Origin of the sequence: uncultured Gimesia sp., assembly GCF_963976445.1 — a bacterium.
Taxonomy (GTDB): Bacteria; Planctomycetota; Planctomycetia; order Planctomycetales; family Planctomycetaceae; genus Gimesia.
In genome coordinates this window covers 1-57,671 of record NZ_CAXBKP010000023.1, presented here as the reverse complement: position 1 = coordinate 57,671, position 57,671 = coordinate 1, and the positions used below count along the sequence as shown (strand labels likewise).

40 protein-coding genes (1 of these 40 running past the window's edge) are annotated in these 57,671 nt (G+C 50.3%); 10 read left to right on the top strand and 30 right to left on the bottom strand.

All coding sequences use genetic code 11. From position 1 onward, the window contains the following. From AAC022_RS20840 to AAC022_RS20805, 8 genes are all read right to left on the bottom strand, one after another. Positions 1-280, bottom strand: partial view of an ABC transporter permease gene (locus tag AAC022_RS20840; RefSeq protein ID WP_339734040.1) — the start only. 1,463 nt of this gene lie to the left of the window's left edge; only the first 280 of its 1,743 coding nucleotides appear in the window; the start codon lies at positions 278-280; its stop codon lies off the left edge, out of view. A 108-nt stretch (positions 281-388) separates the two neighbouring features. Beyond that, the gene (locus tag AAC022_RS20835; RefSeq protein ID WP_339734038.1) at positions 389-1,450 is read right to left on the bottom strand and encodes a polyprenyl synthetase family protein; all 1,062 of its coding nucleotides are present in this window, start codon (positions 1,448-1,450) and stop codon (positions 389-391) included. Between the two features lie 190 nt (positions 1,451-1,640). Further along, entirely contained in the window at positions 1,641-2,120 is a 480-nt protein-coding gene (gene moaC / locus AAC022_RS20830) for a cyclic pyranopterin monophosphate synthase MoaC (RefSeq protein ID WP_339734036.1), read from the bottom strand. A gap of 70 nt (positions 2,121-2,190) precedes the next feature. After that, positions 2,191-6,114 carry a chromosome segregation protein SMC gene (gene smc / locus AAC022_RS20825; RefSeq protein WP_339734034.1) on the bottom strand — a complete coding sequence of 1,308 codons (3,924 nt, stop codon included), beginning with the start codon at positions 6,112-6,114 and terminating at the stop codon, positions 2,191-2,193. Between the two features lie 94 nt (positions 6,115-6,208). Next, positions 6,209-8,242, bottom strand: coding sequence for a flagellar basal body P-ring protein FlgI (locus tag AAC022_RS20820; RefSeq protein ID WP_339734032.1), 2,034 nt, complete (start codon positions 8,240-8,242; stop codon positions 6,209-6,211). A gap of 343 nt (positions 8,243-8,585) precedes the next feature. Next, a complete protein-coding gene (locus AAC022_RS20815; protein ID WP_339734030.1) occupies positions 8,586-9,308 on the bottom strand; it encodes a hypothetical protein in 723 nt (240 codons plus the stop codon). Positions 9,309-9,398: 90 nt separating this feature from the next. After that, positions 9,399-10,103, bottom strand: a complete 705-nt coding sequence (locus AAC022_RS20810; RefSeq protein WP_339734029.1) for a hypothetical protein — start codon at positions 10,101-10,103, stop codon at positions 9,399-9,401. A 79-nt stretch (positions 10,104-10,182) separates the two neighbouring features. Further along, the gene (locus tag AAC022_RS20805) at positions 10,183-10,875 is read right to left on the bottom strand and encodes a hypothetical protein (protein ID WP_339734027.1); all 693 of its coding nucleotides are present in this window, start codon (positions 10,873-10,875) and stop codon (positions 10,183-10,185) included. A gap of 237 nt (positions 10,876-11,112) precedes the next feature. Here AAC022_RS20805 and AAC022_RS20800 point away from each other — a divergent pair, with 237 nt between their 5' ends. Then, on the top strand, positions 11,113-13,149 hold the full coding sequence (locus AAC022_RS20800) for a prolyl oligopeptidase family serine peptidase (protein WP_339734025.1): 2,037 nt from the start codon (positions 11,113-11,115) through the stop codon (positions 13,147-13,149). Between the two features lie 73 nt (positions 13,150-13,222). Further along, positions 13,223-14,419, top strand: a complete 1,197-nt coding sequence (locus AAC022_RS20795; RefSeq protein ID WP_339734023.1) for a RidA family protein — start codon at positions 13,223-13,225, stop codon at positions 14,417-14,419. Positions 14,420-14,513: 94 nt separating this feature from the next. Here AAC022_RS20795 and AAC022_RS20790 read toward each other — a convergent pair whose 3' ends face one another. From AAC022_RS20790 to AAC022_RS20765, 6 genes are all read right to left on the bottom strand, one after another. Beyond that, the gene (locus AAC022_RS20790) at positions 14,514-15,977 is read right to left on the bottom strand and encodes a DUF1501 domain-containing protein (protein ID WP_339734021.1); all 1,464 of its coding nucleotides are present in this window, start codon (positions 15,975-15,977) and stop codon (positions 14,514-14,516) included. A 64-nt stretch (positions 15,978-16,041) separates the two neighbouring features. Continuing rightward, positions 16,042-18,951, bottom strand: a complete 2,910-nt coding sequence (locus AAC022_RS20785) for a PSD1 and planctomycete cytochrome C domain-containing protein (protein WP_339734019.1) — start codon at positions 18,949-18,951, stop codon at positions 16,042-16,044. A gap of 291 nt (positions 18,952-19,242) precedes the next feature. Beyond that, positions 19,243-20,694 carry a DUF1501 domain-containing protein gene (locus AAC022_RS20780; RefSeq protein WP_339734018.1) on the bottom strand — a complete coding sequence of 484 codons (1,452 nt, stop codon included), beginning with the start codon at positions 20,692-20,694 and terminating at the stop codon, positions 19,243-19,245. A gap of 41 nt (positions 20,695-20,735) precedes the next feature. Further along, positions 20,736-23,966: a DUF1549 domain-containing protein gene (locus AAC022_RS20775; RefSeq protein WP_339734017.1), complete on the bottom strand. Its 3,231-nt coding sequence runs from the start codon at positions 23,964-23,966 to the stop codon at positions 20,736-20,738. 78 nt (positions 23,967-24,044) lie between these two features. After that, positions 24,045-25,742: a FecR domain-containing protein gene (locus AAC022_RS20770; protein WP_339734016.1), complete on the bottom strand. Its 1,698-nt coding sequence runs from the start codon at positions 25,740-25,742 to the stop codon at positions 24,045-24,047. After that, the gene (locus AAC022_RS20765; protein WP_339734015.1) at positions 25,739-26,296 is read right to left on the bottom strand and encodes a sigma-70 family RNA polymerase sigma factor; all 558 of its coding nucleotides are present in this window, start codon (positions 26,294-26,296) and stop codon (positions 25,739-25,741) included. The genes AAC022_RS20770 and AAC022_RS20765 overlap by 4 nt, the downstream gene beginning before the upstream one ends. A gap of 516 nt (positions 26,297-26,812) precedes the next feature. Between AAC022_RS20765 and AAC022_RS20760 the strand changes: the two genes are divergently transcribed. Then, positions 26,813-27,817, top strand: coding sequence for a DUF1559 domain-containing protein (locus tag AAC022_RS20760; protein ID WP_339734014.1), 1,005 nt, complete (start codon positions 26,813-26,815; stop codon positions 27,815-27,817). Between the two features lie 134 nt (positions 27,818-27,951). Here the strand turns inward: AAC022_RS20760 and AAC022_RS20755 are convergent, their stop codons facing one another. The 3 genes from AAC022_RS20755 to coaD form a co-directional block, all read right to left on the bottom strand. Beyond that, entirely contained in the window at positions 27,952-31,023 is a 3,072-nt protein-coding gene (locus AAC022_RS20755; RefSeq protein WP_339734013.1) for a PVC-type heme-binding CxxCH protein, read from the bottom strand. A 226-nt stretch (positions 31,024-31,249) separates the two neighbouring features. Next, the gene (locus AAC022_RS20750; RefSeq protein ID WP_339734012.1) at positions 31,250-31,843 is read right to left on the bottom strand and encodes a thioredoxin family protein; all 594 of its coding nucleotides are present in this window, start codon (positions 31,841-31,843) and stop codon (positions 31,250-31,252) included. A 52-nt stretch (positions 31,844-31,895) separates the two neighbouring features. Beyond that, a complete protein-coding gene (gene coaD, locus AAC022_RS20745; protein WP_339734011.1) occupies positions 31,896-32,408 on the bottom strand; it encodes a pantetheine-phosphate adenylyltransferase in 513 nt (170 codons plus the stop codon). A 265-nt stretch (positions 32,409-32,673) separates the two neighbouring features. Between coaD and AAC022_RS20740 the strand changes: the two genes are divergently transcribed. After that, positions 32,674-34,008, top strand: a complete 1,335-nt coding sequence (locus tag AAC022_RS20740; protein ID WP_339734010.1) for an alpha/beta hydrolase-fold protein — start codon at positions 32,674-32,676, stop codon at positions 34,006-34,008. A gap of 387 nt (positions 34,009-34,395) precedes the next feature. After that, entirely contained in the window at positions 34,396-34,629 is a 234-nt protein-coding gene (locus tag AAC022_RS20735; protein WP_339734009.1) for a BON domain-containing protein, read from the top strand. 107 nt (positions 34,630-34,736) lie between these two features. Here the strand turns inward: AAC022_RS20735 and plsY are convergent, their stop codons facing one another. Further along, a complete protein-coding gene (gene plsY, locus AAC022_RS20730; RefSeq protein WP_339734008.1) occupies positions 34,737-35,429 on the bottom strand; it encodes a glycerol-3-phosphate 1-O-acyltransferase PlsY in 693 nt (230 codons plus the stop codon). Positions 35,430-35,639: 210 nt separating this feature from the next. On the opposite strand from plsY, the gene amrS reads away from it, so the two are divergent. Beyond that, entirely contained in the window at positions 35,640-38,885 is a 3,246-nt protein-coding gene (gene amrS, locus AAC022_RS20725) for an AmmeMemoRadiSam system radical SAM enzyme (protein WP_339734007.1), read from the top strand. Positions 38,886-39,033: 148 nt separating this feature from the next. After that, entirely contained in the window at positions 39,034-40,947 is a 1,914-nt protein-coding gene (locus AAC022_RS20720) for a redoxin domain-containing protein (protein ID WP_339734006.1), read from the top strand. Positions 40,948-41,006: 59 nt separating this feature from the next. On the opposite strand, the gene AAC022_RS20715 is transcribed toward AAC022_RS20720, so the two are convergent. Next, positions 41,007-41,750, bottom strand: coding sequence for a HisA/HisF-related TIM barrel protein (locus AAC022_RS20715; RefSeq protein ID WP_339734005.1), 744 nt, complete (start codon positions 41,748-41,750; stop codon positions 41,007-41,009). Positions 41,751-41,923: 173 nt separating this feature from the next. Between AAC022_RS20715 and AAC022_RS20710 the strand changes: the two genes are divergently transcribed. Then, complete coding sequence (locus tag AAC022_RS20710; protein ID WP_339734004.1) at positions 41,924-42,400, top strand: GNAT family N-acetyltransferase; 477 nt, start codon at positions 41,924-41,926, stop codon at positions 42,398-42,400. Between the two features lie 38 nt (positions 42,401-42,438). Next, positions 42,439-43,362 (top strand): PfkB family carbohydrate kinase, encoded by a 924-nt coding sequence (locus AAC022_RS20705; protein WP_339734003.1) that lies wholly within the window; start codon positions 42,439-42,441, stop codon positions 43,360-43,362. A 22-nt stretch (positions 43,363-43,384) separates the two neighbouring features. Here the strand turns inward: AAC022_RS20705 and AAC022_RS20700 are convergent, their stop codons facing one another. From AAC022_RS20700 to AAC022_RS20650, 11 genes are all read right to left on the bottom strand, one after another. Continuing rightward, entirely contained in the window at positions 43,385-44,257 is an 873-nt protein-coding gene (locus tag AAC022_RS20700; protein WP_339734002.1) for a fumarylacetoacetate hydrolase family protein, read from the bottom strand. Between the two features lie 2 nt (positions 44,258-44,259). Then, positions 44,260-45,288, bottom strand: coding sequence for an RluA family pseudouridine synthase (locus AAC022_RS20695; RefSeq protein WP_339734001.1), 1,029 nt, complete (start codon positions 45,286-45,288; stop codon positions 44,260-44,262). Continuing rightward, the gene (locus AAC022_RS20690; RefSeq protein ID WP_339734000.1) at positions 45,288-46,256 is read right to left on the bottom strand and encodes a tetratricopeptide repeat protein; all 969 of its coding nucleotides are present in this window, start codon (positions 46,254-46,256) and stop codon (positions 45,288-45,290) included. The genes AAC022_RS20695 and AAC022_RS20690 overlap by 1 nt, the downstream gene beginning before the upstream one ends. 313 nt (positions 46,257-46,569) lie before the next feature. Then, the gene (locus AAC022_RS20685; protein ID WP_339733999.1) at positions 46,570-47,235 is read right to left on the bottom strand and encodes a hypothetical protein; all 666 of its coding nucleotides are present in this window, start codon (positions 47,233-47,235) and stop codon (positions 46,570-46,572) included. A gap of 115 nt (positions 47,236-47,350) precedes the next feature. After that, complete coding sequence (locus tag AAC022_RS20680) at positions 47,351-48,418, bottom strand: DUF1559 domain-containing protein (RefSeq protein ID WP_339733998.1); 1,068 nt, start codon at positions 48,416-48,418, stop codon at positions 47,351-47,353. 45 nt (positions 48,419-48,463) lie between these two features. Next, entirely contained in the window at positions 48,464-49,123 is a 660-nt protein-coding gene (locus AAC022_RS20675; RefSeq protein ID WP_339733997.1) for a hypothetical protein, read from the bottom strand. Positions 49,124-49,210: 87 nt separating this feature from the next. Next, positions 49,211-50,254, bottom strand: coding sequence for a DUF1559 domain-containing protein (locus AAC022_RS20670; protein WP_339733996.1), 1,044 nt, complete (start codon positions 50,252-50,254; stop codon positions 49,211-49,213). Between the two features lie 49 nt (positions 50,255-50,303). Next, positions 50,304-50,915 (bottom strand): pyridoxamine 5'-phosphate oxidase family protein, encoded by a 612-nt coding sequence (locus AAC022_RS20665; protein WP_339733995.1) that lies wholly within the window; start codon positions 50,913-50,915, stop codon positions 50,304-50,306. A gap of 94 nt (positions 50,916-51,009) precedes the next feature. Then, positions 51,010-52,347, bottom strand: coding sequence for an MFS transporter (locus AAC022_RS20660; RefSeq protein WP_339734138.1), 1,338 nt, complete (start codon positions 52,345-52,347; stop codon positions 51,010-51,012). Between the two features lie 282 nt (positions 52,348-52,629). Next, on the bottom strand, positions 52,630-54,204 hold the full coding sequence (locus tag AAC022_RS20655) for a hypothetical protein (protein WP_339733994.1): 1,575 nt from the start codon (positions 54,202-54,204) through the stop codon (positions 52,630-52,632). Then, a complete protein-coding gene (locus AAC022_RS20650) occupies positions 54,201-55,409 on the bottom strand; it encodes a hypothetical protein (protein WP_339733993.1) in 1,209 nt (402 codons plus the stop codon). The genes AAC022_RS20655 and AAC022_RS20650 overlap by 4 nt, the downstream gene beginning before the upstream one ends. A gap of 359 nt (positions 55,410-55,768) precedes the next feature. On the opposite strand from AAC022_RS20650, the gene AAC022_RS20645 reads away from it, so the two are divergent. Then, a partial coding sequence (locus tag AAC022_RS20645; RefSeq protein WP_339733992.1) for an FHA domain-containing protein occupies positions 55,769-57,671 on the top strand: 1,903 nt, incomplete at its 3' end.

Sequence of the window (57,671 nt, the reverse complement as noted above, 5' to 3'; positions counted from 1 at the left end):
CGCGGTCTTTTTCCTGGGCGATACTGCCCGCGGAAAATAAGAGTGTGAAAAACAGGACCAGCAGCAACTGCAAAAAAGCAATCATCTGAAAGATCAAATTTCCCAGGCGGGCAAATTCCCCGATCGTCGTGGTCTGGATCTGCTGAGTTCCCAGGATCGTTTGACCAGCAGTGAAAATCAAAATGAAAATCGCAGCAACATAACCGGAACGAATCAGGTAATGGCGAATCTGGCGGGGGGAAGTCAATGCTTCCCGAATGAATATTGGATTGCTAAACAATGTTCTCTGGCCTCTTTTACCCGATAAGTAGCAACATTATATTAAGAGACGCCCTTCTCCCCACGACCGAAGCATGCCAGGCTGTGTTCGCATACTTTCTTCATCATCTTAGATCGTTCTCTGAGTCGCAAATTCTGTCAGCTCCTCAAGAATCTGTCTGGCTGGTGACGCGGGACAAAATTTGAGCGATTCCCGAGCCTGCTTCGCAAAGTCACGCGCCCGATTTGCAGCATACTCGATGGCATCACTGTTTTTAATAAATTGAGCAAGCCGTGATTTAGTCTCTTCACCCGGCTGGGACAGGATCTCTTGAATGGTGGCCTGGTCCTCTGGACTGCTTTGATCCAGCAGCCGAATCAAAGGCAGGGTCAGTTTCTCTTTTTGCAGATCTGAGCCCAGTGATTTCCCCATCTGTGCTTCATCGCCTAGCAGATCGAGTAAATCGTCAGTAATCTGAAACGCCACGCCGAGCGCGCGACCATAATCTTCCAGCGCTTCCACAACGGACTCATCTGCATCCGCATACAGAGCCCCTAGCTCAGTACTTATGGCACACAATTCGGCGGTTTTTCCGTTGATAATCTGCAGGTACTGTTCTTCGGACAGATTTGGATTGCCCCGTTCATAAATCTGGGCCAGTTCACCTTCACAAACCAGATTTGTAGCACGGCCAATCAGACGACAGGCACGGGCATCACCCAGACTGGCACTCAAATGAAAGGCGTGAGTGAACAAAAAGTCACCGACCAGGACACTGGTTTCGTTGTTCCAGCGTGAGTTGACGGTCGCGACATGACGGCGGATCAGCGCGTCGTCTAATACATCATCATGCACCAGCGTGGCCAGATGAATCATTTCGACGACCGAGGCCAGTACATAGTGACTGTCCTTGATGCCCCCCGTGGCCGCAGCCGAAAGCAGCAGCAGGATCGGACGCAGACGCTTCCCCTGAAAACGGGTGATATGCTGCAAAACATCATGAACATAAGGGTGTTTCGAGCTGACTTCGCTCAAAAAAACACGTTCTGCCTGTTCCAGCTCACCGCCAATTAACTCTTCGACACGTGCCAACAGGTCATGTGTCGTAAGATGGTCCCCCATTACAGCCTCACCACAATATCGAATCGATTTTCCAGCTTTTTTGACTGGCGGTCGTTTATTATCAAACACGGAACATATGACCCCTCATTTTGGATCACTATGCCGAGCCATTGTAAGCATTCTGTCGTCAGATAGGAATGCAAACAGGGCCTCCGTGTATGATTTCATCGAGCGAATTTAATCTTTCCGGCATTACCCGAACAAATCGGATGTTCTCGATCGGAAATCGAAAGGCATTATTTGCCTGATGCATTAAAAATCAGTCTGAGTTCCTAAGATAATGCCCGCTTTTCCCACCTGATTTTTCGACAAGTTGGGCGGGCCCGAGACTCATACCCCGATCGACGGCTTTACACATATCATAAATCGTCAAGGCAGCCACACTGACGGCAGTCAGAGCTTCCATCTCCACACCGGTTTTCCCGTCGACCTTGACGGTGGCTTCGATCCGAATCCTCGTCTCATCCAGGGACTCAAAATCGAGACTTACACTATTAATACTGAGTGGGTGACAGAGGGGAATCAATTCGGACGTTTTTTTCGTCGCCATGATGCCAGCAATCCGGGAGATTTCCAGTACATCTCCTTTGGAGATCGCACGATCCAGAATCAGCTTGCGGGTTTCCGGTTTCATCGTGACGAAAGATTCAGCAACCGCCACCCGCGCGGTCACTTCTTTGCCCCCCACATCGACCATGCGGCTGGCGCCCTCTTCATCAAAATGGGTCAAATCAGACATCGGAACCTCAATCACATCGGGAGCTTAGTTCGTTTACAGGAGAATCACCACATCAGAAGTCTCGATGTGATTAAGCGGCATCTGCGGCACTGTCAGATGTATCGGCAGAGCGTGATTGCTTGAAGTTTCCGTCTTCAGTGATGTCATCAAACCGCACCGACATCCGTTTCGAAACTCCTGACTGCTCCATTGTAACGCCATACAGCATATTTCCGACAGTCATCGAACGCTTATTATGCGTGATCATGATGAACTGCGTTGTATCCTTAAAGTCATCAATCAGCCCGGCATAACGCTCGACGTTCGCTTCATCGAGAGCCGCGTCAACTTCGTCCAGAATACAGAACGGGCTGGGACGGCTGCGGAAGATCGACATCAACAGTGCCACCGCAGTCAAGGTTTTTTCGCCACCACTCAACAGAGTTAAGCCACGCAATTCTTTTCCAGGCGGGCGCGCAACGATTTCAATTCCACATTCCAGAACATCATCGGGATCTTCCAGAATGATATCTGCCTCACCGCCGCCAAATAGCTTGCGAAAGATTCCCTGAAAATGGCCGCGGATCACTTCAAACGTATCGTGAAATAATCGCTTGCTCTCTACATTGATCCGACGAATGATTTCTTCCAGAGAAGATTTCGCTTCGCTCAAGTCATCCAGCTGCGATTTCAAATATTCAAAGCGGCATTCCAGTTCATCCAAGTCATTCAGACTGTCAGAATTGACGCTGCCCATCATTTTGATTTTTCGCCGCAGACGATTCACCTGTGCTTCAATCTCGGGCCGAATCTCAAGATAAAGCTTGGCATTAAAACCAGGCTCAGTCTGATCCGCGTCTTCATTTTCAACCAATTCAATCTCGACCGGTTCTGAATCGGCATTCGTCTCCGCAGAGAGATCAACCTGGTTTTCTTCGCTTTCCTCGCCAGTCAGTTCTGTCTGTATCACGGTTTCGTCTTCAGACTCGCTCTGATTCAACTGGTCCTGCACCTGTTCTTCCAGATACTGTTTGAGAATCGACTCACCAGTGGAAACAATTTCTTCCAGTGAGAGCTGAAACTCTTCTTCGATCCGCTCAGCCAGTGTACTGATCTGATGCTCGATATCGCGTGTCTTAAATTCTTCTTCGTGTTTTTTATCACCCAGTTCGCGACGTTCTTTTCGCAATGCTGCTTCTTCAGCACTCAACTGCTTTTTGAGTTGCCGTTTTTCATCTCGCATCGCTGCCAGACTTCTAGCCTGTTCCAGAAAGGTCTCCTGAATCAGAAACTGTTCATCCAGCACGGCTCGCGTATTTAAGATGTGCAGTTTAATCTGGGAATTTTTTTCCAGCGATAATTCATAACGTCGGCTCGATTCTTCCTGCTGCTGTTCACGCTGTTCGAACTCCAGCTTCAACCGACCAAAACGCTGCGTCAGGCCGGTTAAGCGTTCTTCATGCGTCGCCAACTCCAACTGTCGGGCGTTTTGCTGCTCTTTCATCTCCTGAACTTCGCACTGCTTGTTGAGCAAGTCCGATTCGTCCTGCTGAATCTGTAACTGCAGCGCTTCCAGTTTGGTTTCTGTCTCCTGCTTTTCGACTAACACCGCCGCTGATTCGGTCTGCAATTTCTGAGCGTGCAGATCTAGATCCTGCAGATCGTTTTTGACGGTTGCCAATTCTTCGTTGAACTGTTCCAGCTTATGTTCGGCGGCGACTTTCGCTGCCTTTTCCGTGGATAATGCCTCGGATGCGAATTGCATCTGCTCTTGGCAGACGCTCCGTTCTTCATCCACCGTTGATAAAAATGCATCCAGTTTTTCGAGCGCGGATTCATTATCATTGAATGTCCGGTCAATTCTGATCAGATCGTTTTTCAGTTTTCGCAATTCACTCTTGCGCGTGAATATGGCAGACTCTCCGCCAATCGCCCCTACAAACACAGACTGATTTTCTTCAATCAGTTCTCCCTGCAGAGTTACAAAACGGTACTGTTGCCCTAGCGTTCGCGACAAATTGACGGCGGTCTCTAAGGAATCCACGATCCAGGTATCCGACAACAGCAACTCTGCCAAAGCCTGATTTTCAGGCGTTGGTTTGACAAGTTGGTCAGCGCGGTAAATTACCCCGCGCTCCGCAGACAAATCCAAGGCACCGCTTTGTGAATCTGTTGAGAATGATTCCGTGCTTGCGGTATCACCTCCCACAGAGAAACCGCTCATCGGCGGTACTGTCTGATCGTTTTCGGTTTGACTCTGAGGCCGTGTAATAAAACCAACGCGTCCCGAAATCGAGTACTTTCCCTCTTTCAGGAACTGATATAGCGGATCAAATTCGCGGATGACTAATAACTGCGACCGATTTCCTAGCGCGACTTCCAGAAGTGCTGCCTGTTCCAGATCGACATCCAGCAGATCAGCCACACTTCCCACAATCGTATTCCAGGGGGAATAGTTAGACGTCTGCGCCCGGTTCAAGATTTCCTTGACTCCGATACTGATCCCTTCCTGGCGTCGCTCCAGATCTTCAAGCACACTTTTACGGGCCTGATACGCACTCCGTTTTTCTCGCAGGTCAGACAGAAGTTGTGTTTTCTGGTCTTGTTCGCCTAACAGATTCTGCTGTTTCACATCGACATCAGACAGACTTTGCGCAAACGTGGCTACTTTCTCGCCAGCAATTTGGAATTGTGCTTCGCACGCCGCAAGGACAGACTCCGATTCCTCTACGCGGGCTTCCAGCTGCAGTCGTTTTTCGTTCGCCTTGTCTGTTGAACTGTGATAGGTCTCCAGTTGCGTTTGAATCGAAAACAGCCGATTATCCAGCGTCAGAGACTCTTTATTCAGATCATGCACCTGTTGCTGTTGTTGTTGAATTTGTGCATTCGCCGCGTCCAGTTCTTGTGTGACTACGACAATCCGCGAACGCGTTTCTTCGAGCTTCTCGCGTTGCAGTTGAAATTCGGTCTCGGAATTGTTTTTCTCATTCCCAACCCCTTCCAGATCTTTCTGAATTTCTGAGGTTCGCCTTGCCATCAGAATTCGCTGTTTGCGCAAACGAATGATCTCGGCTTCAAATTCGTGCTTCCGCTCGAGTTGGTGCTCGATCGCGGTCTGGTTTCCCGCTATCCCTTCTCGATGCGAAGCCAGTTTTTTCTCAACCGACCGCAACTGATCGTCATATTCTGCGACTTCGGAATCAATGGCAGACATTTTTTCTTCGTATGTCTGATACTCGTTATTCATCTCATCGATGCGCTGTTGATACTGACCGATGGTTGCCTGGAGGGAAGACTGCTGAGAGGTCAAGTGACGCCAGTCATCCGCGGCCATCCCCATCCACAACTTACGAAGTTCCGTCGATGCTTCGCGGTATTTCGCCGCTTTGGAAGCCTGACTACGCGTCGAATTCAACTGGGCTTCCACCTCATCGACAATATCAGTCAATCTGAGAATATTCTGCCCGACCCGCTCCAGCTTTCGTTCCGCGTCCACCTTTCTGGATTTATAACGGCTGATTCCTGAAGCTTCTTCAAATACCACACGCCGCGTCGCAGCATTGGCCTGTAGAATTTGATCGACGCGGCCCTGCTCGATGATACTATATGCCGATGTCGCCGCACCAGTGCCCATGAACAGATCGCGAATGTCTTTCAGGCGGACCGGATTCCGGTTCAAAAGATATTCGGAATCACCGTTCTTCCACAAACGGCGGCCGATGTGTACTTCATCGGCGTCAATATCCAGAAAGCCTTCTTTGTTATTAAACGCCAGCGTGGCTTCGGCATACGCATTCGGCTTACGGCCCTGAGAACCGTTGAAGATGACATCGGTCATGTCTTTGCCGCGCAGGCTCTTCGGGCTCTGGTCACCCAACACCCACTTGATACCGTCCACGACATTACTCTTACCACTTCCGTTGGGCCCGACAACGCAAGTGATGCCTTCCGAAAATTCAAAGATGGTCCGGTCGGCAAAACTCTTAAAGCCGAACAGTTCCAATGATTTCAGCATCACGTAACCTTACACGGGAAAACAGATAGTGGGCGCCTGACTTTAACCTGGCAAACACAACGCAAAAGTAACAGTTCTTAGTTTTCAAAAAGGCTTATTTTTTAAAGTAACGGAACAAGCTTTGGAACGTGGTCTGTTTGATGAATTTGTCATCTTCTTCGTCATCGTCTGATGCTTCTGACTTACGATAATCAGCTAAACTCGCTTTACCATTGTCATCCAAGTCACCATCTTCTAAATCATATTTTGAATCTTTCGATGTCTTCGTCTGAGGTGCTCCCGAGTGGAATATGTTCGGAACCACATTCTGGTTTCCGATACGAGCCCCCTTCTTCGACTTAGGCTTGTTCGATTTCATCGAACCTGATTTCAAAGCCATCAAAGCGTCTTCCTCAGTAGGCCGATAGTACATGCGGCCCCCTTCGGGTAGCGCATCGATTTCAACCTGACCGTCAATGTTCCCCTGTTGATGTGCCTGCAAAATCATTTGAGCGATATCGGGGTAACTGGCCCCCATATCAACGGCAGTTCGAAGAACAACGGCGATATTTTTAGAGACCCGCTTTCGCTGATCCGGTTCGCCAACCTCATATTTACTGACTGTAATTTCTTCAGTACCCGGGGCACCGGTAATCAGGACTTCCCCTGCCCGAACGGCAATCGGCACGCGAAATTCCTGTTTCGAACCGAACAGGACCACTTCAGGATGCTTACGGTGTGTAATGTGAATCATCGAGCCCCCATTTTTCTGGGTCCCCTCTTTCGCATCTGGATCATGATCGGCAACGGTTTCCAGTTCGGTTTCCAGAACATGCAGCAGGAACTGCCCGTTCATATTTTCGCCGCGAATAAACGGATCGTTTTTATCCAGAGTCCAGAGTGCCCGAAATGCGCCATAGCGGGTCTCGGCACTGGTCATACTCATCAAATCCCGCAAATATAGATGTGCCTCTGGCTCATCAACGGCCGACATCGCCGCCAGTGCATAAACACGAAACGCCGGTTCTTCCCGAGCCGCTTCTGCCAACGCTTTGAGTCCCGAACCGTCATCCAGATAGGCCAGCGCCACAGCCGCATGAAAACGGACTTCCAGCAAAGGGCTCTTCAGAGCCGCTTTCAGAATTGGAATCGATTTTTTACCGATCGCTTCCAGCTGAATCGAAGCACGTTCCGCCTTATCGGGCATCATGATTTCCTCGGTCAGCTTCTGCATCCGCACGCGTTGTGCGACATCGGTCTCACGGAAAGCGATATATCGTACCACCTGCAGGTAGCGTGAATCGTTATGTTTATACCGCGGCTTCAGCTTCAACACGACTTTCTTATCCGTCTTGGCTTCTGCCAGTGGTTCTTCAATTCCGTATTTATCAAAGTGATGGAAGCGGGTGCCAATTCGATTGGCGATACGCTGCGCGTTTCGAATACTCTTAAAATCGTTTCGCAGGTACAACGCCAGATCACGATCATCCGCCATGGAGATCCCGCCTGATAAAATTCGTCCACGTCGCAAAATTCCCGCGGTCGCTTTTTTACGATCTTCTTCTGAAATCGGCGGAATCAGAATCGGCCCCTGTGCCTTGGCGAGGATATGACCTTTCAAAAGCCCGCGGCCCTGAATCATCGCCTGTTCAGCCAGGTAGGACTCCATTAACCAGCCCCCTTCCAGGCTGGTCGCTTCACTATTACCGGGTAGATAAACTTCTACATCAAACGTCTCGCCTTTGCGAATCAGGGGCGGCAGATAGGCTTTCACGATTACCAGTGCCGTAGAAGGACTGCGTAAAATATGGTTTGGATTTTTAACATTCCGGCGGCGCATCTCGCGGAGTAATGCTTCACGGTGAACTGAAGGCGGAGGATTCCCGCCGGTCCCTTTTAATCCGGTCACCAGCCCCACACCTTGCAGCGCGATCAGATTTTTCCCCGTAATCTGCGTGTATTCTCCGATAAACGGAGTTTCCACTTTCGTCTCAAACTCTTCTATCAGAGACGTTTCTTCGTCCGGACTTTGAGAACGCAGACTGGCCGGATTCAACCAGTTTTCCGGGTTCAAATTCAGTTTCTGACACCCCGTAAAACCGGCTGTCAGCATGATTACCACGATGAATAGATTGACAGAGTTCTTCACAGTACGACCCCGTTTGTGAGAAAATAGTCTTTTCAGAATGTTCGTTTTCGACAGAGACCAACCCCGAACGCAATTTGATCATCAAGCAGCCAGGTGTAGGAATACAACCTGCCCCTGTTTCAGTAAATACACTGAAAACAACCTGAGGAATCAAACATTGTCAGAGCTGACAAAGCAGAAAACCTGAAGAGAATTGAGATTTGATTTGAGAGAGAGAGAGAGTTATGTGGATCGGGAGCTTATTGCAAAGCGAAAAACGGGTCAATAGCGTTTTTCAGCTTAGAAAATAGCTGAGACGGTTCCCAGAATTGGTCCCATCCGAGCCGAGCGAAATGACCATAGCTTATTCAAGTAGTTGCAGTTTCTCAGCTTCCGTACGTGTCCGACGAGTTTGGTTCGGACTTTTTGTAGAATGAAGCTGGACGTCAGTGATCGAAATTCCGTCAAAAAAATCAAGTTCACTCTGGGCTGAGGGCACAACTTTCACCAGATCGGTTAATCTGGCTGGGCGTACTTTGATACTAACCTGATCAATGGGAGTAATCCGCAGTGTATGTAGATCGGGAAAGAAATGGAGTTGAATTCGTGAGGCTTCAATCTGAATCGTTTTCTCATCACTGGTTCGCAGCAGTGTGACATGCTCTCGGTCTCTGCTACTGAGCACCAGCGACCGCCCCTGATCATGATTGATCAGACTGGCATTCCGAGCAAACATTCGCAGTTGATCCCGCTCGTTTTCAATTTCGACATTCCCTTCCAGACTCATTCTCAGATCCTGCGGATCTTTATACGAAACCTCAATTCGGTTTGCCGAAAACCGTGTTTGACCGCACAAAAGCTGTGCATCGTGACTAAGGGTGATTATTTTTTGATCAGGACTCTTAAACCGAACGCTCAGATCTTTCCCCTGCATTGAAAAGGGGCCGAACTGAAGTGTATTGGTTTCCGTCAACTGGACCGTCTCGATTTTTGACTTTTTGTCCACATCAAAAATAGGGTCAGTCGCCCGGCATTGATCATGAATCCCTGCCAGACAAAGCAGTACGGCGCAACATCGTGCCAACATCAAAAAACTCCCATTCCAGTCTGATATAGTAGTTCTCTCTAGTCATTTCACAGACCTGACTGGTGATCAACACGGTTTCCGTTCTATAGATCACTTACTCGAAGGAACGAACAAATCAGCATTGGGATCAGGAAACGGAGTTGATTTAAACTGGCTACTCGATTGAGGAGCTCCAAACGAGTCTGCATCTAAGATGTTCTGTGATCCGTTCTGTGAAATTGATCTGGAACTAAAAAAAAGATTCTCTTCTTTGGTCGCCATCCGTTCCGAGATTTCGACCGGCCCCTGAGATTTGATTGACACCGTATTTTGCTTTGTAAATTGAATTTGAATCTCAGTAGCTTCCATGTGGGTGACTTTTAAACCATCGAACCGGACCAGCAGTGCTTCCTGTTTTGCTTCCCCTTTCAGCGTGATCAACTTCGGGCCGAACTCAAATTTGGCTTCCATCGCATTCGCCCGCAGTTTGTCACTATAGCTGACAATTTGGACGTTTCCCTTAAGATCGAGAACCATTGACTCATTTTTTGAATAAGCTCCGTGGATAAAGTCTGCAGTGATCACGACTTCATCTATTTTAAGCATAGCCTGACTACGTAAGCTGATGTCGTACTTACCATCACCCTGAATTTTATAGTCGATCTCCTCTCCCTTTAATTCCATTCCTGGAAGCGAGAGCGTATGCACCTTGCCCACAGGTATGTCCTTTAGTTTTGTCTCTGCAGCAGAACCGGAAGTAAGGAGACTAAGAGAAAAGACTGAAATCAGACAGGCCGAGAAAACGTTGTGGAACATGGTTTAGCTCCCCTTGAGAAATGGGACAATAAGTTTCATAGAATCCGGCATTATGCCTCACGACTTCTCGTATCAGAACTTAGTCGTGCAGGTTAGGTTTCTCTGCCTGAACGGACCAATCCTCTGAAAACAGTTTAATATCAGTGACTGCGATATCAGCAAAGAAATCAAATGGACTCGGCTGATCTGTTTCGACTTTCACACGATCTTCTGCTGTAGCTGATCGCTCTACAATTTTGACTTCTTCAATCGGGTGAATCAGCATCATATGCATATTTTTATACTTCATCAGGATACGAGAGGCTTCGATCTGAGTTGTCTTCTGATTCTGCGTTCGAATTAGGGAGACATGACCACGTTCACTGCTTCGAAGCTCCAGAAACCGTTTATCCATTTCTAGCCTGGCTCGCTGTGCTGTCATCCGCAGCTGATCACGCTCGTTTTCAATATGCACATTTCCCGTCAGAAAAACTCGCAGATCTTGTTCATCTTTGTAGCTGACCTCGATTGTCTCAGCAGAAAGACAAGTCTCACCGCAGATGAGTCGGGCATCACCTTTGAGTCTGATTATATTTTGATCACGTCGAGTGACCCGAATATTCAGCTCTTCTGCCTGCATTTTGAAGGGGCCAAATTCAAATGATTTTGTTTTGGCAGAAAGCGCCGCATAGTTTTTCAACTTGTGCTTGCGAACCGGTGCTAAGGTCTCTGCCAGACAAAGGTCGTGTATTCCCAGTAGACAAAACAGGACAACAAATAATCTTGTAAGCATGCTGGACTCCATTTCCAGATTTGAACGGCGAACGTAACTGCTGTTCTAACAAACAGTTTTTTAATCGTCCATGCCAATATCCCGAAAAACAGGCTCTTTGCTTGATCGAGGAATATCTGCACCACAACAGTTTTCAAACGACTCGATTTCGGACATGATATGAGGAACGATCTTAGTTACCATTGGTTAAGAAGTTACAACATTCCCGATCATCAGATTTCCTGCGAGAGCCCACCTATGATTTTTCAACGAAATTTTATTGTCAAAACGACAATCGCGTTTGCACTGTGTGCGACACTTTCCCCTGCCTTGGTACACGCTGATGGGCCGGCTGACAACATTCCCGATAAGGTTCGCCGCATCCCGTCGCTCGGCGTCGAAGTCCCCGCACCGCAAAAACAGCAGTTGCAGCAGGGACTCGCGAAACTCCAGGCATCGCTGGACCAGTTGAAAAAGAGCAAAGACGCGCGGATCAAGGCATTGATTCCAGACGTGGAAATCTATCACCGTGCGGTACGATGTGCCCTCGAATATCAGGAGTTCTTTCACGAACGCGAAATTGGCTACGGGCTCAAGCTATTACAACAGGGGCAGGAACGGGCCGATCAGTTACTAAAAGGGGAAGCCCCCTGGACGCGTCAGACGGGACTGGTGGTCCGCGGTTATATCTCGAAGATCGACCAGACCGTGCAACCCTATGGTCTGGTCATTCCCGACAGTTATACGTTTGATGGAAAAAGCCAGTATCGGTGTGACCTCTGGTTTCACGGCAGAGGGGAACGGTTGAGTGAAGTCAACTTCATCAGTCAACAGCAACGCTCTCGCGGACAGTACACTCCTGCCAACACAATCGTACTGCATCCTTATGGCCGCTACTCCAACGCATTCAAGTTCGCCGGCGAGATCGATGTACTGGAAGCACTGGAATCAACAAAACAGAATTATCGGATCGACGATGACCGCGTGTCTGTACGTGGCTTCTCAATGGGTGGCGCCGCCTGCTGGCAGTTCGCCGTACATTATGCCGACCGCTGGTTCGCAGCGAACCCGGGAGCCGGCTTCTCGGAAACGCCGCTGTTCCTGGATGTCTTTCAAAAAGAAACTCTGAAACCGACCTGGTACGAAAAGAAATTGTGGCAGATGTATGACTGCCCCGGTTATGCACTCAATCTGTTTCAATGCCCCACAGTCGCTTACAGTGGCGAAATCGACCGTCAGAAACAGGCAGCCGACGTCATGGAAGCAGCGCTCGCCAAAGTAGGCATCGACCTCGTACATATTATCGGCCCCAACACTGCACACAAGATTCACCCCGATTCCAAAATCATCATCGAAGACAAAATGGACTCCCTCGCACGCGTGGGTCGACAACGTGTTCCCAACACCGTGCATCTGGTTGCGTATACTTTGAAGTACAATCAAATGGCCTGGGTGACTCTGGATGCGATGGAAGAAGAATGGACACAGGCACAGATCGATGCCCGCCTGCTTCCCCATAATCGAGTCGAAATCAAAACCAATAATGTCACCGGATTCACCTTGAAAATGGAAGCGGGAGAGTCGCCGCTGGATATGACCCAACCGGTCACCGTTCAAATTGATGGCGTCAAACTCGAAGCACCGCGTCCGAAATCAGACCGTTCCTGGCAGATCTCATTTCATAGAGCGAATTCTGTTTGGCAACGGGGACCCGCCGTTTATGAGCCGGGACAGCTGGTCAAAAAACATAATCTGCAAGGCCCGATTGACGATGCCTTTATGGACTCTTTTATCTTTGTCTCCCCTTCTGGAACGTGTGCTTCACCGACCGTCGACAAGTGGGTCAAATCAGAAATGAAACACGCGATCGTCCATTGGCGTCAGCAGTTTCGCGGCGATGCCCGCGTGATGCAGGATTCACAGATTACCGACAAAGAAATCGCATCCAGTAACCTGGTGTTGTGGGGCGATCCTCAGAGTAATCAGCTGATCAAAAAGATTGTTGACAAGCTGCCCATTCAATGGAACCAGGAAGCAATCGTCGTTGGCCAAACGCAGTATCCTGCCGCGCACCATGCTCCGATTCTGATTTTCCCTAATCCGTTGAACCCTGAAAAATACGTGGTCCTCAACAGTGGGTTTACTTATCGCGAATTTGCGTATCTGAATAACGCGCGGCAGGTGCCCATGCTGCCCGACTGGGCGATTATCGACTTGCGTACGCCAGCGGGTAGCCAGTATCCGGGAAAAGTCGTGGATACCAATTTCTTTGATGAATTCTGGCGAGTAAAATAATGCGATCCGATTTCGAAGCGCGCCACTTCGGAATGAACTGAAAATCAATCCTTTCAGAATGGTGAAACCATCCATGAAATTCTTAACAAATTCGCTGATTGCTGTTTTGCTGATGTCAATGACAGGCAAGATCACAGCCGAGGTCTCATATTATAAGCCCTCGTCAAAAACAGGGGCTTCGCTCTGTGTGATTGTCAAAGACGATGTATTGGCGCATACCTCTCAGATCCTGCCTTTGAATATCAAAGGGGGAAGAATCACGTCAGGAAGTGCCAGCGATCAGAGTGTGCTCGTGCTCAAGAATTTGAATTACTTACTGAAAAAAGTTGACAGCAGCCTGAATCAACTGGTGAAATTGAATATCTATGTCGCCCGTGAAGATCTGGTCCAGGAAGTGCGACAACGACTGGCACAGGAACTGGAAGTCACAGCACAACCTGCCTGCACCTATGTGGTCACCAAACTGGCTGATCCCAAAGCATTGGTCGCCATGGATGCCGTCGCGGTGACAGGTTCGGATCAGAAACTGTCGAAGGCACAGATTTTCAATGACGACGTTTCCGGCTTCCGTGTCGCCTTATTACCGGCAGGACGCACTGCCTACATCTCAGGTCAGGCAGTCAAAGCCGATACGCTGGCCGAATCCACCCAAAAGACGATGGAAGAACTCTTCCAAACGCTTAAGTACCTGGGAGGTTCTCCGGCGAATATCATCCAGGTGAAAGCCTTCCTGACTCCGATGTCAGAGGCAACAGCAGCCAGTCAGGTCATCGATGGTTTTTTTCCATACGACAGAAAGCCGCCTGTCTCACTCGTCGAATGGTATTCTTCACTGCCGATTGAAATTGAAATGATCGTCGCGCTACCGGGTGCAGTGCCTGCTGCTCGTCCTGCGGAGACCGTCACCTATAAAACGCCAACTGGCATGAAAGCCTCTCCCGTTTACAGTCGGGTCGCGATTGCAGAAGTCAGTGACCGGATTTATGTCTCGGGAATTACTTCCAAAGAACCAGGCGACTATGCAACACGGATTCGAAGCGTCTTCAATCAATTGAAAGAGATCGTCGGGGAAGCCCATAGCGACATGCAGCACTTGGTGAAAGCCACCTATTATGTTTCAGATAATGAAATCAGCGGCGACTTCGGCAAGATCCGCAAAGACTATTATGATCCCCAACGCCCGCCGGCGGCTTCTAAAGCGACGGTAAAAAGTGTGGGGGTTCCCAACCGGATTCTGGTGATTGATATGATCGCCGTGCCTGCGAAGTAGCTCGACACTGACTTCGTAGAGTCATCAAAAAACGCCCTGTAGAATCAGGGCGTTTTTTCACATAGATACATATCGGTTATTTTACTGACGGAACTCAGGCAATGATTTCATGCACGATACGGTTTACTTGTTTGTCAATCAGTGATTGCTCTGCACCATTGCGTGTGAACGTCAGTCGTTCTGCATCCATGCCAAATAGATGCATCAATGTTGCGTGATAATCGCTGGGGCTGACTTTGTCTACGACAGCATGGTGCCCGAATTCATCGGTGCCGCCGTATGTCATGCCTCTTTTTAATCCGCCACCCGCCAGCCACATGCTGAAGCCGTAGGTGTTATGATCTCGGCCCTGCTTGGCCATGCCGGCATCGTTCTGGATCACGGGCAGCCGCCCCATTTCACCGCCCCAATGCACGAGCGTCTCATCCAATAAACCGCGTTGCTTGAGGTCTTTCACCAGACCCGCGGAAGGCACATCAACTCGCTTACAGGTTCGCGGGAGTGAAGTTCGCATACTGGTATGGTGATCCCAATGCTGATTGCCAGTCATGATCTGCACAAAACGTACTCCACGTTCGATTAAGCGACGGGAAATCAGACAACGTTTCCCAAACTCGGCTGATTCAGACACATCGATCCCGTACAGAGCTTGTGTGGCTTTTGTTTCCTTACTCAGGTCGAGTGCCTCTGTCGCCGCGGTCTGCATTTTAGCAGCCAGTTCATAGCTGGCGATGCGGGCGGAAAGATCGTCTTCGCCTGGATGCTGATTGAGATGTTTCTGATTCAGTTTGCCTAAGAAGTCGAGGTATTTTTCCTGGGCTTTTCCGCTGAGATGCGGGGGTGCATTCAGGTTCAGAATCCGTGGTTCTTTGGGACGAATCACAGTTCCCTGATAGAGGGAAGGCAGCCAGCCGTTGGTCCAGTTATCCACGCCCAATACGGGTGCCCCGCCCGGATCGACCATCGCAATGTAAGCAGGCAGGTTTTCGGATTCACAACCCAGTCCGTAAGTCAACCAACTCCCCAGAGTCGGTCGGCCGGGAAGAATGCGGCCGCTGTGCATGGCATAGATTGACTGGCCATGATTATTCACGCCGGTGTGCATGGATCGCATCAGCACGATGTCATCCACGACTTCACTTAAGCCGGGCAGCAGTTCGGATAATTCGGTGCCACACTCGCCATGTTTGCTGAATTTCCAGGGACTGCCAAGCACTGTGGAACTGGCCTGAGCGGCGTTGTCATACTTGATGTCGCCCGGAAATTTCTTGCCGTCATACTTCTGCAGCATCGGCTTCGGATCGAACATATCCAGATGGCTGGGGCCGCCTTGCATGAACATGGAGATCATGGATTTCGCTTTGGGAGCGTGATGTGTCGGCTTCAGCTTCAGATCAAAATGTTTCTTCTCCAGCTCAGGCCGCACAACGGGGGTTTTGGCTTGCAACGGGTCCTGATTCAACAACCAGGATAACGCGACAGAACCAATGCCCATGGAACTGGACGCCAGAAAATGGCGGCGGGAATGGTCGGCTGAAATAGGTTTTTGATGATTCATAATTCGATACCGTTCTGATACCAGGCGTCAATAAATTTGAAAGCTGATTCAATGTGAATCAACTCTAGTCAACGTACAGAAACCCGTTGCTGCTCAACAACGCCTGACAGAACGTTGCCAGCGCCAATTGCTCTGGCGTTTTTCCGGCAGCCTTGGCCGTCGTCTTGAACTGGGGAACCTGCGATTTTATAAATCCGACCGATTGCTGCACTTCTTCGGCGGAAGGCTCTTTTCCAAAAGCGAGCATCCAGGCTAGTTTGACTTGCTCTGCTTGATTACCGGCCTGTTCTTTCTGCAGTCGCTCTGCAAAATATTCGGCATGTTCGACCATGAACCCGCTGTTCATCATTAACAGAGATTGCGGAGCGACGGTCGAAGAAGAACGTTTCTCGCAATTCGGCTCCATTTTCGGAGCGTCGAACATATCGAGGACCGCCAGAGGCTTACTGCGACTGACGGCGACATAGATACTGCGACGGAATTGGCGATCATCCATTTTGATGTTTTTTTTCTGACGACCTGCCGAATCGACGTTTGCCACGCCGACCACGATCTGGCCGACTTCATCTTCCTTCACCGGTACCGGCTGACCATACAGGTCTGTTTTAAGTCTTCCGGTGACCGCGATAATCGAATCGCGAATCGTTTCCGCTTCCAGACGGCGAACGGGCATATGACCGTAGAGCAGATTGTCCGGGTCTGCCACATCGTAATCATCGGAGCGTTGTGAACTTTGCATATACGCGGTGGAAGTCATCATCATTTTATGCAGGCGCTTGATTTTCCAGCCATGCGACACAAAGTCTTGCGACAGCCAGTCTAAGAGTTCCAGATGCGTCGGCGGGATGCCCAGCTTTCCGAAATCGGTGGGAGAGGCGACGATGCCTTTGCCAAAGTGGTGCAGCCAGAGACGGTTCACAAACACCCGCGCTGTCAAAGGATGCTGGCCGCTGGTGATATACTTCGCATATGCCAGACGTCGTCCTGTTGTCGGTAGCTCTTTATTGGCGGCTGGGATCTCAACGGCTTTCTCCAGATTGGACTTAATCACCGTCAAGCCGGCTGGCAGCAGCTCATGCTTGGGCTGCTCGAAATCACCACGATCGAAGAAAAAGGTTTTGGGGATCTTGCCGGGAACTTCAGTCAGAACGCGAATGAATTCTTCTGTCGGTTTCTTGCTTCGGATCGCGGTTGCTTTGTCACTATATTCCGTTAGAATCTTCTGAGTCTTGAGCTCCATCAACCGCTTGGCTTCGTCTTTATAGTGTTGTATCTGAGCGGCCCCTGCTTTATCAAACTTTGCGAGACTGGAAGTCGAAACCAGCAGAGCCGGATAGTCGGCAATGATCTTTTTCTGTGCTTCAGTCCGTTTTTTTGCGTCTGTTTTTTGAGCTGCTACCGCAGCGGCGCGTTCAGCTTCGGGGATTTTCTGCAGTGTTTCTTGTTTGATTTTTCCGACCAGCGTTTTGGCCAGTTCTTTGGCTTTCTGAGTCGCCTTGCCAGATTGCTCGTGTAAGGTTCGGTCATACAGATAAAGCGAGCCGGAAGACAGCCGATTGATTCGCGGATATTCCTTGAGCATCGCGACCTGCTCTTTGGTTCGTTTTTTTCCGGTCGTTTTATAAGCTGTGCGCATCGCGTCCCGCTTGTCTTCGGGAACATCCAGCAGCTCGCGTTCCAGTGTGCGGTCGATGAACTTGTTGACCAGCTCGGTGCGTTCGGCGAGGACTTTTTTTGCCTCAGCTTCAAATTCATTGGCAACTTTTCGATCCGCATCCGACATGATCGAAATGCGACGGGCAGCCGGCGTTCGCCAGCTTTTCCAATCGAGCGCTGGTTCAAAAATCGCTCGGAAGCGGTAGTAGTCATTCTGGGGAATCGGATCGTATTTGTGATCGTGACACTGGGCACATGCAACCGTCATACCCAAAATCGATGATGAGACAATATTAACCGTATCGATAATCACCTGATTTTTGGCGACCTCTTTTTCCGCAGGGTTACTCCCCGTTCCATCCGGAGCCATCCGCAAAAATCCGGTCGCCACCAGTTTTTCCATCTCCTCTGGCTTCAGCTTATGATAGGGCGGCTTGACCATTTCATCCCCCGCCAGTTGCTCCTGCAGAAACTGATCGTAGGGTTTATCTTTGTTGAACGCACGGATCACATAATCGCGGTAACGGAATGCCCAGGGGCGTTCCATGTCTTTGTTATTATAACCTTCGGTGTCGGCATAGCCGGCGACATCCAGCCAATGACGTCCCCAGCGTTCGCCATAATGTTTCGATGCCAGCAGACGGTCGATGAGTTTTTCATACGCGTCCGGACTCTTGTCATCGAGAAACTGTTTTAATTCTGCGGGCGTCGGAGGCAAGCCAATCAGATCAAAAAATGCGCGACGTGCCAGTGCTGCCTTCGAAGCCTCTGCAGTGAAGGTCAGACCCTGGGCTTCCAGCTTGGCCAGCAGAAATGCATCAACGGGTTGCCGAACCAACTTGGGTTGCTTGACCTTGGGTACAGGGGAATTTTTGACAGGCTGAAACGACCAGAATGCCAGTTCATCCGGGAAAACATAATCATCGTCTATTTTTTTCGGCTCGGGTCGCAGGGTATGTGCGCCCTGATTGACCCAGCGTTTGAGAATCGCCAGTTCTTCCTCGGGCATATGCTTGCCTTCGGGTGGCATTTCTTTGGCCTCGATACGGGCAATGAGTTCGCTTTCGCCACTCTTTCCGGGAACGATGGCAGCCCCGCTGTCGCCACCTTTGACCATCAGCCGTTTTAAACGCAGGTCGAGGCTTCCCTCAGTTTCGCCATTCTCACCATGACAGTGCAGACAATGAACTTTGAGGATTTTGCGCACGTCATTTTCAAAAGAGAGCGCATCCGTTTTTTTCGCAGGGTCTTCGGCTTGCGCAGCACTCAGACTGAATGAAACAGAAAACAGACACGCCAGGAAAAGTCGCCCGTTCATAGAAGAAGACTCTCTTGGTAATGGTTTAAGTGTGGGCTATCCCGGATTACGGGATAGTATTTTTATGGAGGGCACATCGCACTCGAAGAAGCCGTAATATCTTAGAGTTGCTTATATATTATAGTATCGGTTTGAAGCGTCAGTGCAAGAGAGGATTTTCAAACGGATTTGATTCAAGGAAAAGAGTGAAGTTCTCCGGTTTATGCAAAAAGCGAGGGTTTGAGGTCCCTGGAGACTCCAACCCTCGCTAATATCACGTAAACTATTTGTATGATGTGACTTAAGTGCCACCTACCCTGTCACCAGTTTTTTCATGAATTCACCTTCGTTCAAGGTCGGTCGTTCCGGACTCCCTTTGTGGCGATATTCAAGTTTCATGTTACTCAGGCCCATCAAGTGATAAATGCTGGTATGGATGTCGCGGACATGCATGCGATCTTCGACCGCGTAGAGCCCCATTTCATCGGTCCCGCCAATTGTCTGGCCCCCTTTGACACCACCGCCAGCCATCCACATTGTGAACCCGGTCGGGTTATGATCGCGGCCGTCGCCTTTTTCACTCATCGGAGTTCGACCGAATTCACCGCCCCAGACAACCAGTGTGGAATCTAAGAGACCGCGTTGCTTGAGGTCGGTCAGTAGACCGGCGACACACTTATCCATGCCTTTGCAAAGCGCTGCATGTCGTTTTTCAATGCCGGAATGAGAATCCCATTTACTGCCAGCACCGTTGTAAAGTTGAACGAAACGCACACCCCGCTCGACCATCCTTCGCGCCAACAAGCAGTTCGTGCCATAGACCTTGGTCTCTTTCTGATCCATGCCGTACATCTCGTAGGTCTCTTTCGTTTCCTGCGTGAGATCGACGGCTTCGGGCGCAGCAGCCTGCATGCGGAATGCCAGCTCGTAAGATTCCATTCGGGCATCCAGTTCCGACTGCTGTTTTCGTGACTCTGCATGACGTTTATTCAACTGCGCCAGTAAGTCCAGCTTGCCGGATTCCTGGGATGCAAAAATATCATCGGGACGGTACAGATTGGAAATCGGTGTTTTCCCGGTGTTGAGTCGTGTGCCTTGATAGAGGGCGGGAATGAATGCAGTTCCCCAGTTACGGGGGCCATTCACAACCGTTCCATTGTTGTCCTGGATCACAACGAACGCGGGCAGACTTTCATTTTCAGTTCCCAGTCCATAAGTCACCCAGCTGCCTAAAGAAGGGCGTCCGGCCAGCGGAATGCAGGTATTCATTTGGCAGACGCCGCCCGCATGATTGATGCCGTTGGTCCAGCAACCGCGTAACACGGCAATATCATCGGCACACTTCGCCGTGTGGGGCAGCCAATCGGAAATCCAAGTTCCTGCTTCCCCATGCTGTTTCCATTTTCGTTGGGAGGGAAGCAGCGGCGCATTGACTTCGCCCATCGCGGTAATCGGTTTCTTGAAACTCTCCGGCAGCGGTTTCCCGGCCATTTTTTGCAATTCCGGTTTGGGATCGAACAAGTCAATATGGCTCGGCCCCCCTTCCATGAACAGGAAGATGACGCTTTTCGCCGTCGCCGGGAAGTGTGTTTGTCTGGCTGACAAAGGCGACAGCGGTTTGGTGCTGATTTTGGCAGCGGCATTGGCCTGTTCCGCCATAATCGCATTCAGGGCAAGGCCGCCGAAACCGGCCCCCGCCTGAAAGAGAATCTGGCGTCTACTCATCGCCGAATCAGCAAATGCCTGTGGTGATTGATTGCTCATAAGTCTGCCTTTCCGCTATTACTATCGTGAGTCACGAATGATTAATCGAGGTAGAGAAATTCGTTGGAGTTTAAGAACACGTGACATAAATCGGCCAGTGCCTGATGACGTGCATCGCTGGCGCCCATCGATGTTTCAGAGGGCGGCAAGATATGCAGTGCATTCGCCAGACTGTTTTTCAGCAGTCCACTTTTGGTATTGAATTGCCAGAAAGCGATTGTGGAATCCGATTTCTTCGCACCATCTTGAATCAAAAGTTCTTCCTGGCTCAGAGCAGCATTAGACAGCCGGACATTATCCAGCAGACCATTCCATTTACTGCCAGACGTTTTATCGCGACCGCCGAGAACCAAATTATTTTCCGGACGATAGTCGCTGATCACATTATGTTTCACAGAGACACTCTGCAGTGGTTTCTTCGAGAACAATTCTTTGACGTAAAACTGAATTCCGGGTGCGCCGGTTTCAGAAATCTTGACTGTCGCAGCAACATAATAAGGCTTATTCAATTCCAGATGCAGGTTGGACGGCACAACTTCATAGGTCAGTTTGCCAGCCTTGTTGTTGCCCACCAGTTGCAGAATCAGATTCCGTGGTTTGTAGGCGGACTTCTGGCTGGTAACACCCAACGACCATCCTCGCTGTTTGTTGCTTCCCGTCCACTGTGACGCAATCGTACTGACGGCGGCGTTTTCATAGATCGACTCTAATTGCACGTAAGCTTCAATCGTGAAATCCTGAGTGGGAAGCGATTTTGATTTGGCGACGTGCAGGTTGCTGAGTGTAGAACCTTTCCCCAGCTTGACTGCTTCGCCGGTCGTTTGCGTGATTTGACCGATAAAGGTTTGCTGCTGATTGTCTGCTTCGGCTTTGATCCGTTTTTCCTGTGACTTCAGGAATCCGGACAACAACTCCACTTCCGCAGGTTTTGGATTTTTTCCATAGGTCATTTTATGCAGATACGTGATCATCTCTTGATCACTGGCAAAGGATTTGGCTTTCAAAGAACGAGCCATCGCGTTCGCACGTTTGAGGAACCAGTCGCCGTTGATCATCAACAGTGCCTGATTGGCTGTGGTGGTGACGTCCCGTTGGGCGACGCTTTTAATCCCGCCTGGTAAGTCAAATGCGCCCAGTACCGGGTCCTGCACGTTGCGTTTCATGATCGTGTAGACACTACGGCGTGTCTGGGTCGCTCTGACGCTGGGACCTCCCAGTTTCAGGTCGAGCTCCCCTGAGAGGAACAACGCCGAATCGCGAATATCCTCGGCATTCAATCGGCGAATATTGGCACGCCAATGCAGACGATTTTGTGGATCTTTGAGCTCCGCCTGTTTCGCAGTTGCATGAAATGCGGACAGGCGATAGGTCGATGAATTCATGATCAGGCGGTGCAGACTTTTGATGCTCCAGCCGTTGTCGACAAAATAACTGGTGAGCCAGTCCAACAGTTCGGGATGGCTGGGTGCTTCGCCCATATGACCAAAGTCATTTGCGGTCGAGACCAAGCCGGTACCGAAGTGGTACTGCCAGACCCGGTTGGTCATCACACGTGTGGTCAAACGGTTTTGAGGATCCACCATCCAGTTTGCCAGCGCCGTGCGACGGCCTGAAGAATGAGGCGCCGTTGAGATCGGTACAATTTCCGCTTCGCCTGGCTTCAACAGAGACAAGAATCCGGGGACAATTGGCTTATGGTTCGGGTCATCGGGAATTGTGGTAATGGGCGCTGCGCCGCGTGAATCAGTTACACTCATACCCGTCGGCAATGGCTTTGGTTTCAGCTTATCAAACGCAGCCAGCTCTTTGAGTAGCTCATTGTATTTTTTCCCATTGGGCTTTTCACTCTTTTTGAGCGATGCCAGAGAGGATTTCTGTTTGATATCCACCTGACGCTGTACGAGATCAGCCAACTGGTGTTCCAGTGCATTCCGCTCTAGCTCAGGCTTTGCCATAATTTCCTGTAAGTCAGCCGGGAACATTATAATCTGACTTTTCGCAGCGCGTTCCAAGGTACTTTTCGTCAACTCATCCACTTGTTTACGAATCGCTGCGGTCTTCTTTTCCCAGATATCTAATTTCTGATTGTACTCTGCCAGTTCCTGTGGCGTTACAAAAGGAACATCATCGCGGGGCATCAGCGGGGCAAAGAAGGCCTGCAGGCGGTAGTAATCCTGGTGAGAGATGGGATCAAATTTGTGATCGTGACAGCGGGCACATCCCATGCTAACGCCCATGAATACGTTGCCGGTGGCATCGGTAATATTGTCCAGAATATCATTCCACTGCGTGCGTGAATCGCGTTGATTATATTCATACAGGTAATGTCTGAGAAAACCGGTCGCCGCTATTGCTTCGGGATCTTCCGGGGCAATTTCATCGCCGGCCAGCTGTTCTTTCACAAACTGAGAATACGGCTTATCGCCATTAAACGAACGCACGACATAGTCTCGATAGCGCCAGATTTCCGGACGAAATGCGTCCTGGTTGAACCCGTCTGACTCGGCGTATCGTACGACATCCAGCCAGTGCCGCGCCCATTTTTCACCGTAGTGAGGATTCTCTAATAAGTCATCGATCAGGCGAGACCAGGCATCGGGCGAGGGATCGTTCACAAAAGCATTGATTTGTTCCACCGTGGGTGGCAAGCCAATTAAGTCATAATAGGCACGTCGAATCAGCGTTGTGCGATCCGCTTCGCTGGCAGGGGTCAGGCCCTCTTTTTTCAAACGATCATAGACGAAGGCATCCACCGGATTTTTCGACCAGGCTTGTGCTTTCACTTGTGGAACCTGGGGTTGTTTGACTGGCTGAAAGACCCAGAAGTTGCGATCTTCTTCGGTAAAGAACGTTTCATTCTTTCGCTGCTTGATCACAAAACCCGCGTTTTCAGGCCAGTAAGCGCCTGTTTTGACCCAGCGGGTTAAAGTAGCAATTTCTTTGTCTGCCAGTTTCTGTTCCGGTGGCATTTCAAAGGAATCGAAGTTGATCGCTTCCACCAGGAGACTTTCATTCGCCTTACCCGGCACGATTGCAGGGCCGCTTTCTCCTCCTTGCAGCATTGCTTTTAGAGAATCCAGCCGCAATTCTCCCTTCTGCTTTTTCTCGCCATGGCATTCCAGACAGTGCTTGATCAGCAAAGGGCGCACTTCTTTCTCGAAGAAGTGGAGTTGCTTCTGATCCACTGCTGATTTGACCGGTTTCGTTTTTTCCGCGGCATTCACCAGATTCGCAGAAACGAAAAGAAACAGACTTACGATAAGGAGTCTCATGGACAAGTCCTCTTTCATTATATCGATGCGGAAGACAAAACGAGTCTATCCTCGGATCACATCACATTAAGTTAGCTATTATTTTTTGGAGTGTTTCAAGGGGGGGAGTCCGGCAATAAAAACCGGATCAATCACATCAGCATTATCCTGGGCATCCTGAATAAATAACCCTTCCACAGTTTCACCTTCGGCAAAACCCAAGTCCGATAGATCAATGCCCACCGCCAATGCCTTGGCACCGACGATGTGCAAGTTGCCTCCGTTACCGGAAGCGGTTTCCAGTTCGCTACGTGAACCAATGCCTGCTTGTTGATTTTTATTAAATAGATGTAACCAGAATTTCGCTAACGGTTTTGCTTCAGGTGAAGCAAGATCGATATCGAACTGGTTAATTCTGTGAGTGTTTCGTTTTGAAGTGAACGGTAATGGAGTGACATAAAACGCATCACCGGTTGTCGTATGCACGATGATCTGCAAATCAAAGAGAACAATATCAGGCCCTGCGTCATTCACCACAGGTTCGCGGAAACGAATCGCCATCCCGGGTGTATTGGGCTGATTTGGATCTTCCACTTCATTCATCACGGGAGGCTCGGTTAACGGTGTCTCCGAGCCAAAGGGATTCACAACCCCCGTCAGCAGGCTGCGATCCTGATCGAGCAGGTGCCGGCGTAACGTCAAGGGATTTCCATCTGTGGCAGGATCAACCCCGTCATCTCGGGTCAGAAAAGATCTGCCCTTGTAGTGCGTCAACTCAATTCCGATCAAATCTTCGACCGCGTATTTATGAGCGGTTCCTCCGCGCTGAATCGTCACACTCGTCAGGTCTTCTGCTTTACGATGAGGCCCCACAGTGGTGGTATAGGAAACCACACGATCGGGTAACCCTGCGATATATTGAGCACGGTCAAAGGGAATTTCATTCACGACCAAACCGTTGTTCGCTGTTAAACGCTGTGCCATCCCTTTGGTTAATCGCTTTGCAGCAACCCCGGAATTCTCTTCCAGCTTGATGGGGCGGACATCGGTTTCGCCTTCGATCACTTGCACATCAGTATTGCCGGTATCTGAAACATTCACAGAAAACCGGGTGCCGTAATCGATCACATTGGATAGTGGCGTTTCAACCGTAAACCCTTCGGCTCCCTCAGGAGCAAACACAGAGCACGCACCGTAGCGGACTGCCAGATGCTCATCTCCTTCACTTTCAAATACAGCCGGCCCCGTCAGAATCACTTCGGCACCGTTGGAAAACACAAGCTGAACTTGTCCCGCTGAAATGGCATATTCCTGATAGGCTTCGATGGCAGAGCCCACTTTGAGAAAAGGTGCTCCTTCCGCAAATCGCACGGCTGCGGTTTGAGTCACTTTGGCAACGGAAATCTCCTCTGGTACCACATTCTGGCTGATTTGCTGTGGTGTTGAAGGAGCCTGGTTAAGAAACAGAAAGCCGCCCACAATTGTAGCGCAGACAGCAGTCAGTAGCAGCCACAATGCCTGTGGCGTTTTTAACGAACGACTGACCAGAGTCTTTGTTCCGTCAGCTGGTAGTGCATGCGTGTGAAAACGAAAATCGATCTCTGGCTCGGGCCGCTCATCATGCAGCCGCTCCAGATTCAAATGCAGCTCGAGGTAATTGAAATAATCCTTCCGGGCCTCGGCATCTTCCGCCAGGATATTTTCCAGCGTTTGATGTTGCTCGGCCGTGATCGTTCCGGTGCATAGTGCGCCTAAAAGGTCGAACAGGATTTCTTTCTGGTTCTGTTTTTGATTCATTTTCCCTCTCCTGTATAGGACAATGTCCTTTCAATACAGTGAGTCAATTGATGACGAATCTGGTTGAGCCTGTTATATAAAGTCTGGACGGCAGCCCCGGCTGCTTCGGCGACGTCTTTGACTGGTGTCTGATCCCGATAGACCTGCTCCACGAGAAGACGATCTTTCTCTTTCAGTTTTTTAATACAGTCCTGTAACGCAGTGGCCCGCTGATTCAATTTCAGCTGAGGAATCCCTGCTCTCTCATCAGCCAACTGCTGAATCACATCATCCCGAAATTGTAACCGTTTTCTCTGTGCAACTCGAATAAAGTTTTTCACTTCGTAGAAAGCCACGCCACACGCCCAAGAGAAAAAGCTGCAAGTTGCATCATATTCTGGAAACTTTTTCCAGAGGATCAAGCTGGTTCGCTGAAATACATCTTCGGCATCATCCCGATTAGGCAGCAGAGAATAGATATAGGAATAAAGCTGGTTCCGATGCTGCGTAAACACATGCAGAAACTGCACATGCAAATCGTCAGGCAAGGCGGCATTTTCCAGGTCGTTGCTCATGAAACCTTCTTTTTAACGATACAAAATCTCAGCTTCCATCACAAAACAAAGCTGCCCTATCAAGCAATCGTACAAACTACCGGCAACTTACCGTCGAATCCTACTTATAAATGACCTTTTATACGAAAACTCTCAAACATCACGGCTATTCCTCAACTTCATTAAAATATAGCCATACCAATTTAGTTACATATGGACACACATCAGGCAGCAATATGAGGAAATGAATTATTTTCGATAAATATTCAGGTAAATCACTGCAATTGCATACGAGTTATTAATGAGGGAGTTACATATCAATGCCAACAAATGAACATGGTTAGCTTTGTTCACAAATACAAAAATGCCTGGTGTAGCAGCTCTCCCGATCCTTTCTCTATCAGATTTCTCTGTCAGATTGCTCCCATGAGCACCTGATTCAAAGAGTTTTGCGTTTCTCTGGACTATTTTTTATTCATTTATTCCAGTTGAAGATATTGTTATCCAGATTCGGTTTAAAAAGACAGGAACGACACTATGAACAAGCTTAATCGCTCGCGTTCTCAACGGGGATTTACCCTGATTGAATTACTGGTCGTGATCGCCATCATTGCGATTTTAATTGCGTTACTCTTACCTGCCGTACAACAGGCACGTGAAGCCGCCCGCAGAAGCACCTGCAAGAACAATTTAAAGCAAATTGGGCTCGCAATGCACAACTACCATGAAACCTTTCGCACGTTTCCTCCCGGCTATGTGGAAGAAATCCTGTCTTCCAGTGGCGGTGTCGTTGTTGATAACGAAGGCCATTGGGCCTGGAATGCCTTATTGCTGCCTTATGTGGATCAGGCGCCGTTGTTTAATCAGCTCAATGTGGGCACGGTTCCCGTATCGACGGTGCTTAACAATGCCAGCATCCGAACTACGATGCAGCAGACTCTCCCTGTATTTCGTTGTCCCTCTGACACAGGCCCTGCCATTCATGATGAAGCAGGCCGCAGAATTAAAGCCACCGGTGGCTCTGAGTACGGTCTGGCTGTGACGAACTATATTGCGTCCAACAACTCCTTTGGTTTGAAGAAAAACCAGGGAACAGACCCTACCAATACAGCCAATGGTGCATTTTTCCGCAACAGCTCAGTACGGATGCGTGATTTTTCTGATGGCAGCAGTAATACCATTCTGGTGGGAGAACGCGCTTACAAACTCGGTAACGACAAAGCATTTGCTGGCGCCCTGTATGCAGCCCGGGACTTTAACGCCTCAGGCCCCGCCATCAGTTCGGACGGTTCCAGTTCGAATCAAGGGTTAATCTCCATTTTTGGAGGTGGTGCCGCCGCGATCAACGCGAACGCTTCTTCAGGACAGGGAAGAATTGCTTTCAGCAGTCGCCATGTCGGCGGTGCTCATTTCCTGTTTGGCGATGGTCGCATTATGTTTCTCAGTGAAAACATAGACCACAATGCTGCCACGATCCCCGCTGACAGTACGCTCGAGTACCTGATCGGAATTGATGATGGGCATGTTGTTGGTGAGTTTTAAGTCTCTGTCTTAAATTCACTTAAACCAGATTTTAAGGGACAAGCAGTTACCAGAACTGCTTGTCCCTTTTCTATTCGCCTCATATCAACAGGAAATCGTCCTGAATCCTGCAGAGCCTTTTTTGGTGATGAGATTCAGTTTTCCAGCGCCATCAGATAGGCAATCAGATCTGCCATTTCCCGAGTTTTGATTTTCTTTTCAAAGCCCTCAGGCATCAATGATTTTCCCGAACTTCGGATCTCTTCGATATTCTCTCGCAGAATCGTAATCTGTTTGTTCTCTGCTTTTTTCAAGGTAATGCTGGAAGGCGTCTCATTCACAATAATGCCGGTCTCGATCAGTCCGTCATCTGTGGCAATCACGTATTCCAGATAGTTTGGCGAGACTTCCTTATTCGGGTCGAGCACATGCACTAAAATTTCCGGCGCGGTTCTGTTTTTAATCGTCGCTAAATTCGGGCCGACTTCATAGCCTTCCTTCCCCAGCTTATGACAGGTCAGGCAATCTCGCTTGAAGACTTTCTTCCCGGCGGCCAGATCTGACTTTATAGAGAGCGCTGGTTGATATTGTGCAATGATTTCGCGCCGCGGACCGAGCGTCTCACCGGCAAACAATTGAGTGGCCTGCTTTTTAATTTCCGGGTTCCTACTCTTCAAGAGAATCGACCGTCTGACCTGCGGGATCTGGCTGATCGAAACGGTTCTATTGGAGATCGCTGCAAACAGTCGTAAGATCCAGTTCTGTCTTCGTAACAGTCGATTGACGATTTCCGTTCTCACACTCGGCGTCAGAGAGGGATACTGTTTCAGCAACAGCGCCGCGATTTGTGTATCAGTAAAACTGGTAAATGCTTCGACAACGGATATCTGAATCGCCTGAGGCTCGCGTGCTGCCAATAAAGGCAGTAATGCCGCTTCCGCAGTCGAGAGGTCGGTACAGCTCAATAAATCAATCGCCTGTTGGCGTGCTTCAATGGAATTGCTTCTGTCCGCTGCTGTTTGCTTCGCTTGCGCGACGCGGTCACGCACCAACCGGGCCGCGCCCGTCTCGTCCGCTTTGGCGAATGCCAGAATCGTTTTGCCCCCTCGCTTTAAGCCCTGTCCAATCGCCAGCACAACTTCGTCTTGAACCGCTTCCGCCTTTTGTTTCTGTCCAGGAGAACGATAACGGGCAGTCAGTTCCAGGATCTGATTGACTTCCGGAATCTGTTGTCGCGTACCAATCACATTCGCCAGTTGTCTGAGCAAAGGCTTGGCATCCGAGCTGGCCGCGAATTCAACGTCTTCCAGCAAGCTTGCTAAAAATTCGGCCGTCGATTCCGACAATGAACTCAGAACGGCTGTGCGAATCCAAGGGTCTCCATAATCGCGGCGTACAATCTGATACAAGGCTTTCGCAGCCTGTGGATCCTTCATCTCGCCCAGCGTGAATGCGGCCTGGAAGCGAACGCGTGGATCTTCATCCGCCGCCAGTACCAGAACTTTGTTTCTTAGCACTTCATTTTGATTCATCTTTACTTCGGCAAGCCGAACGGCGGCGCGTCTGAGTTCGGGTTCACTATCATTGAGTGCCTGCAGTAAATTGACATCGCTGAGTGCATTTAAGCCCTGTAATGACCAGAGTGCGTGTAAGCGGGCCAGACGGGACGAACTGTTCTCCAGCAATTGATTAAGCAGAGGCACGGCGGCCTGATCCTGTCGTTCGAAGATCAAACGATGCGCGGTATCCCGCCACCAGGTGTTGGGGTTTTCCAGCTCAGCGACCAGCGTTTTGATATCTGCGGAACCGAGTCGTGGCGGTTGTGGTTTTTGATAACCGGCCGGGTATTCAGGAGGCACCAGCCGATAAATCCGCCCGCGATCCCGGCCGCTGGTCAGATCGAGGTGTGCTTTAATATCATCGGGAATCGACCAGGGATGTTCGATATTTTCTCGATACATGTCGAGCACATGCAGTGTGCCATCAGGAGCGTTTACAAAATTCACCGGACGAAACCAGTTATCGATGGAAGCCAGAAACTCGACCTTTTCATGAGCCCGCCGCGCTTTGAAGGTCACGCCGTCCGGCGTCATCAGGTACCGCATCACCAAGTTGCCGGCCACTTCACCAATGAATGCGTTGCCGTAATATTCTTCCGAATAGGCGGTTCCCCGATAGATGGTAACGCCCGCCGAGGACGTCACAAAACCGGTCGCGTTTTTTTCGCTGCGTGGCGAACGGGAATTCGGATCGGCGGACAGTCGTTTCGCGTTGATGACCCGCCAGGGCTCAGGAGGACTGGCACGAAACACAGAAACGGTATCGCCGGCCTCCGCCACATCATTGATGGCGGACGCGACCGGCAGATAGCGGTTGCGTACCAGATATTCTGTAGGTAAGACAATCTGCATCAACGGATTGCGAATATTACAGATGAAGCGGTTGCCCCAGTCATCGAACGTATTCCCAAATCGGGCACCACCCGAAATCACTTCAAACTTCTCTGCGCCGGCATTAAAGCGAAAATCGCGACGCCCCATATTGATCGGATCGGTTTTAGAAGCAGCCGAACTTTGAATGGTTCCCCCATTACTGCCCCCTGCCCCATAGATTTGATGATCCAGGCCCCACTTGAGATTATTCATCACCGCCTGCACATTGTATTTGCGAAACCCGGTGAAAACTTTGCGTTTGATATCCGCTTTGTGATCGCCGTCCGTGTCTTTGAAATACCAGATATCGGGAGTCGCAGAAACGTAGACGCCCCCTTTCCAGAACGCCAGACCGGTGGGCCAGGAGAGCTGGTCAGCAAAGATCGTCGAACGATCAAACTTTCCGTCGCCGTCTACATCTTCCAACACACGGACTTTGCCAATCGGAGCCGACTTCTGTTCGGACCAGGCTTCATCTTTCGATTTATCCGTATAAGGATAGTCATTCATTTCGATGACGTACGCCAGGCCGTTCTCGTCATACTGCATCGCAACCGGATCGGTTACCAATGGTTCCGCCGCCAGCAATTCCATTTGAAATCCATTTTGCAGGCGAAACGTCTTTAACGCTTTTTCTGGAGACGTCGGCTCCAGATGAGGCAGTGCCTCTGCCAGTGATTTCGGAGACTCACCTTGTTTCTCAGCAGATTTCAGGTGCGCAGTAAATGCAAATAGCACAGCAGAAGCCGCCACCGTTAACAGAAAGAACGCCTGCTTGAAAAACAGATTTTGCATTGAGAATCCCCACAATGATGATCGTTATCAGGAGCCCGCGCACGCTTGTGACTTCCTGTTTCCAGGGCCGACTCTATTTGGAAAGAATGTTAAATAATTGTAAATTGGCAAGCGATCCTCCACAAGCCACTCTTGGAAATTGGAACCGGAACTGTTTCGCAGCGCGTAAAAAAACTCTCTTCACACCGAAGTAAAGAGAGTTTGGAGTTGTTACATCACGAATGAGTTAGACGGCTGGTTGCCCCGTGAAATATTCCGGTTCTTTACCTTCCTGCCATTTAATATTACAGCCGATACTGGGCTTCTGGTCTTCAGTGACCGGTGCTCCCGCTACAACGGCATCGCAGGCTGTCTTGAGATCGGCACCGGTAACAGGTTTATCATTGCCAGGACGACTGTCGTCAAACTGTCCACGATAGACCAGCTTTTGTTCCTGATCGAACAGGAAGAAATCGGGAGTGCAAGCTGCCTTGTACGCTTTGGCAACGTCCTGAGTTCCATCATACAAGTAGGGGAAGTTGTAGCCGGCTGATTTCGCTTCTTCTACCATTTTTTCTGGGCTGTCATCGGGATGCGAGGCGACATCATTCGAGCTGATGCCAACCACTCCCATGCCTTTTGCCAGGTATTCATCAGCGAACGACGCCAATGCTTCGCGCAGATGAATCACAAACGGGCAATGGTTGCACATGAAGATCACCAGCAAACCTTTGGAGTCCTGAAAATCGCTCAGCGAGACCGTTTTCCCATCGACATTTTTCAATGAAAATTCAGGAGCCTGTGTTCCTAAAGGCAGCATTGTTGAGGCGGTTTTTACCATCGTCTGTTCTCCTTTTTCCAATCTACCAATGAAGCAGATACCATTTTTAGTTTTAAGTTCGGGAAGCAAATTTTTCGACTAAGGGGCCGACGACCTGTTTCGGCACGAAGTCTTTGAGTTTTTCTTCTGCCATATCTCCCCCCAGCTGTGCGATCTGTTTGATCAGGGAGCTGGAAATATGAGTATATTTTTCACTGGCCATCAGAAAGACCGTTTCAATTTCAGAGGCCAATGTTCTATTTGCCAGAGACATCGTAAACTCGGCTTCGACATCGGTGAGCGTGCGCAGCCCTCGCAGCATAATGCCGCCACCACACTCCTGCACGAAGTTCACAGCCAGCCCCTGAAAACATTTGACTTCCACATTCGGAAAGGCAGTTAACAGTCCCTCTAGCATCTGCTGGCGTTCTTCGGCTGAAAACAACGGCCGCTTATCGGGATTAATACCGATGCCGACGGTGATCTTGGAATAGATCCGAGCCCCGCGCTCCACAATATCCAAGTGCCCCAGAGTCGGTGGGTCAAAACTACCAACGTACACAGCATGATGTGGGTCGAGCGTCATCGTCTCAAAACTACCTTTCTCGCATAATTCCTGCCAATTTCTACTCTCATTGTAGCTGGAACCCCGGTCGATCCAAACGGACAGAATCCAATTTCTCTGACGAATCAGAAGATTTGAGCTAGAGACCTGAAGTGAATTGCAAATCGGCCTGTCTCGTAGTGTAATAGACTTATCAAAGCATGTATCTTTACAGGCACACTCCATTGCCGTCCGTAATAGATCACTTAACCTCACTAACTTCAAATATTTTCAGGAGCATCGTGGAATGCGATTTTCTGTTTGCCGCTCAACAATTCAAACGGCTTCTTTGGCAGTTATGCTACTGGTCTTCATCAGTTCCGTCTCGGCAGCACCAAAAAATCTGGAAGATGTCTCAAAGCTGTTAAACGCCCCCGCCAGTCAGGCGAATCAGAAACAGGTCCTCGATTATTTCCTGAAACGCTATGAAAAAGAAAAAGACTTAACCAAAGTCAACCATCGCCATTTAATTCAAAAGACCGACGATGGTGGCGGCTACGCAGGCTGGTTTTTGAAAGGCAAGCCGGGCGATGAAATGATCATCTTTGCCGAAAAAAATCGCCAGTGGCCAATGATCGCGCTGGGAGACTCCGGCTACTTTGCCCGTGTGGAACGCTTTCCCAATTTTTCATCCGTTCATTATCGCTACAGCGTGAATGGCCGCCGTTTACCTGCGGGCCGATATAGCCGCTTTGGCTTTGAAAGTTACGAGTGGAAACCTGAAAGCATTCGACAGGAAGGAGTTCCTCAAGGGAAACTCACTCAGATGCCCGCCTTCAAGAGCACGAAACAGTATCCAGGTACCGTCCGTGACTGGTGGGTCTATGTGCCCGCGCAATACTCCAAAACTGGTGATCCTGCCAAGCTGATCGTCTTCACAGACGGTGGCGGTTACTGTCACGGCGATGGGAACGCCACGATTGTGCTCGATAATCTGATCCACGCGAAAAAGATTCCGGTCTCCATCGCTGTCTTTATCAACCCCGGCGTGATTCCTGCCACATCCAAAGGCAAACAGCCCGTCAGAAACCGCAGCAATGAATATGATACTTGCACGGCGCAATACGCGACGTTTCTGGATGAAGAAATGCTGCCCGTGGTGCGGAAACAGTATCGGATCTCCGAAAAGCCGGAAGATCATCTGATCTGCGGCGCCTCTTCCGGCGGCAGTTGTGCTTTCACCGCCGCCTGGCACCGGACTGACCAGTTTCAGAAGGTCATTTCCTTTGTCGGCAGCTTTTGTGATTTCCGAGGGATTAATGATTATCCCTCCCGAAAAAACAACACGATTCCCCTCAACCAGTTTGGTCCCTGGAAGACGGCCCATGATTATCCCGGGCTGATTCGCAAACAGGATCCTCCCAAGCCAATCAAGGTCTTTTTGCAGGATGGCGATAATGACCTGGATAACAAACTGGGGAACTGGTTCCTGAACAACGAACGGATGGCAGTCGCTTTGGCTTACAGTGGTTACGACTTCTGGTTCGTCACCGGCCACGGCATGCACAGCAGTCGTCACGGGAAAGCCGTCCTGCCCGAGGCGCTGGTCTGGATCTGGAACTCAAAAGCAGGCGGGAAATAAAAAAACCTGCCCAAAGTGCGAGGTATTTCCTGCGAATCAAAACATTCGTTGAGATTTCTATTTGACGAATCGTGTGCAGGTCGATAAATTTACATCATTAAGAATCAGTCGGGCTTATTGAACTTACTTGCTTAAGCGACAGGAACCTTAAGTCAGTCATTATTGATTTCAAAAATCGATTTTGTTGAGTTCTCCCACTGAGGATTTAAAATAACAGAAAATGGATTTGTGTTCCGCCCCCTGCGGAACCGTGTTAGCCGCTAGTCGACCAAGAGTTACTGCTTCAGAGTTACCCGCCTTGAATGCTGCGACAGCTAGGATATTCCGCTGACTGGAACACAAGTGATTGTCTGTCGGTACATTGACTTATTTCAAGGAGGATCGCTTATGACCGTAGAAACCTATTCCCAAAAAGCAAAGAAACTTTCAGAGAAGATTGAGCAGACGATTACTTTTCGTACGGGTAGTCAGGTTCATTCGTTGAAAGTGGATGTCTTGGGAGAAATCGTTGTGCTCTCGGGTCGCACTGATTCTTTTTATCACAAACAACTGGCAACACATGCTGCGTTAAGTGAAATCGATCAGTATGCCCTGACGAACAATATCCGGGTCGAATCTTAGCCGACCTCTCGTTCCTGTAAGAAACAGGAACCACGTAAGAAAATATCAGAGCCAGCGATTTGATCAGGATGATCTTATCCTGCTGGCTTGATCATTCCAGAAATCAATCAGGCTTCTTCATCCACTTTGATTTCTGACGGGTTTTCTGCCGCCTTGTTGCGGCTGCCGAACTGAAACTTCTTTTCTTCTCCGCGCAGAATCCGTCCCAGGTTGCTCCAGTGACGCACGATAATTAACAGCGGAACGGCGATACTGAAAACGGCGAGGCTCCATTTTTGCTGCGTGAAGGCAGACGAGCCCAACTGAATAAACTGGGCCACGCCAAATGCAAACGCAGCGAGAACAGAGCTGAGGGCCACAATCCGCCAGAACAGAAATGTCAAAGCGAAAGCGCCGACTGCAACCAAAGTTGACCAGGGCCCCAGCATTAGAATCACGCCCAGGCTGGTGGCGACCCCTTTCCCTCCTCGGAAACCGAGCCAGATCGGAAACATATGGCCAAGAATCGTAGCGACGCCACTCAACACGCGCGCATGGTCAAAATCAGGGGAATCAGCGCTGACAAACAACGCGGGAATAAATAAGACGGGTAGCAGCCCTTTCAACGCATCCAGCAACAGGACCAGAATCCCCCATTTCGCCCCCAGTGTCCGCGCCACATTGGTGGCTCCGATATTGCCGCTGCCCACTTTGCGGATATCGGTTCCTGCCACTATTTTTGCTGTCAGCAACCCAAACGGGACCGAACCGGCCAAATATGAGGTCGCTGCCACAAAAAACCAAAAATAATCTGCAAACATCGGCGGAATAGTTTCGTATAATAGACAGGGTAACAAAAGAGTCGGTTTACGAGCTCTGATGATACCCGACGACAGCCAAAAAGCACAACGACAGGTGCAGCAAGCTGTTCAAGAAATTCATGCAAGACTCCTGCCGACCGGCGGACGACGATGATTCTATTCGCGTTCGCGGTCAGAAAATCAAAGATACTGATGGCCCTGCCCTTCTGAATGAATTATTCTAAAAGGACAGGGCTCCCTTCCTTTCTCAACGCCGTTTCACAATCCACAATCGCCATGACAAAAAAAACGCTTCCTATCCTTACACCCAACCAGGACCAGCCAGTCGATATTGAACAGGGGCTTTACCCTGGCCGATGGTGGCACCGTGATGGTGAAAAAATCGTCTGCGACTTATGCCCGCGTGCCTGTGCCCTGGCAGAAAACGACCGCGGCTTTTGTTTCGTGCGCCAGAATGTCGGCGGCAAGATGGCTTTGACCACCTACGGCCGCAGCACCGGATTCTGCGTCGATCCCATTGAAAAAAAACCGTTGAACCATTTTTATCCCGGTTCCAGTGTGCTCTCTTTCGGAACCGCAGGCTGTAATCTGGGCTGCAAGTTCTGTCAGAACTGGGACATTTCCAAATCACGGGAAATCGAACGTCTCAGTGCGCGGGCTCTGCCTGAAGAAATTGCCGAGGTCGCAGCAGAGTTAGGCTGCCAGAGTGTCGCCTTTACTTATAACGACCCGATCATCTGGTCGGAATATGCTATTGAAACATCGAAAGCCTGTCACGCGCGCGGCGTGAAAACCGTCGCCGTCACTGCCGGGTACATTACCGAATCCGCACGCGCCGACTTTTTTGAACATATCGACGCCGCCAATGTCGACCTGAAAGCGTTCACGGAAGAGTTTTATTACCGTGTGACCTTGTCACATCTGCAACCGGTCCTGGATACCTTGCGCTGGTTAAAACAGGAAACCGATGTCTGGTTTGAAATCACGAATCTGGTGATCCCACAGGCGAATGACGACAGCAGCGAATTTCAGCAGATGTGCGACTGGATTCTGGATAATGTCGGCGATGAAGTGCCGTTGCATTTTTCCGCCTTCCACCCGGATTTTCGCATGCTCGATCGGGGCGCCACTCCCCCCGAAACGTTGATTCGCGCACGCGAGATTGCGCTCAACGCGGGACTTAAATATGTTTATACGGGGAACGTCAACGATGCCGCACGGCAGAGCACCTATTGTCCCGGATGCCAGCAGACGCTGATTGAGCGTAACTGGTATCAATTAGGCAAATATGCGTTGAATCAAAATCAATGCCGCAATTGTGGTACACACATCGCTGGCCACTTTAATGACGAGCCGGGTACATGGGGCCCAAAAAGATTACCCGTTGATATCCAGGCAATGTTAAACAAACATTCCGACACGAACTCTCAAATAGCCGACCCACAGAAAGGTTCTACACCGATGCAGGCTGACCAGACACCTAGAGACATCGAACTCACCAGCGAGCATGAACAAAAACTGTTACAGAAAGCGGCGGCTGTCGTCGTAGGCACAACGACGCAGACCCCACCTGCAGAATTAAAACTGGACGAGCTGGAAGACATGGTCGTCAATGGTGCGTTCGTCAGCTTGAAACGGCAGGGACAACTCCGTTCGTGCTGTGGGAACTTTGGACAGCCTCTGCCACTGGGGCAGGCACTGCATCAGGCGGCAATTCGCGCTGCCAAAGACGATCCCCGGTTTCCCCCGATTTCCTCCAGTGAATTAGCACACCTTGATCTGGAAGTCTGGCTGCTCTCCGAACTGGAAGTCGTCGAGGAACAGGGCACTGATCGTCTCAACGCGGTCACCATCGGCCTGCATGGTTTGCAGATTCGAGCAGACGGACGCAGTGGTTTACTGCTCCCCGGCGTCCCCCTCGATCATGGCTGGAACCCGGAAGAATTTCTGAATCAGACCTGTATCAAAGCAGGACTTCCGCCCACCGCCTGGAAAGATCCGGGAACGACCCTGTTACGCTATCAAGGCGTTTCCTGTTCCGCCAAGTTAGCAGACATGACGGCACCAGTTGAAAGTTCCAGCCAGCAAATATTAGGACAACGCGAATTTGCACAATACCTCCAATACGTGCAATCAACCATTGAAGCGTTGATGAGCGGTCAGGTTCCCATGTATTACTGTCCCCAGGTTTCCGATGCCAACATTCAAGGCGTGGCACTGCTGCTGACAAGAACCGAAACCGGCGAAGAACTGGCACTCTCAAAATGGACGTTGAAACAATCCTTTCCGATGCAGTCAACGGTGTTCTCGCTCAGCCAGCAACTGGTGCAAAATATCACCCGGCTTAATCTGCGTCCGGGAGAATTTCAGGTGAAACTGGTTCTGGCCTCCGACCCCGCGATGCATGGCACCGTGGAACGTGTGGACCTCACGAATTTCGATTCGCAAAACCGTAGTTTATTGCTGATTGAAGGCAAAAAAACAGGCTGGTTCTTTGACCGCGAGCAGGAAGCAAGCCAGCTGATTGAACAAGCACAGCAGGCGGTGGGGATCACGCAACCCGAGTCGGCACAGGTACTCAGTCTGGCGATCCAAACGTCGGCGGCTCGTTTTGAAATTGTGAACCGCCCCCGCGCAGAACGAGGATCGGCGATCAGACCAGCCGGAGTCGCCGGTACGTTTTACCCAGCCGACCCAGGCACACTCGAAGGTCAACTGGATGACCTGTTCCATGAAGCGGGCACACCAGAACGCTGGGCCGCTGCAATGGTCCCCCATGCCGGCTTGATGTATTCCGGTAAAATCGCGGCGGAGGTACTGAAACGGATCGAATTCCCATCCACGATTATCGTGATCGGACCGAAACATACGCGCGAAGGTGTTGACTGGGCCGTCGCCCCGCATCGAGTCTGGCAGCTACCGAATGGTGAACTGGAATCGAACGTTGATCTGGCCAAAAAACTATCGCAACAGATTCCGGGACTGGAACTCGATGCCGCCGCTCACCAGCGTGAACACGCGATTGAAGTCGAACTCCCCTTAATTAAACGACTGGCGCCCGATGCACAGGTCGTGGGAATCGCCATCGGTGGCGGCAATTTGAATCGCTGTGAACAATTTGCCGAGGGTCTGGCGCGTGTGATTCAGGAACTAGATGAGCCTCCGCTGTTGCTGATTTCCAGCGACATGAATCATTTCGCCACCGATACAGAAAACCGTCGGCTGGATGAATTGGCGCTGGAAAAAATGCGAAGTCTGGATCCGGAAGGGTTGCTGGAACTGGTTCAAGAGCAGCACATTTCGATGTGCGGAGTCCTGCCAGCAGTCATCGTGATGAAAACACTCCAGAAAATGGGTAAACTGAGTCATGTAGAACAAGTTGGCTATGCCACATCCGGGGATATGACGGGCGATCGCTCCCGCGTCGTCGGTTATGCGGGTCTGCTGTTAAACTAGACCGGCCCTTTGGTGCGTTACGGACGAGTTTCCCGGGAATCCGGAAAATTGAGGGTGACCAAGTTACCGGTTTTCTACTAAAATCCCGATACTATAGTTTGTCAGTCCTGTAAAGTATGCGCGCCAGCGGAATCGGAGTCCCGTGATTATGTCTATTGGTCGAATCTCGTTTTTAACTGTATTCGCTTCCCTCATTTTGTTCTCCCGCTCGTTACCGGCGGCTGATGCCCCGTCTGTCGAATTGGCGTTGACGTTCAAGCCAATCCAGAAAGACGTCGAAATCGAAATTCCGGAAAAGTCGGAATACGGCCGCTGCAAGGTCGAAGTCGAGCAGAACAAAAACAGCTCGGGCTGGATTGTGTATGGCCCGAACGGTCAGGTCTTGAGACGCTTCGTGGATACCAATGGCGATAACGTCGTTGATCAATGGCGGTATTTCAATCGCGGATTGGAAGTCTATCGCGATATCGATGCCAACTTTAATAATAAAGTCGATGGCTCACGCTGGATGAATCTGGCAGGAACTCGCTGGGGCATCGATAGTGACGAAGATGGCGTGATTGATGAATGGAAAATGATCTCCGCCGAGGAAGTCACGCGAGTCGCGATCGCCGCTCTCGCCAGCAACAACACCAAGCTGTTTCAGTCGCTGTTGATCTCAGAAGAGGAACTGGCAGACTCTGGCATCAAGAATCCCTTTGCAGACAAGATTCGCGAATCGGCCAAGGCAGCCCCGCAGGAAATCCCTGCCATGCTTTCCAAAACCAAAATGATCACCCCCGACACGGTCTGGGTTCGCTTTGACGGTTCCATGCCCGGCCTGATTCCTGCGGATAGTATTAAAACCGACAAGGATTTGCACGTCTTCGAAAATGTGATGGCCATCATCGATACCAAAGGAAAAAGCGGCCTGATTCAATTTGGCGAACTGATTCGCATTGGCAATGTCTGGCGACTGACTCAAGTTCCGCTGCCCATTGAAGGCGAATCGATGCAGGTCACCGAAGGAGGAATCCTGATGCAGCCGGTCGCCGGGAATGCCAGTTTGCCAACCAACTCAACGGTGGGACTCTCGAAAGAGATGCAGAGCTTACTGGATGATCTTCAGAAACTTGATCAGAACAGCCCGACGCCGGACAAAGGTCCTCAGGCAATTTCCAAATACAACACTGACCGCGTCGTGATTATTGAAAAACTGATTTCCTCTTCGAAAAATGAAGATGAACGGGCACAGTGGACACGGCAGATGGTCGATGGACTGGCAGCCGCCGTCCAGACCGTCGGATACCAGGACGGATTAAAACAGCTGCAGAAAATTCGGGATCAGGTGCAGAAGAGCTCACAGGATCAGGATCTGGTCGCTTATGTTACCTATCGCACTCTACTGGCAGATTACAGTTCGCAGTTACAGTCAACTCAAAGTGATAAACTCCGCGATGTGCAGACCTGGTGGCTGACGCAGCTGGAAGACTTCATCACGAAGTACCCCAACTCAGATGATTCCGCCGAAGCCATGCTACAGTTGGCGGTGACTCAGGAATTCAGCGGGAAAGTGGCGGAATCCAAAAAATGGTATACTAAACTGATCGAAAACCACGCCAGCTCAGAAGCAGGAACCCGTGGTGCTGGCGCGTTGCGACGGATGAATCTGGCGGGCAAGGAACTCGAGCTAACGGGATCCTCATTGGCTGGCGGCAACATCGATGCCAAGCAGTACCGTGGCAAAGCATTGCTGGTCATCTTCTGGTCCAGCTGGTGCAAACCCTGCACGGAAGACCTGCCACAAATCCAAGAGCTTTACAGTAAATATCACAGCCAGGGTTTTGACGTACTGGGAATCAACCTTGATGCGACTCCCGATCTGGCAAAAGCTTACGTCAAACAACACAGCGTTCCCTGGGCCCATATTCACGAAGAGGGTGGTCTGGAAAGTGCCCCGGCACGTGACTTCGGTGTGATCTCACTGCCGACCATGTTCCTCATCGATAAATCGGGCAAGGTAGTCAATCGCAGTGCAACCGTATCCGATCTGAAAAAAGCACTCCCCGATCTGTTGAAATAACCTGTTTCCAGGTTGTCTGGGAATTCGCTTTCGTCAACGAACACATGACGAGTCATCACTCAGGACAGGGAGAGAACCGCCTCTCTCCCGATACGTCCATCGTGCAACGCAGACGCGACCAGGACGCCGTCCGCTCTGAGTTCTGCCTGTGCGATGAGATCATCTGTGTGACTGATACCGCCACCTGTGATCAACTGCAGTGCAGGATGGCGGCTGCGTAATGTTCGACAGAGTGCTTCCGTCCCGGTGCCCGTTCCCGTTCCGACTTGCGCCAGATCTAGTAGAATCATTTGTTGCACCCCCTGCTCCAGACTTAGCTCTGCAATCTCCAATGGATCATTCAGCGCAGCAAACGGGTTCTCCGATGATGAACTGACCAGCGGCTGCCCCTGTTTCAAGTCGAGACTGAACACCGTCTGCGATGCGCCCCACCGCCGTACTAGTGCCCCCAGCTCTTGAGGCCCCTCGATTGTTTCCAGACCGGCGACAATGGATACGCCTTCCAGCGAAGTCAACGGCTCCGCATCGTCGGCAGTCCGCAGACCACAATCGAGCAGAAACGTGAAACCCTCTTCCAGCAGACTCTGATACAGTTCCAAATTCAGTCTTTGATGCAGAATCGCATCCAGGTCGGCCACATAGAACTCGGTCAATTCAAATTCCTCGCGTAAAGCGCGTGCGATGTCCACAGGCTGACTCGACTGCGTCAGACGACTCTGAATCGGTCGATACAAGTCGCGCTGACCGGCGACGCCTCGTACCACTGTTTGATTGAGAATGTCCAGAACCGGAATAATTTTCATCGCTGTGCTTTAAGATTCCCTGTAAAATCAGGAGACGACATTTTGTAAGCGTGCCACACTCTTTCTGAAAGAGAGGCTCCCTTATTTCTGTATCGCTGATTAAAATAACAGTTCGAAAAAAGTAAGATTTCGACAGACAACATTACCCGATCCCCCCGCGAAAAGAAAACCAGATGAAAATCTTCGAAGCGGATCTGACCAATCCACAGCATGCGAGTGCAGTCGTCTTGCTGCTGAACAGTTATGCCGATAGCCCTGAAGGGGCTGGTAAATCATTGCCGGAAGACGTGCAACACAATCTGACAGGCACTCTGCAGAAACGGCCTGATGCGGCTGTGGTGCTGGCATTCGAAAAAGAAACACCTGCAGGTCTTGTGATTTGTATTGAAGGTTTCTCAACATTCGCCTGCAAACCATTACTCAACATTCATGATGTGTTTGTCGCACCGGAATATCGGGGGCAAGGTCTCGCCCGGCAGTTATTTGACCACGTTGAGACCATTGCCAAAGCACGCGGATGTTGTAAACTCACTCTGGAAGTTCTGGAAGGCAACAAGCGTGCCCAAGCCGCTTACACGAAATTCGGATTCGCCGGTTATGAACTGGACCCCGAAATGGGGCAGGCCCTCTTCTGGGAAAAGAAACTGTAACAGTTCAGTGAGTACTCAAAAAATAAAGTAGTCCGTTTATGAAGTATGATGTTGTCGGCGTCGGTTTAGTCGTAGTGGATCATCTGGTCGTGTTAGCACAACACCCGGATCAGGATACGAAAACAAATATTATCAGCGACGCATATCAGGTCGGTGGTCCGGTTCCCACCGCGCAGGTTCTACTCAGTCGATTCGGTAAACAATGTGCCTTCATCGGCAGTTGGGGCGATGATCAATATGGCCCGTTGATCGCAGAAGATCTCGCTGCGGAAGATCTGGACCTCTCTGCCAGCCGCATGCTGCCGGGAACCCGCTCCGGTTATGCGCAGGTCTGGATTGACGAACAGGCGGGAACCCGCACGATTGCCTGCTATCGACCACAAAATTGGCTGCCGCCGACAGAGTTGGACTCAGCACTGTTCCAACAGACCAGAGCCGTGCACCTGGATGGCTGGCCTTCAGAAACCAGTCTGCAGGCAGCCCGACTGGCGCGGCAGGCCGGCGCGCTCATTTCTCTGGATACAGGATCACTGAAACCAGGCATGCCCGAATTGATTCCCTATCTGAACGTGATGAATTGCCCGCGTCGCTTCATCACGGAATATCTGCAAACAAATGACGTTCATGCGGCCGGTAAAGCATTACTGGCACAAGGCCCCGAGATCGTTACGATTACCGATGGCACACGCGGCGCATGGCTCTTTACGGAAGCAGGCTGCCTGCATTGTGCGGCACTGCCTGTGCTCTCGCTCGATACGACGGGCGCGGGCGACATCTTCAGCGGCGCGTTGCTCTATGGCATTCTGGAAGAGTGGCCTCTGGAACGGGTCTTACAATTCGCCTGTGTGACGGCGGCTCTAAAATGCGAGCGACTGGGAAATCGGGGCGCACTTCCCACGCTGGCGGAAATCGAAGTAGTTCTGCAAACCAGAGCACCTGCTATTGAAGTCGATTCGCTCTGATCGGATCAAACCGAAACTCAGACTAAGGAGCGGCGTCTTTCACAATCGGATTGATCAGGGTGCCAATCCCGCTGATTTCGATCGATACAATGTCGCTGTTTTCGAGCGTGAATTCATCGGGGGGCACAATGCCGGTTCCCGTTAATAGAATCGCACCGCTGGGGAATTCGTTTTCTTTCCCTAACCAGCTAATCAGATCTTCCAACTCGCGGGCCATCTCTGCGATCGATGTCTCGCCTTGGAAGACTTCTTCGCCTCTACGTTCAATCGTCAGAGTAATTTTCGTCGCTTCCCGTTCCAGCGGTTTCTCATGCAGTAGAATACAGGGTCCCAGGCCACAGCACTCCTTGTAGAATTTTGCCTGAGGCAGGTACAGCGGGTTTTCGCCTTCGATGTCGCGGGCCGACATATCATTTCCAACAGTGTAGCCCACAAGTCGTAAATCTGGAGAAACGATCAGAGCGAGTTCTGGTTCCGGCACTGACCATTGGCTGTCATAGCGGACTCGGACTGGTTGATTCGGACCGCAGACCCGGTTCGGTGTCGCTTTAAAAAACAACTCCGGTCGATCTGCCGTATAAACCTGATCGTAGTGAGAGGCAGCTGCCTCGGATTCTTCCATCCGGGCAACCTGACTGCGTTTGTACGTCACGCCGGCGGCCCAGACTTCCTGATGATCGATGGGTGCCAGAAACTCCAGCTGGCTAAAAGGAACCGGAGGCAGTTCGGTATCAATCAGAAATTTTGCAAGGCCGATGGGATCGGGGGCAAACAAGATATCTGATAAACGATGACAGTTATCGACCTGAGATAAATCCAGAAGCTGAACGCCATTTTCTTCCACGATGGCGACATGACGTTCTCCATTTGACAACAAAACTTTAGCGAGCTTCATCTTCAGTCTTCCTTCTGATATTTGTCTAACGCGGCAAGTGTCCTTTGCATGTCTTCCGGTAATGGTGCCTCAAATTTCATCGGTTTTCCACTCTGCGGATGATTAAATTCCAAACAATATGCATGAAGTGCTTGACGCTCGATTAATATATCGGTCTCCTGCTCTGCCTCAGCCGTTTCTGCCTCGCCGCTCACGTCTGTCATTTTCAATGCGATCCGGCCCCCATAGACACGATCAGTTACAATGGGATGACGGATATGTTGCATGTGAACGCGCAACTGGTGCGTCCGCCCGGTACGCGGCTTGAGTCGCACGTACGTGAACGCTTTATAGCGCTCGATCACTTCGTAAAACGTAAACGCGTTGCGGGCATTGCCCCCCTCGTCACAGACAATCATCTTTTCCCGCGCACGAGGATGCACACACATAAATGTATCGAGGTAGTCGCTATCAAACTCCATACGGCCCCAGACAATCGCCCGGTACTCTTTTTGAACTTCCCGTTTCTCAAACTGGGCGCTCAATTTCGCATGCACCTGATTATCCTTGGCAACGACCATGATGCCGCTCGTATTTCGATCGAGCCGATGCACAATGCCCGGACGATATTGACCGGCGACATCACTTAATTGATCGAAGTGGTGCTGCAGCGCGCCCGCCAGTGTGCCCGCATAATTTCCTTTTCCCGGATGGACAATCATATCGGACGGTTTATTGATGATGGCAATCCAGTCATCTTCATAAACGATGTCGATCGGAATATCTTCCGGCGGCAGCCGATTGTCCGGCATTTCGGGCAAGCGAACAGAAACGCGATCATTCACACGCATCCGCCGCGCCGCTTTTGCGGCCAAACCGTTGACCAGTACTGCTTCCTGCTTAATCGCTTTCTGGAACAGCACGCGCGTATAATTGGGATACAGGCGACACAAATAATGGTCGAGCCGCCAGCCGTGAGCGCGTGCCTCGACCGTAATTTCAATCGGTTCACTGGAGAGCTCTGGAGGTGGTGACGAAAGTTCGTCAGACATTATGGTTTCTTTTCGGTCGCTGGTTCCGACTTTGGTTTCTCAGCGGGAGTATCCGCTTTTTTAGCAGATGCTTCTGGAGCAGCCGGCTTTTCAGCAGGTTTCGAATCTGCTTTCGCTGGTGCCGCTGGCTTGGCGTCGTCTGGTTTCTTATCTTCGGTCTTCTTTTCTGTGGGCTGAGGAGAAGACGTTACAGGCGCGGGAAGCCCTGGCAGGCTTGGGAGACCGGGAAGTGCTGGAAGTCTGGGTGTTTCAGTTGAACCAGTTGGTGCGCCGCCAGGTGCAGCACCACCGGGCATAGGCAGATTGAACCCTGGCTGCTGTCGATCACCGGGTTTAGGAGTCTGAGCATGGAACCATTTGTAAAATTTCTTCGTTGCTTCCTGATCCAGAACAGCGACTTTTTCTCCTTCCACCGGTTTCACACGTTGCTCGGCCAATTTGCGGAAGATGGATTCCGGGTATTCCTGAATCAATTTTTGATAGAGTTCAATTGCATTTTTCAAATCACCGTCCGACACGGATTCTTCCGTGCGTGCCATTCCAAACAGGGCACGTTCACGAATTTCCGGCAAGGTGCTGGAGGAATCGAGCAGTTGCTGGAATTGTTCTTTGGCATCTGTGAGATCGCGATCACCGGCACTGCGATCAGTAAACGAATTGCGAATGCCGGATTGCAGATGGCTTTCCGCCGCGTGGACCAACGCCCATTGTGCGACTTTGGTGCCGGAATAATCTTCGGCGACGGTTTCAAAATCGGCCGTGGAGGTACAGGCGGCTAAAAGGGTCCAGCCCTCTGCATCCTGGTCGCTTCGACTGGAAGACCAGGAAAAATAGCCGATCACCACAACAAAAATGACGCCGGCTGCAACGACCGCTTTCACGCCGTATTTTTCCATAAATGGTTCTGCCTGAACCATCAATTTACTCAAGTCGTTGGTTTGCAGATCGTGTCTATGTTCGCTCTTCATGAGAGTCTCTCGCAGTAAATATGAAATCGTCCGAAACTCATTCTCTCACAACGAGATAAATAAGTCCATCGCGCGAGTATATTGCCCCTGAATTTATGCGTCAAGCTGATCCCCCGGCTCTGGCCGGTTTCAGTGTAAAGAAATTCAGATTTTCGATTCCCGAAGACTAAATTCAGGCCAAATCAGCATAAAAACGGACTGATCAGACATTCCCTGACTCGAGAGGAGTGCTCCGGCGAGATTCTAAGGTGAATGGGAGCATTTCAGATCTGCCTGCAGTGAAGCTCCTGTGCCACGTGAACAACGAGTTTGCTTAATCCACCAGGACAAATGCTTTTTTGAGGCTATAAACAAAACAGGGATACATGAAGAATCCCACCAGCATCACCGAGTAAATGTGGATCAAAGAGACTTTGATCAATCCAAGATCCACCACCAGCTCGATGCACCAGGATCCCAACAGAAACAGAACGGTCAATACCAACAGGCCGTACACTTTGAATAGCTGATCAGGGCGATTGATATATAACAACAGTTTTCTCAGAAACAGAGCAAACAGAATCAAACCAACATACCCTGCCAGTTTCAGACTCAGTGCCAATGGAAGCCCTAGAAATCCAGGCCCCCAAAAGACGGTTCCTGAAAAAATGATTTTGGCGAAAAAGCCGACTGCCGCCCCGATGAGTACACCGCGGGAATTGACTTCATGCGGCACTGCGAAAAATAACAGTGCGCCTGCCAATATGATCAGATGTCCCATCAGCGATGTGACAGGCAGGACCTGCTCGACTACGGACAGCATTTTTGTGCTGAATTCAAAATACAGTACCCCCACCGCCGCCAGGAAAACAAGAATGCCGCCATAAATGAACAGATTAAATCCCTGCCTGATCCGTTTTAGTGATATCGATGGTTCCTGAATCCACTGCGCACCCGAAGTTGGATCTGGATTCGAGGCTGCCTCTGATTCGTTATTCATGCTTCCCTGATCGCTGACTTCACTCAATAAAACTGGCTTTTCCTATTTGACAGTGAAACATCTTAGCAAACGCAGCACCAGACACAAGTTTTTGGCTGTCAGCAAAACGAAACCATTATTTTTCAAGTAATTGTCTTTGAAAAGATTCCAGCAGTTTCACATTCGCCTCAAACTGCGCGGGGCTCGTCGCATCTGCAAGTGACGTGGCTTTGAGAGCCGATGCGATGTCGGTAGACGAATCGATGCGTATTAATAAATGAAACACATCATGGCCACCTTTTGATTGAGCTAATTCTTCCGGGGAACGGTTCGCTGCAGAATAGACATTGATCAGTAATGGTATCCCCGCTGAATTACACAGGACTCTTGCCTGATATTTATTTTGATCCTGGGGGTTGGATTTCAGGTCCATTCTTTCCCAATCAAAATCGCCAGTTTGAAATATGTGATCAGGAACGGCTATCTGCTCTTTTGTCGCAATCGGAAACGTGTTAGCCAAGAGTCTTAGAATTTCGGGAGCGGTGGCATCCGAAAAAAACGAAACACGACCATCCGCAAACAGCAGATGACCACCGTCCCAGGGAGGATGCCCGAAACTCGCTGGCACGTCACACAGTTTTGATCCCAGCGGACGCCAGTTGAAAGGATATCCCCACGGCTGATAATTGCCCGCTACTTCACCAATCAGCCAGGTATTCGCATCGCCGTTTTTCATCTTGTCAAAGGTGACATTACTATTGCGATGCAGCAGGTTGGGATTTCCCAGATAATGCGTCAGTCCATAACCGGTGCTGGTAACATGTATGTCGACTCCAGGAATCTGGTACGCGTAAGGAAGGATTTCGTACACTGTTAAATTATGCGGACTATCCCAAGGCTCATTATAATCAATCTTACTGGAAAGATTATTTTGGTCGAGAAAAGGCATGATCAGCATCACCCAACCATGCATGGCCACATCGTCTTCGCGAATGGTCCCCCCCGGTGGGAAGCACCGATGTAAATCGTGATAATTATGAAGTGCCAGCCCAAACTGCTTCAGATTATTTTTCGAACTCGACTTGCGGGCTTGTTCTCGAGATTTCTGAACGGCAGGCAGGAGCAAGGCAATTGTCAGGGTAATGATGCCTAATAAAACGCACAGTTCTACCCAGGTCAGACCTGATCGACGCTGCTTGGCCATGCTGTCAGTTCCTCCCGCTGTAGGACTCCCCAATCGTAGTCTCAGTCACCTGGTTTGAAATCCGTTTTTTGGAGACAGAGCAATCCATAATTTGGCGAGTAGTTTGATATAAATGATCGCCATCCAAAGCGCAACGATAGGGACCAGAATTGCGCCAATCATGATTCCGAAAAACGCACCGATCATAATAAAAATATACCCAATCAACAGACAGACTGTTAATGCAAAATATCCATGGGCTTCTGTTTGCAGCTTCCGAGATTGTATATAAAGTGCCATTTTAGCCATGAACGAGATAAAGAAAATGAATCCCAAAATGCTGAAAATGCTCAGAATAAATTGAAATACGTCACCAAATGATTTCGCATAAAAGTAGCCGATTATAAAGGCGGCGACATTAACGACCTTGCACCCAATCGAAGCCTTCAATATCTTTCTGGCTCCAGATTCTTCAGGAACTGCCAGACAAATGAGAGGCCCCAACACCATCAATATCGCGCCAAACAGGCTTACAAAACGGAAGACTAAGTGCACCGTCGGGGGAAGCTTGCCGATAGCAATCACCGGTCCGGCTATGATGGAAAGCAGAATGAGTACAAAACCAGTAAATTCAATTGCCACTCCCAATCTGACCTGTTTTAAGGAGCGACTTTTCTCATTCTTCTCGCGAGGATCGAGATTCGCTTCGGTTTGATTCGCGTTCATTCAGATTGTCATTCTGCTGATGTCGGATTTGCAAGATTGAACTTACGCAAGATACTGAATTCTCCAGGCGAAGCAGGTTCTCTTCTTTTAGTTTGATTCCATTTTCTGCTGCAGTTTCTGCAGCGTTTTCACATTCGCTGCCAACTGCGCGGGCGTAGCATCCTCGGACATTGAAGATTCCTCTAACTCCTGGGCGATGTCTGTGGTGGAGTCGATGCGTAAGAGAAGCTGCGGAGCAGGCCCCTCTTTCTTCCGTCTCCCTGCTCCTTTCGGAGCGAAAAACACTTGAATAACCAGTAGTTTTTGTTTCTTGTTTTCCAGCGTTTTGGCAAAATACTTGTGTTTGCTCTCTGAATCAGACTCCAGTTCGATGGGTTGCCATTCCCAACGAAAGTCCCCCGTTTGAAAGACTCGGTCAGGGGCGGCCGTCTGTGCTTCAGTCGCGACGGGAGGTGCCTCGGCAAAGCGTTTCAAGATTTCGGGAGCGGTTTGATCTGAAAGAAAAGAGACGCTGCCATCGGCGAACAGCAGATGCCCGCCGTTCCAATTCGAACGTCCATAACTGTTGGGCCCTTCACACAATTTCGTTCCCAAAGGCCGCCAGTTGAAAGGATAACCCCACGGCTGATAGTGGCCGGTCACTTCTCCCGTCATCCAGGTATGCGAGGTCCCGTTTTCCATTTGACCAAAGGTCACATCGCTATTGCGATAGAAGAGATTCGGGTTCGCCAGATACTGGGTCACCCCAAAACCAGTATCAGTAAAACGCTCATTGCCCCCTGGTATTAAATAGACAGGAATCGCCGAATCAAACACGAACGTGTTGCGAGGGCTCTGCCAGGATTCGTTTAAGTCAAGCCAGCTATATGCAATATCATCAACATAAGGGAGTAGCATCACCATCCAGCCCTGCATGGCGGTCTCGTCTTCGTGGATGATACCGCCGGGGGGCAGACTTCCCTCAGCCTCGTGATAATTTAGAACAGCCAGACCGATCTGCTTCAGATTATCTTTTGATTGTGTCTGGCGGGCTGCTTCTCTGGACTGAAAAACGGCCGGCGAAACTAACGCAAAAACCAGCAACGCCAATCCGAGCATCAGACCAATTGCTATCCAACGTTGTCCTGACATCAAAGTGTGCCTCTCATTTGAGCATGATCTTGTTTCAGATACATCATCTTCATGCGTATTTCCAATGGCCTTCCCACTTGTCGGTCCAGAGAAACTGGGCCGCGAGATGGCCGTTGCGGCGGAGTTGCAGCCAGTCGAGATGTTCGATGCGACAAACAATGACCGCGAAGTTTTCAAAACCCAGTTGGGCTTCTTCATCGTTGGGTAGACGGTCAAACAGATAATCGGGCAGATTGGAAACGGCGCTGTCGACTTTCGTGCCTGGCGCGGAAACCGTGATATACCCTCGGCGATGCTCGGGGCTGCTGTCCTGCCAGTGTTGTGCGGCTCGTGCAGCATCACTATGAATTGTCGCACTGCCCCGCAAACGAATCTGCACCCGTGTGATCGGATCGTAGGTCACCCATTCGATCCAGGGGGACTCTTCCAATTCGCTCACCTTATCGGACCGCCGGTCGGTATAACAAATGAGTTCCCGCGATTCCGGCTGTACGTCCCGCAGCACCACAGTACGCACGCGGGGCCGCCCTTCCGCTGCGGTTGCCAGTTGCCCCAGCCGCCAGGGATGGGTCTCCGTTTCGATGGCAGATGTCAAGTGCTGCCAGGTCTCATCCAGAATCGTACTGACTTTGGCGGGATTGAATTCAAATTGTCTGGTCATCGGAGCCCTGTTCGGATTCTTGATTCCACGGTAATAGTTGTTCTCTCTTCATTCTGCTTGATCTCAGGCGATGGTCAAGCAGAAGTTTGAAAGTTCAGGGGCTCTCATGGGTTAATACTTCATCTTTGGGGTGATATAACAGTGCGATGGGCAACATTACCAGAGCAAGCACCAGAAAAACATGGCTCATCGGCCAATGCAGCTTCGTGCAGACTGTGGTAAAAATCTGAAAGCACAGGGCCGAGAGGACGATGCCGATCCAGTTCACCAGATTCATGGTGCCAATCATGCGGCCTTTTTGCGATTTGGGAGGCCGGGTTTGCAGTTCCACCTGTAGTGGCACGACGAACAGGCCGGCGAAGAAGCCGAGCAGTGTGAGCACTGAACGGGCCATCCATTCGGCTGCATTTTGGGGGATGAACGAATTCCATAAAGAGGTGTCGGCTTCTTTGAGCGTTTCCAAGCCGTCAGAAGGTCCCCACCAGCCGATACCCGACATCATGATCAGACAAAATACGATGCCCCAGGCACCGATGGTGACGAGTTTGAAATTCACCCGTTTATGGGAAACGCGGCCCGCCATCACACAACCGACCGAAATCCCCACGCCCATACAAGCCGCCATCAGGCTGGTACGGCTGACGCTGAGGTGCAGTTGACCGATACCAAAAATATTCACCAGCGGCTGAATGATGCCTCCCACGAACCAGAAGACAGACGAGATCAACAACACCGATAATAGTCGACCATCCTGCTTTAGCAGAGTTCGCGTTTCCGCGCTGATACCCAGCGTCGACCAGCGGAACGGAAGGCCGGGATGCGCGACCGGCGTTCTGCGAACCCAGAACGAGGAGATCGTACCTATGATGGCGATCGCGATACAGAAATAGCTCGTCTTCCAGAGTTCTCCCGGAAAGGCCTGTTTCACAAAACCGGCGGAAGCCATTCCGAAAATAATCGCCAGAAAGGTCGTCATTTGAATGATGCCGTTGGCTTGCGGTAAATCATCATCGCGAAGCATCTCCGGAAGAATCCCATATTTGGCAGGCCCAAACATGGCACTTTGCGTACTGAGCAAACCGAGGACGACCAAGAGCGGCAGTAAATTTCCGGTAAAGAATGCAGCCATCGCCAACAGGGCAATCACGATTTCCGCGATTTTGCAGGCGATGACAATCGTGCGTTTGGAGTGGCGGTCGGCATACCAGCCTGCCAGTCCGGAAAAGAAGACGAACGGCAGTGCAAAGACTGCCAGAGCGATCCCCTGCTGATCACTGGATTGTGCCTGTAACGCCTGTTGCGCGCAGAACAATAACACGAGCTGCTTAAAAAGATTATCGTTAAAGGCGCCCCAGAACTGGGTGACCGTCATGCCCCAGAAGGAGGAGTCATGATACAGAGGTGGGAGCTCTTTACTGGGCGTCAATTCCATTTCCGTCACCGCATACAGTCCTTGTCGAGGGGCAATATTGGCCGTGCTTCACAACTGAAATCAAGCTGGTATTCGCTCCGGAAAGGCGTCCCATTAAAGAACCAAACGACTTCGGCAGACGGGAATACACACACGGCTGGAACAGCTGAATCACGCGCTGCTAAACCATAGTGACTGGCCGGATTTCTGACAATGTTGATTGAGCCAAACCCCCGAATATGAATCGAATTTCATTCAGAAATTTCGTTCACCGGGATATCCGATTAGCCCGTTCCCTGCCCTTTATTCGATCGACTCATTTGCAGCTTCTGCTTTGAGTGGAGATAGAGCGCGCTGTGCATTTTTGATGCGGATGACTTTGAAATTGTCTCCGCCTTGCTTACGGGCCAGTTGAATAATCAGGCTCTGATTGCTGGCTTCGCCGTAAATCCATATTTCATTGATCGCCCCCCCGGAAATACTGCGACCAATTTGTGTGGGCGCGCCCAACACTTTTTTGACCTGATTGCGGTTCATGCCCGCGATGACGGTACCGTTGCGAATGGCTTTGCGAATCGGATCGTCACGGAATTCTTTGACTTCTTCCGGATTGAGCCATTGGTCTTTCTGCAGCATAAACCCGAGCCGCCCCAGCAAGGTGGCTGCGTCCGTAGACTTGGGATTCAACTTCCAGGCCTCTAACAACAGTTTCGTCGCGGCCTGTTTGTCACTTGCCAGTTCAACCAGGTCACGGGCCAGCCGCACGCGGCCGTCTGCGTCACCGGCGTCCAGTTTTTTCCGGCGCTGTTCGAACCAGTTCACTAACGTTTGTTTCGATTTTTTGGGATTATCCCGCTTCTGATATTCCTGCGACAGATCCAGTACGTACTGACGGGGCAGCTCGCCAACCCGATGGAAATCAAAATCCAACTGCATGGTCTGATACTGTTTGACCAGATCCGTGCGTTCCGGCAGTTGCTTTTCAATACGCGCCGCAATTTCAAAACCGTTGCTGCCGCCTTCGGACAGATTCTTCAGGATGCCTTCCAATAGTATCTGCGAATAAAACCAGCGAACCAGCCGCTCCCGTTTCTTCTGATCGGCTTGATTAAATACCTCTGTCTGACGTTCCAGATACTGCTTGCGTTCAGCCGGTACATCCAGCTTTTGCGGTGTTTGGGCTGATGGGAATAATTTGAGCAGCCGCGTGATCAACGGCCCCTGGTCCGGCTTTTGCTGTTTCTTTAATAACTGCCACTGGAGAACCAAAGCTTCATGCTTGAAGGCATTCGAAAGCAGTGGATCAAGTTGATATTCCAACGCGCGATCGGCCAGTTTCAAAAGGGACTCCGGTTGTTTGACCAGTAGTTGACGATATTCGAGATCAATCCCATTCTGATATGCGGCGAGCGCTTTCTGAGTCAGTTCTGTATCACTGTAGAACGCAGCCCGCTTTGTGCCCCAGTCCGCCAGGGCATACCATTCCCTGGCTTTGGTCCGGTCGATTTTGGTTTCCTCGATCACGAAATGTTCGACATCGGTCGGCATTTTTTTCAGGGACTGCATTTTGAATATGATCCGACCGTTTTCCCGCGCCAGCTCGCCTGTGACTTCTACATTTTTGTAACTCGTGTCCAGTTTGGGAATCGGACCTGCAAAATAAAACGGGATCGGACAATTGCGAAACCGCAGTGATTTGGAATTGAATGTTGAAAGGCGTCCCTCTAAGGTCTGCGAGACGCCAAGAAATCTCTTCCATTGATCGCGCTGGCTGACAAAGTTTTGAATACTGCGATCAGCGGAAAAAGCAGTGCCCTGGAACAAAATCAGAGCGAGCAGCAAGCAGAGGAAGCATCGATTACGAGTCTGTATTATCATTTCGACAGCCCCAGGAATTGGGTTTGTTGATTGAGAACGCCTTCAATTTGATTACGATTGTGAAACTCATCGAACTGAATTCCCAGTTGCTCATACAAATCCAGGTGTGACCATAAAAATGCCGTTTTCCCATCGAGTTCAATGATGCCTGTATCAGATTGGCTAGCAGCCTGTTGAAATGTCGCAATCTGAGCTGCAAAAATGAGGGGCTGCCCGGGATGCTGCTCGAGATACTCAAGGAATGACGGAGACGTCAATTCCAGATACAACGTATATTCGTCTAGCAGCACCGGTAAATTCAATCGAAAGCGGGGTTCTTCGGTTTCGGGATCAGGGGGGAGCGGTAGCAGGGATGCTTCAAAAATCATCCAAGACCCTGCATATCGCAAATCAAACAGCGAGTTCCAGCTTTGCTCATCACTTTGTTTGATCTTGGTCACCGCTTCATCGGCAAGCTCAAACAACGGTGAGACGGCTTGCAAGTTGATCGCCTGTAATTCGCGCGAGGTCTGGCGTATCTCATTCGCACTCTGATCAGTGCGTCCCAGCACCTCGAGCGCGTGAAAGGCTTCCTGATAAGCCGTGTTTGCGGCTGGCAAGTCTCCCTGCTTGAGCAGGTCTTCACCTGTCGCGGTGGCTATTTTGAGAGTTTCTGACGCCTGCTCCAAATTGCGGCTGTGGAGTATTCCGTAAGCTGTGAGCCCCACAATCAGCATGATGCCCGCCAGAATGCCTCTGAATGGAGTGATCAGTTTTGTACGTGGCGCCGGTAACTCGAAGCGTGAGACTTTAGGTTTTGCGGTCGCAGTGGCAACGGCTTCCCCGGCCTGGCGCGCAGCCTGTTTCTGTTTGCGTTTTTCTTGGAACTTTGCCATGAACGGCGTATTCAGAATCAATTCAACCAGTTCCTGCTTTGTGGGAACCTGTTTTTTCTTTTTGCGTGCTTTGGGCGCAGGATAACTATTGCGGGGGAGTATGAAATAGGCCTCATCGCACTGCTGACAGAGATGCCGTGAAGGGGTTTTACGACGATAACCAGACAGACTCACTCCGCAGACGCACACGATTTCATAGGGCTCTGGGATATCCTCCTCACGGCGTTTTTTTTTCGACGGAATTTTCAGCCAGTCAGCCATAAAATCAGTACCGTGTTCGAGTTGGGTAAGCCTGACATTGAAGGTAAATCGACCTGCATCTTTGAACAAAAAGGGCCTTCCTTATTATAGGCATCCCGGCTGCTGATGTCATAGGACTCTGTTAGGTGAGACCGCGCTCAGCAACAATTTTGTCTGAATTTCATCCGAATCAGTCAAAAAAGAGGAGGCAATTCATCACTACAATCGCTACTTTCCGGCCCAGTCACCAAAACTTTCTATTTAAGAGTAATCCCTCCCCCTGGACAGCCCCAAAAGTTTGACCGACTCTGTTTTCCAAGGTATATGCCAGTATAAATAGTATGTTTCTTTTTAGAATCATCCACTTGGATATCGCACACACAGTGGTTGGCAAGGATGCATTTCCACAGATTTCAAATTCGTTAAGAGCGGTTTTTTGGAGCATCAGGATGTCTACCATTTCATCCCCACATTCACAGGTCACACAAAATCCACACGCGCTTCAGGTCTCGCTTCTGCCTCTCACACATCAGATGGCAGCCGTCGAATTAACGAGCGGCGACTACCAGATCGGGTCCTCGGCAGAGTCTTCGATACGGATTGAAGTTCCAGGTATCGCGGAAAAGCATTGCAGCATTCATGTTGGAACTGATGAAGTGACCTTGCAGGCCATCGATCCGCGCGTCTGGGTGAATGATCGGCCAATTCGCCAGATCACACTCACAGCCGGCATGAAGTTCTTTGTGGGTCCTGTCGGTTTTCTGGTGGAGACCATTACCGAAGTGACCGTGGCAGCGAAACCGGAATCGGAACCAACGCGTTTCGAAAATGATCCTGCATCAGGTGCCCGGATTGAAATACCGGAAGAACTGCAAGCGGTCGCCAAAGTTCAACAAATGCTGGCAGAACGTCACAAGTTACTGCAGAAGATCGAATCGGAACAGGTTCAACTGCAACGGGAGATGGAGTTACAGGAAACGGAACTGCACCAACTGCATCAACGTTTTTCACTTGAACCGGAGTTGCCAGCGGGAGCTGACCGTGAGCCAGTCAATATTCAAGCAGCTCACAATTTACAACCATCCTTTGACGAGTCGATTCTGGAGCTGGATCAAAAACTGAAGCAGTTAGATCTGTTGCAGCAGGAAGTTTCACAGGAACAGGCACAACTACTTTCACGACAGCATCAGGTCAATGCGCAGAGACACCAACTGCAACATCTGGAACAGTCTCTGCAAGGGGAGCTGACAGAACAGCAGCGGGAACTATCCCATGCCTGGCTGGACCTTGAAACAAACCAAGCCAGTGCGCAGTTAGAACTGGAAACTGAGCGAGCCTTTCTGGAAGAATCGAACACGGCACATCAGCAACAGCTAAACGCGATATCTGAAGTAGAACAGTCATTCCAGTCTTTCGAACAGGAGCTGACCGAAGAGCGCACTCGTCTGGAGTCCTGGGCAGAAGACCTCGAAACTCAGCAGAGTTCACTTCAGGAACAGGCGACGGTACTGTCCGAACAAAAGCAAACTCTGGAAGAACAGCAACTGGCCAGCGTTGATCAGACCGAGCTACAACAGGAACTGGAACAACAAAAAGTACAACTGCAGGAAGAACTGTCGCAACTGGAAGCAACTCGCCATGAACTGGCCGAGCAACAAACACTACTGCAAAACCAGACTGAAACGTTAAATTGTCAGCAACAGGAAGCGCAAGCGATACGTGAGGAGTTCGAGCAAAAGAACTCCACGTTGCAGGAACTGGAATCGCAAATCTCAGAGCGACAAAACACGCTCACCGATCAGCAGACAACCCTGAATCAACTGCAGTCGGAACTCGATGCCAAATCAACCGAACTGGAAGCAGAGCGCGAAGCGTATACACTCCAGATGAGTCAACTTGAAGAACAGCGTACGCACTTTGAAAAAGAAAAACTGGAGTGGGAAAACGCACGAACCAGTCTGGAAGAGGATCAGACGGCGTTAGAATCTCAAACGAATGCGATCGCCGCGCAGCAAACGGGGCTGGAACAGTATCAGTCAGAACTGGATCTGCAGAAACAGGAGCTCGCGGAGCGCGAACAAGCACTGGCAGAACAATCGGAGCAACTCGAATCACTTCGCGAAGAACTCAACGAACAGAAATCCACGCTGGAATCAGAACAGGCATCAAAGGCCACTGAAAACGAACAGTCTGAGAAAGCGCTCGCGGAACTCGAAGCAGAACGCGAGCAACTCGCTGAGCAGCAGACCGGCCTGGAACAGTATCAGTCAGAATTGGATCTGCAGAAACAGAAACTGGCGGAGCGCGAACAAGCACTGGCAGAACAATCGGAGCAACTCGAATCACTTCGCG

Excerpts from the sequence above, each read along its gene's own strand:
- AAC022_RS20690 (WP_339734000.1), bottom strand. The coding sequence starts at position 46,256 with ATGAAGAGCGAACATAGACACGATCTGCAAACCAACGACTTGAGTAAA.
- plsY (WP_339734008.1), bottom strand. The coding sequence starts at position 35,429 with ATGTTTGCAGATTATTTTTGGTTTTTTGTGGCAGCGACCTCATATTTG.
- AAC022_RS20680 (WP_339733998.1), bottom strand. The coding sequence starts at position 48,418 with ATGGCCAAGCAGCGTCGATCAGGTCTGACCTGGGTAGAACTGTGCGTT.
- AAC022_RS20675 (WP_339733997.1), bottom strand. The coding sequence starts at position 49,123 with ATGAACGCGAATCAAACCGAAGCGAATCTCGATCCTCGCGAGAAGAAT.
- AAC022_RS20785 (WP_339734019.1), bottom strand. The coding sequence starts at position 18,951 with ATGAACGGGCGACTTTTCCTGGCGTGTCTGTTTTCTGTTTCATTCAGT.
- AAC022_RS20775 (WP_339734017.1), bottom strand. The coding sequence starts at position 23,966 with ATGAGACTCCTTATCGTAAGTCTGTTTCTTTTCGTTTCTGCGAATCTG.
- AAC022_RS20800 (WP_339734025.1), top strand. The coding sequence starts at position 11,113 with ATGATTTTTCAACGAAATTTTATTGTCAAAACGACAATCGCGTTTGCA.
- AAC022_RS20655 (WP_339733994.1), bottom strand. The coding sequence starts at position 54,204 with ATGATAATACAGACTCGTAATCGATGCTTCCTCTGCTTGCTGCTCGCT.
- AAC022_RS20765 (WP_339734015.1), bottom strand. The coding sequence starts at position 26,296 with ATGAGCAACGACCTGGAAAATGCCGCCTTGCCTGACGATTTGCATGTG.
- AAC022_RS20805 (WP_339734027.1), bottom strand. The coding sequence starts at position 10,875 with ATGCTTACAAGATTATTTGTTGTCCTGTTTTGTCTACTGGGAATACAC.
- AAC022_RS20660 (WP_339734138.1), bottom strand. The coding sequence starts at position 52,347 with ATGGAATTGACGCCCAGTAAAGAGCTCCCACCTCTGTATCATGACTCC.
- AAC022_RS20735 (WP_339734009.1), top strand. The coding sequence starts at position 34,396 with ATGACCGTAGAAACCTATTCCCAAAAAGCAAAGAAACTTTCAGAGAAG.
- AAC022_RS20755 (WP_339734013.1), bottom strand. The coding sequence starts at position 31,023 with ATGCAAAATCTGTTTTTCAAGCAGGCGTTCTTTCTGTTAACGGTGGCG.
- AAC022_RS20685 (WP_339733999.1), bottom strand. The coding sequence starts at position 47,235 with ATGAATAACGAATCAGAGGCAGCCTCGAATCCAGATCCAACTTCGGGT.
- AAC022_RS20795 (WP_339734023.1), top strand. The coding sequence starts at position 13,223 with ATGAAATTCTTAACAAATTCGCTGATTGCTGTTTTGCTGATGTCAATG.
- AAC022_RS20700 (WP_339734002.1), bottom strand. The coding sequence starts at position 44,257 with ATGAAGCTCGCTAAAGTTTTGTTGTCAAATGGAGAACGTCATGTCGCC.
- AAC022_RS20720 (WP_339734006.1), top strand. The coding sequence starts at position 39,034 with ATGTCTATTGGTCGAATCTCGTTTTTAACTGTATTCGCTTCCCTCATT.
- AAC022_RS20750 (WP_339734012.1), bottom strand. The coding sequence starts at position 31,843 with ATGGTAAAAACCGCCTCAACAATGCTGCCTTTAGGAACACAGGCTCCT.
- AAC022_RS20815 (WP_339734030.1), bottom strand. The coding sequence starts at position 9,308 with ATGTTGGCACGATGTTGCGCCGTACTGCTTTGTCTGGCAGGGATTCAT.
- AAC022_RS20665 (WP_339733995.1), bottom strand. The coding sequence starts at position 50,915 with ATGACCAGACAATTTGAATTCAATCCCGCCAAAGTCAGTACGATTCTG.
- smc (WP_339734034.1), bottom strand. The coding sequence starts at position 6,114 with ATGCTGAAATCATTGGAACTGTTCGGCTTTAAGAGTTTTGCCGACCGG.
- AAC022_RS20740 (WP_339734010.1), top strand. The coding sequence starts at position 32,674 with ATGCGATTTTCTGTTTGCCGCTCAACAATTCAAACGGCTTCTTTGGCA.
- AAC022_RS20705 (WP_339734003.1), top strand. The coding sequence starts at position 42,439 with ATGAAGTATGATGTTGTCGGCGTCGGTTTAGTCGTAGTGGATCATCTG.
- AAC022_RS20670 (WP_339733996.1), bottom strand. The coding sequence starts at position 50,254 with ATGTCAGGACAACGTTGGATAGCAATTGGTCTGATGCTCGGATTGGCG.
- coaD (WP_339734011.1), bottom strand. The coding sequence starts at position 32,408 with ATGACGCTCGACCCACATCATGCTGTGTACGTTGGTAGTTTTGACCCA.
- AAC022_RS20770 (WP_339734016.1), bottom strand. The coding sequence starts at position 25,742 with ATGAATCAAAAACAGAACCAGAAAGAAATCCTGTTCGACCTTTTAGGC.
- AAC022_RS20780 (WP_339734018.1), bottom strand. The coding sequence starts at position 20,694 with ATGAGCAATCAATCACCACAGGCATTTGCTGATTCGGCGATGAGTAGA.
- AAC022_RS20695 (WP_339734001.1), bottom strand. The coding sequence starts at position 45,288 with ATGTCTGACGAACTTTCGTCACCACCTCCAGAGCTCTCCAGTGAACCG.
- AAC022_RS20710 (WP_339734004.1), top strand. The coding sequence starts at position 41,924 with ATGAAAATCTTCGAAGCGGATCTGACCAATCCACAGCATGCGAGTGCA.
- AAC022_RS20760 (WP_339734014.1), top strand. The coding sequence starts at position 26,813 with ATGAACAAGCTTAATCGCTCGCGTTCTCAACGGGGATTTACCCTGATT.
- AAC022_RS20715 (WP_339734005.1), bottom strand. The coding sequence starts at position 41,750 with ATGAAAATTATTCCGGTTCTGGACATTCTCAATCAAACAGTGGTACGA.
- AAC022_RS20790 (WP_339734021.1), bottom strand. The coding sequence starts at position 15,977 with ATGAATCATCAAAAACCTATTTCAGCCGACCATTCCCGCCGCCATTTT.
- moaC (WP_339734036.1), bottom strand. The coding sequence starts at position 2,120 with ATGTCTGATTTGACCCATTTTGATGAAGAGGGCGCCAGCCGCATGGTC.
- amrS (WP_339734007.1), top strand. The coding sequence starts at position 35,640 with ATGAATTATTCTAAAAGGACAGGGCTCCCTTCCTTTCTCAACGCCGTT.
- AAC022_RS20810 (WP_339734029.1), bottom strand. The coding sequence starts at position 10,103 with ATGTTCCACAACGTTTTCTCGGCCTGTCTGATTTCAGTCTTTTCTCTT.